Source organism: Arthrobacter sp. 001422645 (genome assembly GCF_059816125.1).
The window spans coordinates 1-54,897 of record NZ_JCBANT010000015.1; the positions used below are offsets into that span (position 1 = coordinate 1).

General features: G+C 67.0%; 56 protein-coding genes, 5 tRNA genes and 1 other RNA gene (1 of these 62 only partly in view). 38 read left to right on the forward strand and 24 right to left on the reverse strand.

Going from position 1 to position 54,897, the window contains the following annotated elements; translation table 11 throughout:
* The first annotated feature begins 490 nt into the window (after positions 1–490).
* From AC6EUH_RS14525 to AC6EUH_RS14565, 9 genes are all read left to right on the forward strand, one after another.
* The gene (locus tag AC6EUH_RS14525; RefSeq protein WP_056429961.1) at positions 491–910 is read left to right on the forward strand and encodes a DUF3052 domain-containing protein; all 420 of its coding nucleotides are present in this window, start codon (positions 491–493) and stop codon (positions 908–910) included.
* A 53-nt stretch (positions 911–963) separates the two neighbouring features.
* The gene (locus AC6EUH_RS14530; protein ID WP_499739104.1) at positions 964–1,425 is read left to right on the forward strand and encodes a peroxiredoxin; all 462 of its coding nucleotides are present in this window, start codon (positions 964–966) and stop codon (positions 1,423–1,425) included.
* A gap of 31 nt (positions 1,426–1,456) precedes the next feature.
* On the forward strand, positions 1,457–2,356 hold the full coding sequence (locus tag AC6EUH_RS14535) for an NAD-dependent protein deacetylase (RefSeq protein WP_056429957.1): 900 nt from the start codon (positions 1,457–1,459) through the stop codon (positions 2,354–2,356).
* Positions 2,357–2,456: 100 nt separating this feature from the next.
* Positions 2,457–2,822 carry a GNAT family N-acetyltransferase gene (locus AC6EUH_RS14540; protein ID WP_499739105.1) on the forward strand — a complete coding sequence of 122 codons (366 nt, stop codon included), beginning with the start codon at positions 2,457–2,459 and terminating at the stop codon, positions 2,820–2,822.
* Positions 2,823–2,979: 157 nt separating this feature from the next.
* Positions 2,980–3,055, forward strand: a tRNA-Val gene (locus AC6EUH_RS14545).
* A gap of 127 nt (positions 3,056–3,182) precedes the next feature.
* Positions 3,183–3,473, forward strand: a complete 291-nt coding sequence (locus AC6EUH_RS14550) for a hypothetical protein (RefSeq protein ID WP_499739106.1) — start codon at positions 3,183–3,185, stop codon at positions 3,471–3,473.
* 344 nt (positions 3,474–3,817) lie between these two features.
* Positions 3,818–4,648 carry a fumarylacetoacetate hydrolase family protein gene (locus AC6EUH_RS14555; protein ID WP_499739107.1) on the forward strand — a complete coding sequence of 277 codons (831 nt, stop codon included), beginning with the start codon at positions 3,818–3,820 and terminating at the stop codon, positions 4,646–4,648.
* A gap of 171 nt (positions 4,649–4,819) precedes the next feature.
* The gene (locus AC6EUH_RS14560) at positions 4,820–5,617 is read left to right on the forward strand and encodes an IclR family transcriptional regulator (RefSeq protein WP_056429945.1); all 798 of its coding nucleotides are present in this window, start codon (positions 4,820–4,822) and stop codon (positions 5,615–5,617) included.
* A 168-nt stretch (positions 5,618–5,785) separates the two neighbouring features.
* A complete protein-coding gene (locus AC6EUH_RS14565; RefSeq protein ID WP_156367570.1) occupies positions 5,786–7,135 on the forward strand; it encodes an MFS transporter in 1,350 nt (449 codons plus the stop codon).
* A 357-nt stretch (positions 7,136–7,492) separates the two neighbouring features.
* Here the strand turns inward: AC6EUH_RS14565 and AC6EUH_RS14570 are convergent, their stop codons facing one another.
* Positions 7,493–8,557 (reverse strand): D-2-hydroxyacid dehydrogenase, encoded by a 1,065-nt coding sequence (locus AC6EUH_RS14570; RefSeq protein ID WP_499739108.1) that lies wholly within the window; start codon positions 8,555–8,557, stop codon positions 7,493–7,495.
* A gap of 89 nt (positions 8,558–8,646) precedes the next feature.
* Here AC6EUH_RS14570 and AC6EUH_RS14575 point away from each other — a divergent pair, with 89 nt between their 5' ends.
* The 3 genes from AC6EUH_RS14575 to AC6EUH_RS14585 are packed head-to-tail and all read left to right on the forward strand — an operon-like array spanning position 8,647 to position 11,455.
* Complete coding sequence (locus AC6EUH_RS14575) at positions 8,647–9,588, forward strand: NAD(P)-dependent oxidoreductase (RefSeq protein ID WP_499739109.1); 942 nt, start codon at positions 8,647–8,649, stop codon at positions 9,586–9,588.
* 14 nt (positions 9,589–9,602) lie between these two features.
* Positions 9,603–10,373, forward strand: coding sequence for an SDR family oxidoreductase (locus AC6EUH_RS14580; RefSeq protein WP_499739110.1), 771 nt, complete (start codon positions 9,603–9,605; stop codon positions 10,371–10,373).
* Complete coding sequence (locus AC6EUH_RS14585) at positions 10,373–11,455, forward strand: L-idonate 5-dehydrogenase (protein WP_499739111.1); 1,083 nt, start codon at positions 10,373–10,375, stop codon at positions 11,453–11,455. The genes AC6EUH_RS14580 and AC6EUH_RS14585 overlap by 1 nt, the downstream gene beginning before the upstream one ends.
* A gap of 40 nt (positions 11,456–11,495) precedes the next feature.
* Here the strand turns inward: AC6EUH_RS14585 and AC6EUH_RS14590 are convergent, their stop codons facing one another.
* A complete protein-coding gene (locus tag AC6EUH_RS14590) occupies positions 11,496–12,224 on the reverse strand; it encodes a FadR/GntR family transcriptional regulator (RefSeq protein WP_056429927.1) in 729 nt (242 codons plus the stop codon).
* Positions 12,225–12,463: 239 nt separating this feature from the next.
* On the opposite strand from AC6EUH_RS14590, the gene gnd reads away from it, so the two are divergent.
* Both gnd and AC6EUH_RS14600 read left to right on the forward strand, forming a co-directional pair.
* Positions 12,464–13,900, forward strand: coding sequence for an NADP-dependent phosphogluconate dehydrogenase (gene gnd / locus AC6EUH_RS14595; protein ID WP_499739112.1), 1,437 nt, complete (start codon positions 12,464–12,466; stop codon positions 13,898–13,900).
* Between the two features lie 115 nt (positions 13,901–14,015).
* Positions 14,016–14,849 (forward strand): oxidoreductase, encoded by an 834-nt coding sequence (locus tag AC6EUH_RS14600; protein ID WP_499739113.1) that lies wholly within the window; start codon positions 14,016–14,018, stop codon positions 14,847–14,849.
* Positions 14,850–14,915: 66 nt separating this feature from the next.
* Here the strand turns inward: AC6EUH_RS14600 and epsC are convergent, their stop codons facing one another.
* From epsC to msrA, 3 genes are all read right to left on the reverse strand, one after another.
* Positions 14,916–15,500 carry a serine O-acetyltransferase EpsC gene (gene epsC, locus AC6EUH_RS14605; protein ID WP_056429917.1) on the reverse strand — a complete coding sequence of 195 codons (585 nt, stop codon included), beginning with the start codon at positions 15,498–15,500 and terminating at the stop codon, positions 14,916–14,918.
* A gap of 37 nt (positions 15,501–15,537) precedes the next feature.
* Positions 15,538–16,473 carry a cysteine synthase A gene (cysK, locus tag AC6EUH_RS14610; protein WP_056429914.1) on the reverse strand — a complete coding sequence of 312 codons (936 nt, stop codon included), beginning with the start codon at positions 16,471–16,473 and terminating at the stop codon, positions 15,538–15,540.
* A gap of 70 nt (positions 16,474–16,543) precedes the next feature.
* A complete protein-coding gene (gene msrA, locus AC6EUH_RS14615) occupies positions 16,544–17,068 on the reverse strand; it encodes a peptide-methionine (S)-S-oxide reductase MsrA (protein WP_056429911.1) in 525 nt (174 codons plus the stop codon).
* A gap of 79 nt (positions 17,069–17,147) precedes the next feature.
* On the opposite strand from msrA, the gene AC6EUH_RS14620 reads away from it, so the two are divergent.
* A complete protein-coding gene (locus AC6EUH_RS14620) occupies positions 17,148–18,065 on the forward strand; it encodes a Nif3-like dinuclear metal center hexameric protein (RefSeq protein ID WP_499739114.1) in 918 nt (305 codons plus the stop codon).
* Positions 18,066–18,188: 123 nt separating this feature from the next.
* Complete coding sequence (locus tag AC6EUH_RS14625; RefSeq protein WP_056429905.1) at positions 18,189–18,926, forward strand: zinc ribbon domain-containing protein; 738 nt, start codon at positions 18,189–18,191, stop codon at positions 18,924–18,926.
* A gap of 60 nt (positions 18,927–18,986) precedes the next feature.
* Here the strand turns inward: AC6EUH_RS14625 and AC6EUH_RS14630 are convergent, their stop codons facing one another.
* The 3 genes from AC6EUH_RS14630 to AC6EUH_RS14640 all read right to left on the reverse strand — a co-directional run bounded on the left by AC6EUH_RS14630 (position 18,987) and on the right by AC6EUH_RS14640 (position 21,588).
* Positions 18,987–19,751 carry a YaaA family protein gene (locus AC6EUH_RS14630; RefSeq protein ID WP_499739115.1) on the reverse strand — a complete coding sequence of 255 codons (765 nt, stop codon included), beginning with the start codon at positions 19,749–19,751 and terminating at the stop codon, positions 18,987–18,989.
* A gap of 86 nt (positions 19,752–19,837) precedes the next feature.
* On the reverse strand, positions 19,838–20,713 hold the full coding sequence (locus AC6EUH_RS14635; protein WP_156367569.1) for an alpha/beta hydrolase: 876 nt from the start codon (positions 20,711–20,713) through the stop codon (positions 19,838–19,840).
* A gap of 26 nt (positions 20,714–20,739) precedes the next feature.
* A complete protein-coding gene (locus tag AC6EUH_RS14640) occupies positions 20,740–21,588 on the reverse strand; it encodes an SPFH domain-containing protein (RefSeq protein WP_499739116.1) in 849 nt (282 codons plus the stop codon).
* A gap of 111 nt (positions 21,589–21,699) precedes the next feature.
* Here AC6EUH_RS14640 and rnpB point away from each other — a divergent pair.
* The 4 genes from rnpB (at position 21,700) to AC6EUH_RS14660 (ending at position 25,070) form a co-directional block, all read left to right on the forward strand.
* Positions 21,700–22,093: RNase P RNA component class A (gene rnpB, locus AC6EUH_RS14645), an RNA gene on the forward strand.
* 283 nt (positions 22,094–22,376) lie between these two features.
* Complete coding sequence (locus AC6EUH_RS14650) at positions 22,377–23,873, forward strand: glyceraldehyde-3-phosphate dehydrogenase (RefSeq protein WP_082492689.1); 1,497 nt, start codon at positions 22,377–22,379, stop codon at positions 23,871–23,873.
* Between the two features lie 84 nt (positions 23,874–23,957).
* The gene (locus AC6EUH_RS14655) at positions 23,958–24,167 is read left to right on the forward strand and encodes a hypothetical protein (RefSeq protein ID WP_056429896.1); all 210 of its coding nucleotides are present in this window, start codon (positions 23,958–23,960) and stop codon (positions 24,165–24,167) included.
* Positions 24,168–24,266: 99 nt separating this feature from the next.
* Positions 24,267–25,070: an HNH endonuclease family protein gene (locus AC6EUH_RS14660; RefSeq protein WP_499739117.1), complete on the forward strand. Its 804-nt coding sequence runs from the start codon at positions 24,267–24,269 to the stop codon at positions 25,068–25,070.
* A gap of 1 nt (position 25,071) precedes the next feature.
* Here the strand turns inward: AC6EUH_RS14660 and AC6EUH_RS14665 are convergent, their stop codons facing one another.
* Positions 25,072–26,028 carry a 1-phosphofructokinase family hexose kinase gene (locus tag AC6EUH_RS14665; RefSeq protein ID WP_200913040.1) on the reverse strand — a complete coding sequence of 319 codons (957 nt, stop codon included), beginning with the start codon at positions 26,026–26,028 and terminating at the stop codon, positions 25,072–25,074.
* Between the two features lie 290 nt (positions 26,029–26,318).
* On the opposite strand from AC6EUH_RS14665, the gene ppk2 reads away from it, so the two are divergent.
* Both ppk2 and AC6EUH_RS14675 read left to right on the forward strand, forming a co-directional pair.
* Positions 26,319–27,116: a polyphosphate kinase 2 gene (gene ppk2 / locus AC6EUH_RS14670; RefSeq protein WP_056430081.1), complete on the forward strand. Its 798-nt coding sequence runs from the start codon at positions 26,319–26,321 to the stop codon at positions 27,114–27,116.
* A 79-nt stretch (positions 27,117–27,195) separates the two neighbouring features.
* Positions 27,196–27,897: an alpha/beta fold hydrolase gene (locus AC6EUH_RS14675; RefSeq protein WP_056429890.1), complete on the forward strand. Its 702-nt coding sequence runs from the start codon at positions 27,196–27,198 to the stop codon at positions 27,895–27,897.
* A 148-nt stretch (positions 27,898–28,045) separates the two neighbouring features.
* On the opposite strand, the gene def is transcribed toward AC6EUH_RS14675, so the two are convergent.
* The 4 genes from def to orn form a co-directional block, all read right to left on the reverse strand.
* Positions 28,046–28,618, reverse strand: a complete 573-nt coding sequence (gene def / locus AC6EUH_RS14680; protein WP_499739118.1) for a peptide deformylase — start codon at positions 28,616–28,618, stop codon at positions 28,046–28,048.
* A gap of 60 nt (positions 28,619–28,678) precedes the next feature.
* Complete coding sequence (locus tag AC6EUH_RS14685) at positions 28,679–29,833, reverse strand: acyl-CoA dehydrogenase family protein (protein ID WP_056429885.1); 1,155 nt, start codon at positions 29,831–29,833, stop codon at positions 28,679–28,681.
* A gap of 106 nt (positions 29,834–29,939) precedes the next feature.
* Positions 29,940–30,012: transfer RNA gene (locus AC6EUH_RS14690), tRNA-His, on the reverse strand.
* A 166-nt stretch (positions 30,013–30,178) separates the two neighbouring features.
* Positions 30,179–30,832 (reverse strand): oligoribonuclease, encoded by a 654-nt coding sequence (gene orn, locus AC6EUH_RS14695; RefSeq protein ID WP_082492688.1) that lies wholly within the window; start codon positions 30,830–30,832, stop codon positions 30,179–30,181.
* 157 nt (positions 30,833–30,989) lie between these two features.
* Here orn and mptB point away from each other — a divergent pair, with 157 nt between their 5' ends.
* Complete coding sequence (gene mptB / locus AC6EUH_RS14700) at positions 30,990–32,546, forward strand: polyprenol phosphomannose-dependent alpha 1,6 mannosyltransferase MptB (protein ID WP_200913039.1); 1,557 nt, start codon at positions 30,990–30,992, stop codon at positions 32,544–32,546.
* A 28-nt stretch (positions 32,547–32,574) separates the two neighbouring features.
* On the opposite strand, the gene AC6EUH_RS14705 is transcribed toward mptB, so the two are convergent.
* Positions 32,575–33,255, reverse strand: coding sequence for a DNA alkylation repair protein (locus AC6EUH_RS14705; RefSeq protein ID WP_056429878.1), 681 nt, complete (start codon positions 33,253–33,255; stop codon positions 32,575–32,577).
* 44 nt (positions 33,256–33,299) lie between these two features.
* On the opposite strand from AC6EUH_RS14705, the gene map (AC6EUH_RS14710) reads away from it, so the two are divergent.
* Positions 33,300–34,067, forward strand: coding sequence for a type I methionyl aminopeptidase (gene map, locus AC6EUH_RS14710; RefSeq protein WP_056429877.1), 768 nt, complete (start codon positions 33,300–33,302; stop codon positions 34,065–34,067).
* A 95-nt stretch (positions 34,068–34,162) separates the two neighbouring features.
* Here map (AC6EUH_RS14710) and map (AC6EUH_RS14715) read toward each other — a convergent pair whose 3' ends face one another.
* Complete coding sequence (map, locus tag AC6EUH_RS14715; RefSeq protein WP_499739119.1) at positions 34,163–34,945, reverse strand: type I methionyl aminopeptidase; 783 nt, start codon at positions 34,943–34,945, stop codon at positions 34,163–34,165.
* Between the two features lie 66 nt (positions 34,946–35,011).
* Here map (AC6EUH_RS14715) and AC6EUH_RS14720 point away from each other — a divergent pair, with 66 nt between their 5' ends.
* On the forward strand, positions 35,012–35,314 hold the full coding sequence (locus tag AC6EUH_RS14720; protein WP_056429872.1) for a helix-turn-helix domain-containing protein: 303 nt from the start codon (positions 35,012–35,014) through the stop codon (positions 35,312–35,314).
* A 10-nt stretch (positions 35,315–35,324) separates the two neighbouring features.
* Here the strand turns inward: AC6EUH_RS14720 and AC6EUH_RS14725 are convergent, their stop codons facing one another.
* Complete coding sequence (locus AC6EUH_RS14725; protein WP_499739120.1) at positions 35,325–35,969, reverse strand: GNAT family N-acetyltransferase; 645 nt, start codon at positions 35,967–35,969, stop codon at positions 35,325–35,327.
* Positions 35,970–35,994: 25 nt separating this feature from the next.
* Entirely contained in the window at positions 35,995–36,516 is a 522-nt protein-coding gene (locus AC6EUH_RS14730; RefSeq protein ID WP_499739121.1) for a LapA family protein, read from the reverse strand.
* Positions 36,517–36,749: 233 nt separating this feature from the next.
* Between AC6EUH_RS14730 and AC6EUH_RS14735 the strand changes: the two genes are divergently transcribed.
* Positions 36,750–37,766: a magnesium and cobalt transport protein CorA gene (locus tag AC6EUH_RS14735; RefSeq protein WP_056429862.1), complete on the forward strand. Its 1,017-nt coding sequence runs from the start codon at positions 36,750–36,752 to the stop codon at positions 37,764–37,766.
* A gap of 80 nt (positions 37,767–37,846) precedes the next feature.
* On the opposite strand, the gene AC6EUH_RS14740 is transcribed toward AC6EUH_RS14735, so the two are convergent.
* Positions 37,847–37,922 (reverse strand) — tRNA-Arg (locus AC6EUH_RS14740).
* Between the two features lie 443 nt (positions 37,923–38,365).
* On the opposite strand from AC6EUH_RS14740, the gene AC6EUH_RS14745 reads away from it, so the two are divergent.
* The 3 genes from AC6EUH_RS14745 (at position 38,366) to ettA (ending at position 41,426) form a co-directional block, all read left to right on the forward strand.
* On the forward strand, positions 38,366–38,971 hold the full coding sequence (locus tag AC6EUH_RS14745) for a single-stranded DNA-binding protein (protein WP_499739122.1): 606 nt from the start codon (positions 38,366–38,368) through the stop codon (positions 38,969–38,971).
* A gap of 102 nt (positions 38,972–39,073) precedes the next feature.
* Positions 39,074–39,667, forward strand: a complete 594-nt coding sequence (locus AC6EUH_RS14750; RefSeq protein WP_499739123.1) for a DUF6993 domain-containing protein — start codon at positions 39,074–39,076, stop codon at positions 39,665–39,667.
* 76 nt (positions 39,668–39,743) lie between these two features.
* On the forward strand, positions 39,744–41,426 hold the full coding sequence (gene ettA, locus AC6EUH_RS14755; RefSeq protein WP_056429858.1) for an energy-dependent translational throttle protein EttA: 1,683 nt from the start codon (positions 39,744–39,746) through the stop codon (positions 41,424–41,426).
* A 170-nt stretch (positions 41,427–41,596) separates the two neighbouring features.
* Here ettA and AC6EUH_RS14760 read toward each other — a convergent pair whose 3' ends face one another.
* On the reverse strand, positions 41,597–42,577 hold the full coding sequence (locus AC6EUH_RS14760; protein WP_056429855.1) for an acyl-CoA thioesterase: 981 nt from the start codon (positions 42,575–42,577) through the stop codon (positions 41,597–41,599).
* A 63-nt stretch (positions 42,578–42,640) separates the two neighbouring features.
* Between AC6EUH_RS14760 and AC6EUH_RS14765 the strand changes: the two genes are divergently transcribed.
* Complete coding sequence (locus AC6EUH_RS14765) at positions 42,641–43,312, forward strand: DUF8185 domain-containing protein (protein WP_056429852.1); 672 nt, start codon at positions 42,641–42,643, stop codon at positions 43,310–43,312.
* A gap of 122 nt (positions 43,313–43,434) precedes the next feature.
* Here the strand turns inward: AC6EUH_RS14765 and AC6EUH_RS14770 are convergent, their stop codons facing one another.
* Together AC6EUH_RS14770 and AC6EUH_RS14775 are read right to left on the reverse strand one after the other, a co-directional pair.
* A complete protein-coding gene (locus AC6EUH_RS14770; RefSeq protein ID WP_499739124.1) occupies positions 43,435–43,893 on the reverse strand; it encodes a globin in 459 nt (152 codons plus the stop codon).
* 4 nt (positions 43,894–43,897) lie between these two features.
* Entirely contained in the window at positions 43,898–44,563 is a 666-nt protein-coding gene (locus AC6EUH_RS14775) for a mechanosensitive ion channel family protein (RefSeq protein ID WP_056429845.1), read from the reverse strand.
* A gap of 135 nt (positions 44,564–44,698) precedes the next feature.
* Between AC6EUH_RS14775 and AC6EUH_RS14780 the strand changes: the two genes are divergently transcribed.
* Entirely contained in the window at positions 44,699–45,709 is a 1,011-nt protein-coding gene (locus AC6EUH_RS14780) for an NAD-dependent epimerase/dehydratase family protein (protein WP_499739125.1), read from the forward strand.
* Positions 45,710–45,764: 55 nt separating this feature from the next.
* On the opposite strand, the gene AC6EUH_RS14785 is transcribed toward AC6EUH_RS14780, so the two are convergent.
* The gene (locus AC6EUH_RS14785; protein ID WP_499739126.1) at positions 45,765–46,250 is read right to left on the reverse strand and encodes an OsmC family protein; all 486 of its coding nucleotides are present in this window, start codon (positions 46,248–46,250) and stop codon (positions 45,765–45,767) included.
* Between the two features lie 74 nt (positions 46,251–46,324).
* On the reverse strand, positions 46,325–48,880 hold the full coding sequence (pepN, locus tag AC6EUH_RS14790; RefSeq protein ID WP_499739127.1) for an aminopeptidase N: 2,556 nt from the start codon (positions 48,878–48,880) through the stop codon (positions 46,325–46,327).
* Positions 48,881–49,025: 145 nt separating this feature from the next.
* On the opposite strand from pepN, the gene AC6EUH_RS14795 reads away from it, so the two are divergent.
* From AC6EUH_RS14795 to AC6EUH_RS14805, 3 genes are all read left to right on the forward strand, one after another.
* Positions 49,026–50,027: a hypothetical protein gene (locus AC6EUH_RS14795; RefSeq protein WP_499739128.1), complete on the forward strand. Its 1,002-nt coding sequence runs from the start codon at positions 49,026–49,028 to the stop codon at positions 50,025–50,027.
* Between the two features lie 110 nt (positions 50,028–50,137).
* Positions 50,138–50,629, forward strand: coding sequence for a ribose-5-phosphate isomerase (locus AC6EUH_RS14800; protein WP_082492687.1), 492 nt, complete (start codon positions 50,138–50,140; stop codon positions 50,627–50,629).
* Positions 50,629–51,564 (forward strand): Fpg/Nei family DNA glycosylase, encoded by a 936-nt coding sequence (locus AC6EUH_RS14805; protein WP_499739129.1) that lies wholly within the window; start codon positions 50,629–50,631, stop codon positions 51,562–51,564. The genes AC6EUH_RS14800 and AC6EUH_RS14805 overlap by 1 nt, the downstream gene beginning before the upstream one ends.
* 137 nt (positions 51,565–51,701) lie before the next feature.
* Here AC6EUH_RS14805 and AC6EUH_RS14810 read toward each other — a convergent pair.
* Positions 51,702–51,772 (reverse strand) — tRNA-Gly (locus AC6EUH_RS14810).
* Between the two features lie 133 nt (positions 51,773–51,905).
* Here AC6EUH_RS14810 and AC6EUH_RS14815 point away from each other — a divergent pair.
* From AC6EUH_RS14815 to AC6EUH_RS14830, 4 genes are all read left to right on the forward strand, one after another.
* A tRNA-Pro gene (locus AC6EUH_RS14815) sits at positions 51,906–51,980 on the forward strand.
* 67 nt (positions 51,981–52,047) lie between these two features.
* Positions 52,048–53,460: a trigger factor gene (gene tig / locus AC6EUH_RS14820; protein WP_499739130.1), complete on the forward strand. Its 1,413-nt coding sequence runs from the start codon at positions 52,048–52,050 to the stop codon at positions 53,458–53,460.
* Positions 53,461–53,706: 246 nt separating this feature from the next.
* Positions 53,707–54,339, forward strand: coding sequence for an ATP-dependent Clp protease proteolytic subunit (locus AC6EUH_RS14825; RefSeq protein WP_056429831.1), 633 nt, complete (start codon positions 53,707–53,709; stop codon positions 54,337–54,339).
* Between the two features lie 32 nt (positions 54,340–54,371).
* Positions 54,372–54,897: the 5' portion of an ATP-dependent Clp protease proteolytic subunit gene (locus tag AC6EUH_RS14830; RefSeq protein ID WP_056430069.1), read on the forward strand. Its footprint extends 134 nt past the window's final position; 526 of the gene's 660 nt are visible here — the first part of the coding sequence; its start codon is at positions 54,372–54,374; its stop codon lies beyond the right edge, outside the window.

Genomic DNA, 54,897 nt, shown 5'->3' on the forward strand with positions numbered 1-54,897 from the left:
ATCACGATCAGGCAGCTGGTTAGTCAACCCGCTGAGGATATGGGAGGTCTCTTCTCCTGCAGCCACGTCCAACCTCTCTTTGAGCGCATTCATCGGCGCCCTCAGCTCCGGCAGGGTATCTGCTTGGCGTGAACGCGACGTGTGCGACGTATCGGTTACAACTGCCCGGTCATGTGCGCCGGGCTAGGTCCAATCACGACCATGCCCGCCTTCGTCAGCGGGGCGTCCGCCCTCGCGGGCGTAGTCGTCATCAGCCACTCTAGCTCTGACAGCTCGGGGATGCGTAGCTGTCGCATGGGGGTCGCGTCGCATTTGACCGGCATACTGGTTGTGTGACGACGTGCCGCCTTGCGGTGCCAGGATCGCCGTGTGTGACGCAGAATATGGCGGATCGCGGGGCCAACAGCTTGAAGCGCAGGCGCAAAGGGTGTTGGCTTGGAGTAATGGAAATCACTAGAGCTATTGAAAACACCAAGCATAGGAGCAACACGTGAGCGAGGCCGACGCCGCCACTTCGGTAAATGTGGCGGAAAAACTGGGTTTCAAAACCGGGGACCTGATTCAGGAATTCGGTTATGACGACGACGTCGACTTCGATTTGCGCGACGACATCGAGGATCTCACCGGCTCGGAACTCTTCGATGAAGACGACCACGAAGTCGTCGATGCCGTCATTTTCTGGTGGCGGTCCGGAGACGGAGACCTCGTGGACACCCTCGTCGACTCGCTGACCACACTGACCGAGGGCGGCGTCGTCTGGGTGCTGACCCCGAAGTCCGGCCGGGTTGGCTATGTCTCACCGGCCGATATCCAGGATGCTGCGCCCACCGCGGGCCTGCACTACACCACGTCTGCCGGCGTCTCCAAGGACTGGAGCGCCACCCGTCTGGTCACCCGGAAGAACAAGTGACCCCAGCGGGAGCGGTTGGCGTCCTGGGGGGCCAGCCGGTTGAAACACGGGCCGTGCCCGCCCTCGGCGAGGCCGCTCCCGACTTCGAACTGCTCAACCAGTTCGGCGAACCCGTGAGGCTCTCGGAGCTCCGGGGCCGGAACGTCGTCGTCGTGTTCTTCCCGTTCGCCTTCTCCGGCATCTGCACGGGGGAACTCTGCGAAATCCGGGACAACCTGGCGCTGTTCGAGGACGCCGACGCCGTCGTGCTGGGGATCTCGGTGGACAGCAAGTTCGCCCAGCGTGCGTACGCGGAGAAGGAAGGCTATGCCTTCGACCTGCTGGCCGACTTCTGGCCGCATGGAGCCGTGGCCGAGCAATACGGGGTGTTCGACCCCGCCACCGGGATGGCAAAGCGTGGAACCTTCATCATCGACGCCGCCGGAATCGTGCGCTACCTGGTGGTGAACCCCCGCGGCCAGGCCCGGGACTTCACCGAGTACCGCACCGCCCTGGCGGGACTCGGCAGGAACTGAGACGGTGAGGACGCGGCGGCCTGGGACCGGCATGACTGGGTTTGCCAGCCTGCCCCCGGTGCCCGCTGGCGAACCCGCCCGTGACGAACTCGAGGTCCTGCAGGACATCCACGGCATCCTGGCGGGGGAACGCTTCGCGCTGCTGACCGGAGCCGGCCTGAGCACGGATTCCGGCATCCCGGACTACCGCGGACCGGGCGCCCCGCCGCGGGCACCCATGACCTACCAGGAATTCATCGGCGCAGCCGACAACCGGCGCCGCTACTGGGCGCGCAACCACATCGGCTGGTCCCACCTGCGCCGTGCCGACCCCAACGACGGCCACACCGCCGTCGCCCGGCTGGAACACCGCGGCCTGCTCACCGGGCTCATCACCCAGAACGTGGACCGGCTGCATGAGGACGCCGGCAGCATCAACGTCGTGGACCTGCACGGCCGGTTTGACCAGGTGGTCTGCCTCTCCTGTCACCGCCGGTACAGCCGGACGCTGCTGGCCGGCGTCCTGGAAGAACTCAACCCGGGCTTTCTGGACCGGGCGCTGGCCGCCGGCGTCGTCGAAATGGCTCCGGACGCCGACGCCACCGTGGAGGACGCCGCCCTGATCGAGAGTTTCGTCGTCGCGCACTGCCCGGCCTGCGGCGGCACGCTCAAACCCGATTTTGTCTACTTTGGCGAAAACGTCCCCAAAGACCGGGTGGAACGTTCGTACGCCATGGTGGATGAGGCCGGAGCGCTGCTGGTGGCAGGTTCCTCGCTGACAGTCATGAGCGGCCTGCGGTTTGCCCGGCACGCGGCCAAACACGGAAAACCGGTGGTGATCATCAACCGCGGCCAGACCCGCGGGGACGAACTCGCCACCATCAAGCTCGACGCCGGCGTCAGCGAGGCGCTCACCTGGCTCGCAGCCGAGCTACCGCCACTTAATAAATAGCCTGCGGTATCCGTCCCCGGGCTATTTGACACTACGCGGTGAATATCGGCAACGCCGGATTATTCCACCCGGAGGGCCTCGCTGTGCCAGCTGAATATCAGTGGCGAATTTCGGGTTTCGCGGCCCGACAAAATCGCCCGGTCTGACACAATCTTGTGATGTCGTTCATGGCGATGGGAGGATCATCGGTTTCGCATTCGCCGGGACGGCCTTCGACCTGGAAGCGCGCGAAGTGCCGCGGGAACTTCAGGTGTACAACCTGTACGTTACTGCAGCCCATCACGGAACGGGTGCGGGCCAGGCGCTGCTCGATGCCGTGATAGGTGCCCGGCCGGCCATGCTGTGGGTTGCGAAGGCCAACCCCCGCGCTGTGGCGTTCTATCGACGCAACGGATTCGAGTTTGATGGCACCGAACAGCGCGATGCGGCTGCCCCGACAATCACTGCCGCCCGCATGGTCCGATAAGCCCCTCTCAGATGTGGCAGCAGACGCAGGCGCAGGCGCAGGCGTGGAAATCGACTATGGGCCGCCGGGGCGCTGGGCTCGATTGGCGCACAGCCCGGTTCGTCCGGTACAGTAACTGTTCGTTGGTTGAAGCGCGGAAGCGTGGAAACAGCGGTTTGGGTCTTTAGCTCAGCTGGTAGAGCGCCACGTTTACACCGTGGATGTCATCGGTTCGATCCCGGTAGGACCCACCAAGGAAAAACCCCGTCAGTGCTGGCCGCAGAGCCGCACGGCGGGGTTTTTTGTGTGCCCGGCAGGCCTTCCCGGGGCGCGGACGCGGCGCGGGTAATAACGTCAGACCCTCGCCCTACCGTGGCTGGCATGGAACACGTCATGGTGAAATCGGATCCGGATGGAAGACCCCGCGCGGTGGTGCGCGGCGGCCGCGAATGGCTTGTCGGCGCGGAGCCGGTCCGCTGGTTCGAGCGGGTGAGCTGGTGGGAGGCCGAGCGTCGGATGCCCAAGGGATTGAGCCGCGTCGACGTCGAGGTCTGGCAGATCCAGGCGAGGCTGGGCCGCAACCCGGGTTCCGCCCTCACGACGATGGAAATTATCCGTGACGGACTGGGCGGCGGCTGGCGGCTCCGGGAGGCCATCGCGGACGCGGCGTAAGGGTGGCAGCGCTGGCGGCTCCGGGAGGCCATCGCGGACGCGGCGTAAGGGTGGCAGCGCGGGCGGCGAGGCCCGGAGGCGCCGGAGGAATGGAAAAGCCTTCCACCGCGACTATTGGGGGATGCCGCGGTGGAAGGCTTGGTATGAATATACCGTGAATATTTGGAAATGAAAAACACGCGGCGGCGATTCTGACCAGCGAAAATGCCTATTCGATGGCGTAATTGACGGCCATGTGACGGCGTAGATTCGACGGCTTAGTCATGGCAGGCGGGGTCCACTGCGGACTGGCCCGGGTCCGACACATGCCGCATCGCCCCGGTGCCGCGACCTAGGATGTCTTCATGAACGCCACGAGTGCCCGCCGGATTGCCCGGGTCCGCCCCCACGCCCCCATGTCGGAAGCCGAGCACTTCTTTGTCGCCAACAACGCCGCGGACTTCGACGGCGAAGCAGGCAGAGTGTGGACGGTGATCACCTCGCCTTTCCCGGACTCCCCGGCGAATGCCGGCAGCGTGCCGCGCGAGGGCTGGGAAAACGGCGCCACGGTGGCCGAGGGTTCCTTCACCTTCCTGGCACCCAGTACCCCTGCCAATGTCCTGGGCATGGCACATAACACCGGCCGCGCAGGCCGCGAACTGCCGCCCCAGGCCTTCCACAAGGCCGCAACCAGCGTGGTGGGTCCGGGGGACGCCATAGAACTCCGCCCGGGCGTGGGCCACGTCGACCCGGAAGCGGAACTCACGATCGTGGTCGGGCGCAAGGCCCGGGGGCTGACCCTGGACACTGCATTGACCGCTGTTCTCGGGTTCACGATCGGAAACGACGTTTCGGCCAGGGACCTGCAGAAGGCGGACGAGCTGTGGATCAGCGCCAAGAGCCAGGACACGTTCACTCCGGCGGGGCCGTGGATCGTCACGGGACTTGATGCCTCCGACCTGGCCATCCGGATTACGCACAACGGCACCGAGCTTAGGCCGGCCAGCTCCGCTGATCTCGGCTGGGGAGTCGAGGAAATCCTGGTCTACGTGACCTCCTTTATGACACTTCACCCCGGCGACCTGGTGCTCACGGGATTCCCCGCCGAGTGCGCACGCCTCGTGCCCGGCGACACCGTCACCTGCCGTGTCGAGGGGATCGGGGAGCTCACGAACCCGGTCGTGGCCGTGGCATGATGTCGGGTGCCGCGCGGGCGTTGCCGGCCTGACCGGGCCCCGCAACCGCACGCGACGACAGCCACCAGTGTGAGCGCTTTGCGGTCCCTGACATTATGATGGTTACTGTTCAGCTGAATGAACAGCATCCGAATGCTCCTGCGACTCCCGCGCGATACCTGAAGGAGAATCATGGCCGATTCCCGAGTTCCCCGAACCTCCGATGGACTGGGGAGCGCGTCGCCGGCGCCGGCCGTCACCCGCGCCGCCGCGGTGCTTGAAGCCCTGGCAGCCTCTGCGACCGGACGCCTCACACTGAGTGATCTTTCGCGGGAACTGGGAATTCCGAAATCCTCAACATCGAACCTCATGCTGGCACTCGAAGAGGCCCGGCTCATCAATCGTCAAGGTGCCGAGTTCACCCTGGGACGCAAATTGGTCGAGCTCGGCGCGGCCTACCTCAGCCGCCTCGATGAGGTCCAGGAGTTCTACCGGTTTTGCGAACAGGCTCCCACCTTGTCCGGCGAAACCGTGCGAATCGCCATGCTGGACGGTAGCAATGTCATCTACCTGGCCCGCTATGAGGGCCATCCCGCGGTGCGCCTCACGTCCAACATCGGCGACAAAATGCCCGTGTCCCTCTGCGCCGTAGGCAAGGCGCTGCTAGCGCGGCTGCACGACCACGATATTGCCGAGATGTTCCCGGACGATGCCGAACTGCCGGTCCTGACGCCAAAGTCGCTGCGAACCGGCGCCGAACTCAAAGCCCAGCTCGAGGTCATCCGGGAACAGGGCTACGCGTTCGAGGATGAGGAATCCACGACCGGAGTCGTCTGTCTGGCCGTGTCTGTTCCCACGCGCGGTGCACACGGACCCAGCCTGGGGTTGTCGGTCACCGCGCTGAAGGCCACCTATTCGGAAGAGCAGGGCGCGCTAATGGTCAAGGAACTGAAGGAGCTGGCCCGGTCCCTGGGCAATCCGATGGGGTAAGGCCGGCCACCTGATCCGCCAGCGGGTCGTTGACGAAAATAAATCCGATTACACATTGGCTACGTGACCACCATGTTGTACGCTGTTCAACATGGTGATCACCCCCTCGGGGGTTGTTCCTATCCCACCAGGCCAACGGGGGTCTGGAGTGTTCTTGAGGGAGTGCTTGTGACAACTAGTACCAATACACCGCGTGCTGAAGCGGACGGCGCCGTCGTCGATCCGGATCAGCTGCGAAGGGCAACTCTTGCCAGCTCCGTGGGCTCGGCTCTGGAGTACTACGACTTCTACATTTATGGCCTGGCTTCGGCCCTGATCTTCGGCCCGCTGTTCTTCAAGCCGCTCGGCGAAGACGGCGCCCTGATCGCCTCGTTCGCCACGTATGGCGTCGGTTTCGCGGCCCGGCCCTTCGGCGGAATGATCTTCGGCTACATCGGCGACAGGTTCGGCCGCAAGATGGTCCTCATCCTCACGATCGGCCTGATGGGTACGGCCAGTTTCGCCATCGGCCTGCTGCCCACTTTTGAGCAGGCCGGAATGGTGGGCGCCGTACTCCTGGTCACCCTGCGCATCCTTCAGGGCCTGGGCGCCGGCGCGGAGCAGGCCGGGGCCACCACGCTGATTTCCGAAGTCGCACCGCGCCACCGTCGGGGCTTCTTTGCTGCGCTCCCGTTCGTCGGCATCCAGCTGGGCACCCTGCTGGGCGCCGGGACGTTTGCCCTGATTGCCATGTCGGATAAGGCAACCCTGGAGGGCTGGCTGTGGCGGCTTCCGTTCCTGTCCAGCGTGATCCTGATTGCGCTTGCCATCTTCATCCGGCTGCGGCTGAAGGAAACGCCCGTCTTCCAGGAACTCGAGAAGCACAAGAACGTGGCCAAGAACCCCCTCGGCCAGCTGTGGAAGCACTCCAAGAAAAACACCCTGATCGGGATTGGCCTGCGGATGGGCGAGAACGGCAACTCCTCGATCTACTCCGCGCTGCTGATCGCTTTCCTGGCGGCAAAGGACGGAGTCTTCCCCGGCGACAAGTTCATCGGACCGGTGGGCCTGCTCATTGCCGCTGCCTTCGCCGCCGTCATGGTGGTGACGTTCGGCGCGTTGTCGGACAGGTTCGGCCGGGTTCCGGTTTACCGCTACGGCGCGCTCTTCCAGGCCCTCATCGCGCTGCCGGCGTTCTATCTGGTGAGCCTGGGCAATGTGACGCTTGTCTGGATTGTCATGGTGGTGGGCATTGCCCTCGGCGTTCAGTCCATGCTCGGTCCGCAGTGCCCGCTGCTGCCTGAGCTGTTTGGTTCGCGGTACCGGTTCACCGGCGTGGCCATGAGCCGCGAACTCTCTGCCGTGATGGCCGGCGGGCTGGTTCCGCTGGTGGGTGCCGCCCTCCTGGCGGTCACGGATCACTCCTGGTTGGTGCTCGCCATCTATTCGCTGGTGCTTGCCCTGATCTCATTTGTCACGACGTTCTTCACCCCCGAGACGGTGGGACGCGACCTCCTCCTGACGGAGGACGCCAGCTAGCCGCATTTGGTTCGTTGCCCGCCGCGGCGGGCCCAAGGCCGTGGCCCCTCCGCAGACGAGGGGCCACGGCCTTCCTGCGTTCCGGGGGAGCGCCATGGGGAAGTGCTGGCGACGCGCGGAATACCTGACGACGCGCGGAATACCTTGCGACGCGCGACTACCGCGGCGTCAGGCAAGCTGCGAGTCGCGGGCCACGTAGCGCGCCGCGGGGAGCGTGCCGCGTCGCCACGCACGCCGCGCCGGGCAAGCTGCGAGTCGCACGCTGAACCACAAAGGGCGGCCCCTCCGTTTCCGGAGGGGCCGCCCTGAAATGTGCTGAGGAATCCGCAGAGTCGGGTGCGGGACCTGATAGCGGGCCTAGTAGAAGTGGACCGTGTCCACAACGTGGGGGAGCTCGCCGCCGTCGAGGAACGTCCGCAGGTTGCTGCAGAAGCGTTCAGCGATCAGCCGGTTCTCGGCGGCGCTGAGGGCGGAGGTGTGCGGGGACACCATCACCTTGGGGTGGTTCCACAGCGGGCTGTCCTGGGGGAGCGGCTCCACGGCAAACACGTCGAGGCACGCATAGGACACCTGGCCGTTACCGAGCGCCTCCAGCAGCGCGTCCTCGTCCACCACGGTGCCGCGGCCCACGTTCACAAAGACCGTTCCAGGTTTCATGGCGGCGAAGACGTCGCGGCTGAAGAGTTTCTCGGTGGACGGCGTACCGGGAAGGGTGTTCACGACGCCGTCCGCCGTGGCCAGCAGGCCGGCGAGCCCCGCGTTGTCCGTGACATCCTGTATGCCGTCGAGGGGTTCGATCGTCCTCTTGGTGCCGCTGACGGTCATGCCGAGCGCGCGGGCGATCCGTGCAGTCTCAAGACCGATCTCACCCAGCCCGGTGACCACGAGGTGTGAGCCGTTGACCAGACGGGTGGGAGTCCGCAGTTCCGGCCAATTCCTGGCCGCCTGGTCCTGTGCCAGCTCCGCGCTGCGCTTGAACCCGTTGAGGATTCCGAGGGCGGCGAACTCGGCGAGCGGCAGCGCGTGCACGCCGGCCGAGGTGGTCACCTTGAACTTCTGCAGCGTCCCGGCGTCCAGCCCGGATGCCTTCACGGCACCGCCGGCCCCGGCCGCCATGGCGTGGATCCACTCCAGGCGGGCATTGCTGCCGGCGATCCTGGCGAGGCCAGCGGGGCTTTCGTTGGGGAAGCCGTACAGCACTTGGGCCTTGTTGAGCATGTCCCAGTAGCGCTCTTCCTGCTCCGGCGTCCGGCGGAACCCGGGATCGCCCGAGTGGTCGGCGGGAAAGCGCTCCGGCGGCAGGAGGTCCGGTTCGTAGAGGACGGTAACGGAGGGATCTACGGCGCGGATGCGCTCCACAAGCTCAGCTTCGAGCGGGACGGCGATCGCGACGGTGGTTTGAGTCGTCATAGTGTTCATCATACTGAATGGCGGCTAGGATATTGAACAGATTACTGAAATTCACAAAAGCAGTCACATCGAAGAGACCAGTCACAACGAAGTGGGGCAGCATGGATAAACACCGGAAGGAAGCCGGCTTTGTGGGCCTGGGCCTGATGGGGGCGCCAATGGCGGCAAACCTCCTGAAAGCAGGCTGGACCGTCAGCGGCTGGAACCGTTCGACGTCGGCGCTGGAGGCGTTCGAGGCCCTCGGCGGCGCACGCGTCGCCGCAGTGGAAGACCTCCGCGACGCGCCCGTCATCATTTTTATGCTCCCGGACCTTTCCTACATCGAAGACGCCGCCGCGGCCCTCCTTGCCGCCTGGTCCGTGAAACGCCCGGCCGCCGGAACCTTCGTGGTGGTCATGAGCAGCGTTTCGCCGGCCGCGGTGCAGGAGTTCGGCGCCCGGGTGGCCCGGGCGAGCGGCGGGAACGCCGTCGTCGTCGACGCTCCCGTCAGCGGCGGCACCAAAGGCGCCGTGGAAGGGACCCTGGCCATCATGGCGGGCGCGAGCGAAGAGGACTTCCAGAGTCTCCTTCCGCTGTTCAGCGCCATGGGCAGCACCGTCCGGCGGCTGGGGCCCCTGGGATCCGGATCGCTCGCCAAGGCCTGCAACCAGCTCATTGTCGGAACCACGACGGCGGCGCTCGCCGAGGCCGCGGAACTCGCCGAACGCTCCGGTATGGACGTCGATGCCCTGTATGGCGTGCTCGGGGGCGGCCTGGCCGGCAGCAGGGTCCTTGAGATCGTGGGACCGCGGCTTGCCGCCAAGGAGTACGAGCCGACCGGCCCGGCCAAGTTCATGCACAAGGACCTGTCCTTTGTGCTCGAAAGCGCCGCTACGGTCGGTGCCGCGGTGCCGATGGCCTCCGCCAGCGTCGGACTCTACGCGGAACTGTTGCGCCAGGGGCAGGGAGACCGGGACCTGGCCGTCGTCAGGCAGACGATCTCCAATCTCAGCGACGTCGCCAGCGGAGACTCAGCAGTCAACACAGCCGCCAACACCCAGTAAGGATCAGCAAACCAATGAGTGGACTTTTTGACCTGACCGGCCGGACCGCGCTGGTCACCGGCTCCAGCCGGGGGATCGGCAACGCCCTGGCCCGGGCACTGGCGGACGCCGGGGCCACGGTGGTGCTCAACGGCATCAACGCCGAACGGCTGAAGGCCGCCGAAACCGCCACGGCCGCGGAGTACCCGCCAGGCCGGATCCACAGCTGCGCCTTCGACGTCACCAGCGACCTCGAGGCAGCCCGGGGCGTCGCCTGGGTCGAGGAGAACGTGGGTCCGCTGGAAATCCTGGTCAACAACGCTGGCATCCAGCACCGCGTGCCCATGCTGGAGCTGGACGTCGCCGACTGGGAGCGGGTGATTTCCACCGACCTGACCAGCGCCTTCCTGGTGGGGCGGGAGGCGGCGCGGCACATGATTCCGCGCGGCCGCGGCAAGATCATCAACATCTGCTCGGTCCAGACGGACCTCGCCCGGCCCACCATTGCCCCCTATATTGCGGCCAAGGGCGGACTCCGGAACCTCACCCGGGCGATGACGGCCGAGTGGGCCGGCGCCGGCCTGCAGATCAACGGCATCGCACCGGGCTACATCCACACCGAAATGACGCAGAACCTCGTGGACGATGAGCAATTCAACGCCTGGATCCTGGGCCGGACCCCGGCACACCGCTGGGGGACCGTGCAGGACCTGGCCGGACCGGCAGTCTGGCTCGCGTCCGACGGCTCGAATTTCGTCAACGGCCAGACGATCTTCATCGACGGCGGCATGACGGTGGTGGTCTGATGGGCGCCGTTCTGACGGGCACCGTGACGGCACTGCCGGCCACCGCGGCCGCCGTCGTGGCCCACGCGGCCGGCGACCTCCGGATCGAGGACATCCCGGTCCCCGCACCGAAGCCTGACGAAGCGGTCATCGAGGTGGCCTTCGGCGGCATCTGCGGCTCCGACCTGCATTACTGGCTGCACGGTGCCGCGGGCGAGTCGGTCCTCAAGGCGCCGATGATCCTCGGGCACGAAATTGTCGGAACGGTCCTCCTGGCGGCCGGCGACGGGAGCGGTCCGGCGGCCGGCAGCCGGGTCGCCGTGCACCCCGCGACGCCGGGACCGGGTGCCGCGCCGTATCCGGAAGACCGTCCCAACCTTTCACCGGGATGCACCTACCTCGGCAGCGCCGCGCGCTTCCCGCATACCGACGGCGCGTTCAGCCGCTACGCCGCCCTGCCCGCCCGGATGCTCCGCACCCTGCCGGCCGGCCTTGAGCTCAGGACAGCCACGCTGGTGGAACCTGCCAGCGTCGCCTGGCATGCCGTCTCGCGCGCCGGGGACGTGACCGGCAAGACCGCCCTTGTGATCGGCAGCGGTCCCATCGGCGCACTGGCCGTGGCTGTCCTCAAACGTGCGGGTGCGCGGCGGATCGTGGCCGTGGACATGCACACCCGGCCGCTGGAAATAGCCAGCGCGGTGGGCGCCGACGAGGTCCTCAAGGGCGATGACGCAGCGGCCATCGAGGCCGTCGCGGCGGACATTGTCATCGAATCCTCCGGCAGCCACCACGGCCTGGCCTCCGCGATCAAGGGAGCCGTCCGCGGCGGCAAAGTGGTGATGGTGGGGCTCCTGCCCTCCGGGCCGCAGCCGGTCCTGATCTCCCTGGCCATTACCCGCGAGCTGGAGCTGCTGGGCTCCTTCCGCTTCAACGACGAAATCGATGACGTCATTGATGCGCTCGCCGACGGATCGCTGCTGGTGGATCCGGTGGTCACCCACACCTTCGCGCTGGACAACGCACTGGAAGCGTTCGACGTTGCCAGGAACGCGGCGGTTTCCGGGAAAGTGCTGCTCGATTTCGCGCCGGAAGCGAAGGGCTGAACGGTGGCGGCGGGTCCGTGCGGCGGGCGCCGCAGTACAGCTAGGGCCGTGTGACCGGGACGAAGACCCGCGGCTGGTCCTTCCATTCAGGTTCCATCTCCGCGATGGTCTGCCGCATGATCCGGTCCGAGGCCTCCCGGGCGCCGGCCGGGTTTCCGGCGGCAATCGCCTCGGCCACGTCCACGTGCCACTGCAGCGCCGTGTCGCGCGGGCGGTCCGGCATCAGGCCGTGCACGGTGCGCCCGGTCAGCGTCTCCGCCACCTGGCCCACCATGTTGGCGAACATTTCGTTCCCGGACCCGGTCAGGAGCAGGGAGTGGAAGTGGATGTCCAGCTCCAGGAACCTCGGCACGTCCCCGGCCCGGCCGGCGTCGCGCATCGCGTGCGAGACCTCCACAAGCTCGCGGCGGATCTCTTCCGGGGCGTTGGTGGCGGCCAGCTCGGCAGCCACGGGTTCGACGGCGGTGCGCAGCTCGGCGAGGGAGCGCAGCTGCGCGCCGCGGCCTTCGCCGGCGAGGCGCCAGCGGATCACCTGGGAATCGAAGGGGTTCCAGCGGTTGGCCGGCAGCACGCGGATGCCCACGCGCTTGGTCGTTTCGACCAGGCCGAGCGACTGCAGGACGCGCACGGCCTCGCGCACCACCGAACGGGAAACCTGGAGTTCTTCTTCGAGGTGCTCGGCCAGCATGATGTGGCCGGCCGGGAGCTCGCCCGCGACGATGCGGGTGCCGAGGTGCTCAATGGCGCGGTGGTGGAGGCTGGTTGACATAGTCGTAAGCATAGTGCGGCGGACGCTGTTCCAGCCGACGTTTCGGCACGGACGGGCGCGGACGGCGCCGGAAATCATAGACTGTTTGTGACGCGCCATATTCCGCCACGTGGGCACTGCTTTCCCGTAGCCCGCGGAAATACATATGGTTTATTGACAGCCACTGATCCCCAAGAAGATAGTGCCGCCTCACGCGCGGGACGAACTGCACTCGTTGCACAGAATGAATTGGAGTTTTGATGTCAGCACACATCGGTGTCACCGGCCTTGCGGTGATGGGGGCCAACCTCGCCCGCAACCTGGCCCGGAACGGCTTCACCGTTGCCCTGCACAACCGGTCCGTCGAGAAGACCGACGCCCTGCTGGCCAAGCACGGCCAGGACGGCGACTTTGTCCGCACGGAAACCCTGCAGGAACTCGTTGACTCGCTGGAGAAGCCGCGCCGCGTGCTCATCATGGTCAAAGCCGGCAAGCCGGTCGACTCCGTGATTGAGCAGCTTGAGCCGCTCCTGGAACCGGGTGACATCATTATCGACGCCGGCAACTCCCACTACGAGGACACCCGCCGCCGCGAAGCAGCCCTGGCCAAGAAGGACCTGCACTTCGTCGGCATCGGCGTCTCCGGCGGCGAGGAAGGCGCGCTCAACGGCCCCTCGATCATGCCCGGCGGTTCCAAGGAGTCCTACGACGCCCTCGGCCCGCTACTGGAAAAGATCGCCGCCCACGTCGACGGCAAGCCGTGCTGCGCCTGGATCGGCACCGACGGCGCCGGTCACTTCGTCAAGATGGTCCACAACGGCATCGAATACGCCGACATGCAGGTCATCGGGGAAGCGTTCGACCTGCTGCGCTCCGGCGCGGGCATCGAACCGGCCGACCAGGCCAAGATCTTCGAAGAGTGGAACAAGGGAGACCTTGCCTCCTTCCTGATCGAAATCTCCGCCGAGGTCCTCGGCCACGTGGACGCGAAGACCGGCAAGCCGTTCGTCGACGTCGTCGTGGACGCCGCCGGCCAGAAGGGTACCGGCCGCTGGACGGTCATCTCCGCGCTGGAACTGGGCTCCCCGACGTCGGGCATCGCCGAATCGGTCTTCGCCCGCGCTCTGTCCTCCCAGACGGAGCAGCGCAAGCTGGCCCAGGAACTGCTGGCTGGCGCGGAAGCCGACGTCGAGGTTCCCGAGGGCTTCGTCGAGGACGTCCGCCAGGCGCTGTACGCCTCCAAGCTGGTCTCCTACGCTCAGGGGCTGGACATGCTCACCTCCGCGGCGAAGGAATACGGCTGGGACCTGAAGCTGGACGAGATCGCCTCGCTGTGGCGCGGCGGCTGCATCATCCGGGCCGAACTGCTCAAGGAGATCACCAAGGCGTACGCCGCGGAGGAGAAGCCGGCCAACCTGCTCTTCGCCCCGGCCTTCACCAAGGCGATCGCCGACGTCCTCCCGGCCTGGCGCCGGGTGGTCTCGACCGCCGTGCAGCTGGGTATCCCGGTGCCGGTGTTCTCCTCCTCGCTGGCCTACTACGACGGCCTCCGCCGCAAGCGCCTCCCGGCCGCCGTGATCCAGGGACAGCGTGACCTCTTCGGCGCGCACACCTACGGCCGTGTCGACGCCGAAGGAACCTTCCACACACTGTGGGGCGAGGACAAGTCTGAAATCGAGGCAGTGGACACCCACTAGTTCCGTACCTGACGCCACGGCCGGTGCTCCCGTTACTCTGGGAGCACCGGCCGTACGCGTTTCCCCGGAAACCCGTCCCTGGCCCCGTCCCGTCACCGTCCCAGGAGTGCAGCAGATGACCCAGCCCGTAGCGTTTGTCACCGGTGCCTCCACCGGCATCGGTTTTGAGACCGCGTGGAAACTCGCCGCCCGGGGATTCACCGTGTATGCCGGGGCGCGCCGCGTCGAGAAAATGGAGCCGCTCAAGGCCCACGGCGTAACGGTCGTGGCGCTGGATGTCACCAACGAGGAATCCATGGCGGCCGCCGTCGAGCAGGTCATTGCCGCTCACGGCCGGGTGGACGTCCTGGTGAACAACGCCGGCTACGGCTCCTACGGATCGCTGGAGGAAGTGGAAATCGCCGAGGGGCGCCGGCAGTTCGACGTCAACCTCTTCGGGCTCGCGCGGATGACCCAGCTGGTGCTCCCCGGCATGCGGACCGCCGGGCGGGGGAGGATCATCAATGTGTCCTCGATCGGCGGCAAGATGTACGAGCCGCTGGGCGCCTGGTACCACGCCACAAAGTTCGCCGTCGAGGGCCTGAGCGATTCACTGCGGATCGAACTCAAGCCCCATGGCATCGACGTGTGCATCATCGAGCCGTCGGGAACCGAATCGGAGTGGGGCGCCATCTCCGGCGACAGCCTGCTGGCCACGTCCGGCCACGGGCCCTACATGGACCAGGCGAAGGTGGTGGCGGCGGCGCTGGCGTCCACCGTGGGTTCCACCATGTCCACACCGCCGGAGGTCATTGCCGACGCCATCGTCCACGCCGCGACGTCGCCACGGCCCAAGACCCGCTATCCGGTGGGCAAGGGCGCGCGGGCGATCCTGCTGCTGCGGCGGTTGCTGCCGGACCGGGCGTTCGACGTCGTGATCTGGAAAATCTACCAGCGGTTTCCCGCGTAGCCTTCCGGATTCCGGATTCCGGATCCCGGTTTCCAGATTCCAGCTGCTCCGGCGGGGACGCGTCAGTTAGATCCGGTACTCGATCAGGTATTCGGCGGGGTCGACGGCGGGCTTGGTCTCGCGCTGCGCGTCCCGGTGCCGCCACGTGGCCGGCACGCCGGTGAGGATCGATTCGGCCGGGGCGTCCTTGACCACCACGGCGTTGGCGCCCACGGCGCTGTCCCGGCCGATGGTGATGGGGCCCAGGATCTTGGCTCCGGCGCCGATCACGACGCGGTCCTCGATGGTGGGGTGCCGCTTGACCTTGGCCAGGGAGCGGCCGCCGAGGGTCACGCCGTGGTAGATCATGACGTCCTCGCCGATTTCGGCGGTTTCGCCGATGACGACCCCCATGCCGTGGTCGATGAAGAACCGGCGGCCGATCGTGGCGCCGGGATGGATCTCGATTCCGGTGAGGAACCTGGCCAGCTGGGAAATCAGCCGTGCCGGAAAGCGCAGCGCCGGATTCTGCCAGAGCCGGTGCGTCACGCGGTGGAACCAGATCGCGTGCAGGCCGGAGTAGGCGAAGAAGTTCTCAAAAGAACCTCGAGCCGCCGGGTCGTGAGACCGGGCGGCGTCGAGGTCTTCCTTCAGTCTTGCGAAGAAGCTCACAAAGACCTTTCTACGAAATCTTGGGACAAGGCCGACCTTAGCCGCGGATGTCGTCGTACAGCACGGTGGAGATGTAACGCTCACCGAAGTCGCAGACAACAGCAACAATAAGCTTACCGGCGTTCTCCGGGCGCTTGGCCAGCTCGAGGGCAGCCCAGACGATCGCGCCGGAGGAGATGCCGCCGAGGATGCCTTCCTTGACGCCGAGCTCGCGGGCCACACGGACGGAGTCCTCCAGGGTGGCGTCCAGGACCTCGTCGTAGACGTTGGTGTCCAGGATTTCCGGGACAAAGTTGGCGCCGATGCCCTGGATCTTGTGCGGGCCCGGGGCGCCGCCATTGAGAATGGCGGAGTCCTTCGGCTCGACGGCGATGATCTGAACGTCGGGCTTGCGCTCCTTGAGCACCTGTCCGACGCCGGTGACGGTTCCGCCGGTGCCGACGCCGGCGACGAAGATGTCCACCTTGCCGTCCGTGTCGGACCAGATTTCCTCGGCCGTGGTCTGGCGGTGCACCTCGGGGTTGGCCTCGTTGGCGAACTGCTGGGCCCAGATGGAGTTCTCCGTGTTGGCGACGATCTCCTGGGCCTTCTCAACGGCGCCGCGCATGCCCTCGGAGCCGGGCGTGAGCACAATTTCGGCGCCGTAGGCGCGGAGCATGACCCGGCGTTCGGTGGACATGGTTTCCGGCATGGTGAGGATGACCTTGTAGCCGCGGGCAGCACCGACCATGGCCAGGGCGATGCCGGTGTTGCCGGAAGTGCCTTCGACGATGGTGCCGCCGGGCAGGAGGGCACCGGACTTCTCCGCGGCGTCGACGATCGCGACGCCGATCCGGTCCTTGACGCTGTTGGCCGGGTTGTAGAACTCCAGCTTGACCGCCACCGTGGCGTCAAGTCCTTCGGTCAGCCGGTTGAGCCGGACCAGCGGAGTGCCGCCGATCAGCTTCGTAACATCGTCATAGATCCGTGCCATGGGTGTCTGCGCCTGTCTGTTGAAGAAGGGGAATACTGAGGTCAGCCTAACGAGGGCCTGCAGGGCCTAGCTAAGCATTAAGCCATGCAGAGTAATATTTCCTGGCCTTGGCCAGCTTCGGATTGATGATCACCTGACAGTAACCTTGCTCCGGGAACTTGGCGAAGTAGTCCTGGTGGATTTCCTCCGCCCGGTGGAACACGGGCAGCCGGCTGACTTCCGTGACGATCGGATGCGCCCAGAGCTGCTGGTTCCGTTCGATGGCTTCCTCGAAAATGATCTTCTCCTCGGTTGTCTCGTAGAACATCGAGGAGCGGTACTGGGTGCCGACGTCGTAGCCCTGACGGTTGAGCGTCGTGGGGTCGTGGAGGGCGAAGAACATGTCCAGGATGACCTCCGCCGGAATGACGTCCTCATCGAACGTTACGGCCACGACTTCGGCATGGCCGGTGGTTCCGGAGCAGACGGCGTAGTAGTCGGGGTCGCGGTGATGGCCTCCGGTGTAGCCCGAAACGACCGCGCTGACACCCTTGGTTTTCTGGTAGACGGCGTCGAGGCACCAGAAGCAGCCTCCGCCGAGGACAAAAGTTCTCATGCTCTCTTCAATGGTTCAAGGGCTCCGATGATTCCCGGCGTCTGCGGGGCCGGCCGGCCGATAGGGTAAAAATGTGGGTATGGAACCTGAAAACACCGACGTTTCAGCCGGCCCTGCCGACGGAAGCACTGCTGCCGGCAACGGATCCGGGGAAACGCCCGGGGCGCCCACCCTTGGCATGATCCTGCTGGCCGTGGAAGAGCTCTGGCCGGAGTCCCTCGCGGAGGACTGGGACGAGGTGGGCCTCGTGGCCGGCCACCCCTCCGCCGCGGTCAACAGGATCCTCTTCGCCGTCGATCCGACCCTTGAGGTGATCGAGGAAGCCATTGAATTTGGCGCCGAACTTCTTATCACCCACCATCCTCTGCTGCTCAAGGGCGTCACCTCGGTCGCGGCGACCACTGCCAAGGGCCGGGCCGTGCACCGCCTGATCGAGTCGGGGACCGGGCTGCTGACGGTGCACACCAACGGTGATTCAGCCGTCGGCGGCGTCTCGGATGTCCTGGCCGATGCGCTGGGACTGCAGAACGTGGCCCCGCTGACCCCGGCGGCCAACGGCCTGCCGGAGGAAGGCATCGGGCGCGTCGGGGACCTTGAGGAAGTCCTGACCCTGGGCGACTTCGCCGCGCGCGTCTTCGGGATCCTTCCCTCGGTGGCCGGGGGAGTGCGTGTCTCCGGGGACCGGGACGGCTTGGTCCGCCGCGTGGCGGTGTGCGGCGGCGCCGGCGATTCCCTCCTCGGCGAGGTCCGGGCGAGCAACGCCGACGTGTACCTGACCGCCGATCTCCGGCACCATCCGGCGTCGGAAGCCCGTGAGGCGGCCGTCAATGACAGGCCGTACCTGATCGACGTTTCGCACTTCGCCAGCGAGTGGCTGTGGCTGCCGGCCGCGGCGGAGGCGCTGGGTAACGTGCTGAGCGACCAGGGCCATGACGTCGAGATCCGGGTCAGCAGCACCAACAGCGATCCGTGGGACTTCATTCTGACTCCGGGCTAGGCCTGGCGTGCGAGGGGCCCCGGGTGAGCGTAGCGAGGCCGGGGAGTACGCTAGGCGCTAGAGTCTAGGGAGCGCCGATTAGGTGCCCGGCTCCGGCCGGCAGGGAACAAGCGGAGGTAAATAGTGGCCAAGGCAGCACCGGCGGAACAGTTGAAGTTGCTCGAATTGCAGGGACTTGATGCGAAGCTCAAATCCCTGTCCAACCGCCGCCGAAGCCTTGAAAGCGACTCCCGGATCACCGATCTTGAAGCAGCCCTCAGCGTGGCCAACGGCGAACTCGGCTCCGCGAAGGTGGCCGTCCACGATGCCGAACTCGAGCTTAAGCGGGCCGAGGCGGACGTGGAGCAGGTGGCCTCCCGGATCGAACGCGACGAGGCGAAGCTCAACAGCGGCACCGGCCTGTCCAAGGACCTCGTGGCCCTGCAGCGCGACCTCGTGTCCCTGAATAAGCGCCGCTCCGACCTTGAAGACGTGGAGCTGGAGGTCCTGGAACGGCTCGATTCCCTGCGCCTGCGCCAGGCCGCCCAGCAACAGATCGTCGACGACATCCAGGGCTCCTTCGGCTCCATCCGCGCCGAGCTGGACGAACAGCTCGCCGAGGTCGCCGCCGAGGCCACGGTGGTGCGCGGCAAGCGTGCCGAATTCGCCGAGGGCCTCGATGCGGGCATGCTCGCCGTCTACGAGAAGACCCTGGCCAAGCGCGGCGTCGGTGCGGCGCGGCTGTTCCACGGCACGTCCGAGGGATCCGGCATGCAGCTCAGCCCGGGCGACCTCGCCGAAATCAAGGCCGCGGCCGAGGACGACATCGTCTTCTGCCCGGACTCCGGCTGCATCCTGGTCCGCTCCTCCGAGTGGGCGTAGCCACCCGACTGACTGGCAGTTGGGGCCGTTTTGGGGGCTCAAAACGGCCCCTGCTGCGAGCTAGTTGGGCAGGATGATGTTCAGGGCGTGCGGCTTCCGGGCCGTGCCCTCGACCAGCTCTGCTGTCCACTTTTCGGCCGCAGCTTGTCTCAGCTGCGCCGGTGTCCGCGGCGCCCTGCCCCGCCGGGTCAGCAGGTGCCGGGCGAGCTCGCCGCGGGTGTGCTTCGCGAAGTGGCTGACCACCTTCCGCACGCCGCCCACCTCGGTGAAGACGTTCACGGCCACTGTCAGCTGGGGCGGGGGAGCCCACGCCGCGGCGTAGGTGCTGGAACGGCAGTCCACCAGCAGTTCACCGTCCACGACCCCGGCGAGGGCCGCCGTGAGCTGCGGTTTCCAAAACGACGCCAGCCGTCCGACATCGGGCAGTGCGGTGGACATCGACAGCCGGTAAGCAGGCACGCTGTCCCCGAAGCGGATGGCACCCCAGAGCGCGGAAATGACCATGACTGATTCATCCGCCTTGCGCTTCTGCGCGGCCGTCAGCGAGTCATAGCCCAGCGCGTCATACAGCACGCCGGAGTAGACCTGATGGGCCGGGGCGGCCGGCTCGGCGTGCAGCCGCGTGTTGCGTTCGACGTCGGCGCGCAGCGAGGCGCCCACGCCCAGGAGCGCGAGGGCATCTTCGTGGGCGCTAACCGTTCCGAGGCCGTCCAGCACCTTGGCCCGGTACGTGTTCAGTTCGGGAAAGCTCAGGGAGGTCCAGTCGACGGCGTTGCCGGCCGTCGCGGGGGTCTTGCCTTCGGAGGGCGGCAGCAGAATCAGCACTGGCCAATCTTAGCCGTCCGATCCCGGTGGCGGCCCGCCGTCCGGCACTGCGCCTGCTCGGACTGGCCGGCCCGGAAGCCGCGGGGTCAGCCGAGGTTGCGGCCCAGGAAGGACAACACGCCGGGCAGGACGGAACGCCAGTAGGTGTCGTCGTGGCCGCCGGGCTGGAAACCACCCTCGACGGCACCCGGCAGACCGGCACGGTAGTCACGAACCGTGGCGGCAAGGTCGTCTCCCGTGCCGCAATCGATCCGTTTGGGCAGTGCCGCGAGGCCGGAGCGGAGCGCGAACACGTCGTGTGCCGCGAAGTCGGCCGGGCCGTCGAAGGCGTTGTTCAAGCGAGGATCGTACGCTTTCCAGACCGCCGGACTCATGGCCGCGACGGCCCGGACCCCGGGCAGCCTGCCCTGGGAGGCGAGCAGGAGGGACCCGAAACCTCCCATCGAGAGGCCGACGAGGCCGATCCTGCCGAGGTCGTAGCCCCGCCGTCCGAGGAACGGCGCAAATTCCTTCACCAGCATTGACTGGGTGTCGGTGCCGTTCGCGCGCGGATGCCACCAGTTGTCCCCGCCGTCCACGGCCGCGATCGCGAAGGGCGCGCCGCCGGCGTCGAGGTGCCGCCGCAGGGCCTCGTCGGCAGCCAGGCTCTCCAGCAGGACGGAGTGGTCACCGCCGAGTCCGTGCAGAAAGATCGCCACGGGCAGTTCGGGCTGAGCGTTGCCGGGCGGCATATCGGGCGCGGCCAGGGACCAGCGCGTGGCGACCCCGGGCCGGTAGGCGGAGACGAAGGAGCCGGCGCTGGTCCGGACGGTCAGCGGGGCGGCGGCCGTCGGTGCGGTAGCGGCGGGAAGGGATGTCTCGACCGGTGTGAGGCCTTCCGTGCACGCTGTGAGCGCGGACGCACCAAAGCCAATAGCTGCCAGCTCAAGCAGCCTGCGCCGGGTCAGGGCGGACTGGTCCATGCATCGATCCTAGGCCCGGCCGCGGGCTACGCGGCCCTAAATGGTGGCGCCGGTGACTCCGCCGGTGGCGTCGCCAGCGTTCCCGCAATCCCTGTCTTGGCCGCGTGGTCCTCGCGTGCCAGAAATGCTGCCAGTTCGGCGATGGTGCTCATCAAGGGCGCGGGGAAGACGACCGTTGAGTTCTTGTCGACCCCGATCTCCACGAGGGACTGAAGATTCCGCAACTGCAGGGCGACGGGGTGGGCCATCATCGTGTCTGATGCCGCGCCCAGCGCCACGGCAGCGATCGCCTCTCCTTCGGCCGCGATGATCTTGGCCCGCTTCTCCCGCTCGGCCTCCGCCTGCCGGGCCATCGCCCGCTTCATACTGTCCGGGAGCTGGATGTCCTTGAGTTCAACGAGTGTCACTTCGACGCCCCATTCCAGGGTGAGGGCGTCCAAAATTTCCCGGATGTCGCTGTTGATCCGCTCGGTCTCGGACAGCGTCTGGTCCAGGCTGTGCCGGCCCACCACCTTCCGCAGGGTGGTCTGGGCGATCTGGTTGATGGCCGCCGCGACGTCTTCGATCGCTACGACGGACTTCACGGCGTCGACCACCCGGTAATACGCCACTGCCGAGATGTCGACGCTGACGTTGTCCTGGGTGATGATCCCTTGTGACTGGATCGGCATTGTCACGATCCGCAGGCTCACCAGCTGAAGCCGGTCCACCACCGGGATGATAAACCGCAGGCCGGGCATCCGGACCGCGACCACCCGGCCCAGCCGGAACAGGACGCCTTGTTCATACTGACGGACAATTTTGATCGACATCCTGGCGAGGATGAGCACCAGGATGATGGCGAGGACCCAGATGATGATGGCTGTCCAGTTCACTTCAATCGTTTCCTTGACTAGCAGGAATACTCCTCCAATTCTCCCACCGGCGGCCCCAAAATACGCTGGTGGGAGGGCTCCGCCGGGGGAGACCGTAGAATGGACGGCGGATGGGTTGACCAGGCGGCCGCGCGCCACGGAAGTGGCTCGAGGAACGTCCGGGCTCCGCAGGGCAGGGTGGTGGGTAACGCCCACTCGGGGTAACCCGCAGGCCAGTGCCACAGAGAACAGACCGCCTGCATGCGGCGTGTGCTTGCACGGGCCGCAGGGCAGGTAAGGGTGAAACGGTGGTGTAAGAGACCACCAGCTTCCCGGGTGACCGGGAAGGCTAGGTAAACCCCACCCGGAGCAAGGCCAGACAGGACACGTTTGAGGGCTGCCCGCCCGAGTGTCCGGGTAGGCTGCTGGAGGGCGTCGGCAACGGCGTTCGTAGATGGATGGCCGCTACTCCTGTGCTGGTAACGGCACGGGAACACAGAACCCGGCGTATCGGTCAACCCATCCACCCACATCGCCGCGGCTCTGCCTCGCGCCCCGATCCTGCCCGGTCTGGCCCCGTGTGAGTCATTTCACGCGTCACCGGGCACCGGACCCCGCCGGCCCGCCCGTAGAATGGATGGTGAACGTAGAAGTTCTGCCGCCGGGTCTGCGTTCGCAGCCGGTGGCTTTTCTTTGCTCGACAGGCGCCCGGGGTGGACCGAATCCCCGGCGCCGAGGTGCCGGAGAACCTCCGGCCGCCGACTTCCGCATACGACGTCGTATGTGGTGGATTCTAGGAAGGTATTTCTGTGAGCCAGACGTCAGATTCTTGTCTTGATACGTGGATGGGCCGGGAGGCGCTCGCCGAGGCCATGATTCCGGTGATCGGCCGGCTGTACCGGGAAAACAACGTGGTCACCTCCATCCACGGCCGCAGCCTGATCAACAAGTCCACCATGAACATCCTCAAGGCCCATCGCTTCGCGCGCCGGATGAGCAAGGAAGAACTGCGCCTCGAAGAGACCGCCCCGCTGCTGGATGCCCTGACCAAGCTGGAGCTCGGCGCCGCAGCCATCGACATTGCCCGCCTCACCGAGAAGTACCGGGCCGAGGGCAACGGCGCCACCCTGGACGAGTTCCTCCGTGCCGAACTCGCCGACGTCGTGGGCAAGCGCGGCGGCGATGACCGCACCAGCACCGACGTCGTCCTCTACGGCTTCGGCCGCATCGGCCGGCTCCTGGCCCGCCTCCTGATCGAAAAGGCCGGCGGAGGCCACGGCCTGCGCCTGCGCGCCATCGTGGTGCGCCGCGGTTCGGACAACGACCTCGCCAAGCGCGCCAGCCTCCTGCGACGCGACTCGGTCCACGGCTCCTTCGAAGGCACCATCAAGGTGGACCTCGAAAACGACACCATCACCGCCAACGGTGTCCAGATCCAGGTCATCTACTCGGACAACCCCGCCACGGTCGACTACACCGCCTACGGCATCCACGACGCCCTGGTGGTCGACAACACGGGACGCTGGCGCGACGCCGAGGGCCTGTCCCAGCACCTGCAGAGCAAGGGCGTCTCCCGGGTCCTGCTCACGGCGCCGGGCAAGGGCGAGCTGAAGAACATCGTTCACGGCATCAACCACGGCACCATCGCCGACTCGGACACAATCGTGTCAGCGGCCTCCTGCACCACCAACGCCATCACCCCCGTGCTGAAGGCCATCAACGACCGGTACGGCGTGGTGCACGGCCACGTGGAGACGGTCCACTCGTTCACGAACGACCAGAACCTGATCGACAACTTCCACAAGGGCGACCGCCGCGGACGCTCCGCCGCGCTGAACATGGTCATCACCGAGACCGGCGCCGCCAAGGCTGTCGCCAAGGCGCTGCCCGAACTGCTGGGCAAGCTCACCGGCAGCTCCATCCGCGTCCCCACCCCCGACGTGTCGCTGGCCATCCTGAACCTGAGCCTGGAAAACGGCACCACCAAGGACGAAGTCAACGATTACCTGCGGGAAATGTCGCTGCACTCGGACCTCCGCAAGCAGATCGACTACATCGATTCTCCCGAAGTGGTCTCCACCGACTTTGTCGGCTCGCGCCGCGCGGGCATCGTCGACGGCCTCGCCACGATCTCCAACGACAAGAACCTGGTTCTCTACGTCTGGTACGACAACGAATTCGGCTACAGCTGCCAGGTGGTCCGCGTGATGGAGGAAATGGCCGGCGTGAACCCGCCGTCATTCCCCGCCAAGGACGCTGCCGCCACCTTGGAAGCGGCCGGCCTGCCCGTCGAGGTCGACGCCTGAGATCCCACGCCTGAATTCTGTGCCGTTCTGCCTTTCCCGGCCGATCCTCTGGAATCGGCCGGGAAAGAGCACCACAATGGTGCAATGGAACAGAACTCGGCAGTGGAGCACGAAACCACCCTGGAACACGCATTGGACGTCGCCCGCGCGAACGCCAAGGAAGCCAAACGGCTCCTCGACGACGCCCGCGCCAAGTATGCGGCCGGTGACGTCGACGAGGCGCGGGTCCAGCAGCTCGAATCGCTGATGGCCCTCGCCAACGAAGACCTGGTACGCGTGACCAGGGAGAACTGACAGGGCACCCGTCCTCCACACTGTGGACAACCCCCGGGGCGCCGGGGGAGCGGCCTAGGCTTCGGGGGTGAAGAGACTTCACCCCGCCCGGAAGCCGGCATGACGCTCACCTGGGCGGAGTTCCGGAGGGAACGACGCCGGTCCCGCCAGGCGTGGGCCCTGCTTGCCGCTGCGGCACTCGCCGTCGTCGCGGGACTCGGCTGGTTCTTCACCGTCGGGCAGTTTGCCGCCGTCGAGCCGCCGGCGGGAGGACCCAGCGAAGCTCCCGTCCTGGCAACCGGCTGGATGGACGCGGTCCCTTCCGTGCGCCCTGTTACGCGGGGTCCCGCGGCGGCGCTGCTGGACACACTTCCCGTCAAAGGCCGGGCCGCCAAGGACAATTACGACCGCAGCGCGTACGGACAGGCCTGGCTGGACGTGGACCGCAACGGCTGCGACACCCGCAACGACATCCTCCGCCGGGACCTTTCCGGCGCCGAATTCACCGAGGAATCCCAGTGCCGGGTGGCCGGCGGCACGTTCCGGGAACCCTACACCGGCCGCCAGCTCACCTTCCGACGGGGATCCGGGAGCAGCAAGGCAGTCCAGATCGATCACGTCGTGGCGCTGGGGGATGCCTGGCAAAAGGGCGCCCAGGAGCTCACACCCGCGCAACGCGAGCACCTGGCGAACGATCCGCTGAACCTGATCGCCGTCGACGGCCCCGCGAACCAGGACAAAAGCGCGTCCGACGCCGCCACCTGGCTGCCGCCCAACAAGAACTTCCGCTGCCACTATGTCGCCCGGCAGATCTCCGTCAAAGCCGCCTACCGTCTGTGGGTCACTCCGGCGGAGAAGGACGCCATGAAAAGGGTCCTCGCCTCCTGCCCCGGGCAGCAGACGGTTGTTCCCGAGACTCAGTAAACTACCCGGCGGCGAGTCCCGCCTCCAGCCGCTCCACATCCTCCCGGTGGCAGAGTTCGGTGGCCTGCGTCGTCACCGTGGCGCTTCCGGCGGCGACGGCGGCCCGGAGCGCCGCCGCGAGGGTGCGGCCCTGCGCCAGGCGGAGGACGAAGGCGGCCAGGAAGCTGTCGCCCGCACCGACGGTGCTTCGCACCTCCACCTCCGGCACGGCCAGCCGAAGGATCCCGGACTTCGAGGCCAGCACGGCACCTTCCGCACCCAGGGTCAGGGCGACATGCTCCGCGGACCCGTCCGCGACGAGCCCCGCGGCGGCCTCAACCTGGCTCTCACCGCTCTCCAGCGTTGTGCCAAAGTGCAGCCCCAACTCCCGCCGGCTCGGCTTCACCAGGAACACCCCCTCAGCGAGGGCTTCGGCCAGCGCCGGGCCGGAGGCGTCCACAATGCAGCGGGCCTCATGCCGGCGCGCCAGCCGCGCCACCTGGGCATAGAAATCATCCGGGACCCCCGGCGGCAGGCTGCCGCTGGCCACGACGTACCCACCCACGGGAATCGAATCCGCCACGAGCGCCAGGCACAGCCGCCACTCGGGTTCACTCAGTTCGGGGCCCTGAAGCACAAAGCGGAACTGCTTGCCCGTCGTCGTCTCGTCCACCGTGAAGTCCTCGCGCGTACTGCCTTGGATGGGCACCGCCAGGGTGGGGATGCGTTCGGCCTCGATGAGGCGGCGGTAAGCCTCTCCGGTGGGTCCGCCGGCGGTGTAGACCGCCAGTGTCCGCCCGCCCAGGCGCTGCACCACCCGGGACACGTTCACGCCCCCGCCGCCCGGATCAAGGCGGCTGGCGCCGCAGCGCAGTTTGTGGCCGCTGGTAACGCGCTCCGTTGCAGTGCTTACGTCCAGCGCGGGATTGACGGTAAGCGTGAGAATGGGCTGCATCATGCTCCGTCCGGGGGCTTCCATGGCCCCAGCATAGGAGCACAGGCCCGGGGCTGTCCCGGGTCCGCCGTCCCCTTGTGGGCAGTCAACCGCTCGGCGAGAATGGGCGCGGCAGGAAAAGCGGCAGAAGGTCCGCCACGCCGCGATGAAATGGGACGGGCGCCATGGCACAGAACATAGACGGCTCCGACACAGCCGGCTCCGACACGGCCGCCTCCGGCAAGGACGGCGCTGGCAAGAAAAAGGACGGCACCGGCAAGAAAAACGCAGCCCGGAAAGGCGGGTCGGGCCGCAAGTCCTCGAGGCCCGCGCGGCTGCCCCTCGGCGTGTACGAGGAAGAGCTCTTCCGGCTCCAGGCCGAGCTCGTCGCGCTCCAGGAATGGGTCCGCAGCTCGGGCGCGCGGGTGCTGGTGATCTTCGAAGGGCGCGACGCCGCAGGCAAGGGCAGTGCCATCAAACGGGTCACCCAGTACCTGAATCCGCGCGTGGCCCGCATCGTGGCACTGCCGGCCCCGACGGAGCGGCAGCGGGGCGAATGGTATTTCCAGCGCTACGTGGCGCACCTCCCCGCCGCGGGGGAGATCGTCCTGATGGACCGTTCCTGGTACAACCGGGCCGGCGTCGAACACGTGATGGGATTCTGCACGCCCGCCGAACACAAACGCTTTATGGCGCAGTGCCCGGTCTTTGAACGCCTCCTGGTCCAGGACGGCATCCTCGTGTTCAAGTACTGGTTCTCGATCAGCCACGCGGAACAGGAACGGCGCTTCAAGTCACGGCTGGATGATCCGATGCGGCAGTGGAAACTCTCGCCGATGGACCGGGAGTCGATCCTCCGCTGGGAAGACTACTCCCGGGCCAAGGATGACATGTTCATGCAGACAGACACCGCCGAATCGCCTTGGTACGTGGTCGAGGCGGAGGACAAACGCCGGGCCAGGATCAACATGATCGCCCACCTGCTCTCCAGCATCGACTACACGGAAGTCCGGATGGAGCCGGTGACGTTGCCGGAACGGCCCAAGGCCGTCAACTACACGCGCCCACCCCGGGAGTTGTTCCGCTACGTTCCGGATCACGCCGCCATGCTGCAGAGGCCGGACGAGGGATAACCGCGCAGCGGGAAATCCGTGAGGCGGCATTTCCACGCTCCACGGCCGTTTCGTCGGACCGGGAAGGTAGGGTACCGGCATGGACATCATCCTGGTACCCGGTTTCTGGTTGGACGCCTCATCGTGGGAGGAGGTGACCCCGCCGCTGGTTGCGGCCGGACATCACGTCCACCCGCTGACGCTGCCCGGGCTGGAATCGGCAGACGCGCCGCGGGCCGGCATCGGCTTGCGGACGCATATCGACGCCGTGGTGGCGATAATCGACGCCTTCGATGACCCCGTGGTCCTGGTGGGCCACTCGGGCGGTGGCGCCATCATCCACGGCGCCGTCGACGCCCGCCCGGACAGGGTGGTCCGGGCGATCTACGTGGACAGCGGGCCGCTGGGAGACGGCGGCGTCATCAACGACGACCTGCCGGACGACGGCGACGCGGTGCCGCTTCCGCCGTGGGAGTTGTTCGAGGACGAAGACCTCACCGACCTCGACGAGGAGCTGCGGTCCATGTTCCGGGCCCGTGCCATCCCGCAGCCCAAGGGCGTGGCCCAGGACCAGCAGCGGCTGAACGACGAGCGCCGCTACGACGTCCCGGCGACCGTCATCGCCTGCGAGTTCCCGTCGTCAATGCTCATTGAAATGATCGCCGGCGGCCACCCGTACGTTGCGGAACTCGGGCGCGTTCGCGACGTCGACTACGTGGACCTGCCCACCGGGCACTGGCCGCAGTTCACCAAGCCGGCCGAGCTGGGCGCGGCGATCCTTGCCGCCGTCGACCGCAGCTAATTCCGCGGCGGAAATTCCCCACTTTTGGGACCCGCCGCCGGCGTGTCCTGCCAAACCGCCGGGGATTTCCGGCGCCTCGGCATCAAAGGCGGGGAAATTCGCCGCATGCCGGCCACGTCGACGCCGAACATGGGGGACCGCCCAGAACCTAGTGCCCGAACGGGTCTGGATCCACGCCGGGCATCCAGGTCAGCCCGGGGACACCCCAGCCGCTTTTCTTGGCCAGCTTCATGGCCTTGCGGGCGTACCGGTCAAGGAGGCGGTTGACGTAGAGTTTGCCGTCTAGGTGGTCATATTCGTGCTGGAGGACCCGGGCGAACCAGCCCGTCGCCTCAAAATCGACCGGGTTGCCGTCCCCGTCGAAGCCCTGCACCCGGGCCCACTCCGCGCGCTTGAGCGGGTACTGCCCGCCCGGGAAGGACAGGCAGCCCTCCTCTTCCTCATCCGGATCCGGCAGCGCGCCGGAGACCTTGGAAAGGGTCAGGACCGGGTTGACGACGACCCCGGACGGCGGGGCGCCGTCGTCGTTGTCGAACTTGTAGACGAAGAGCCGTTTGCCGACCCCCACCTGGGGCGCGGCGAGACCGACGCCATTGGCGGCGTCGTTGGTCTCGAACATGTCGGCGATCAGGGTCCGGAGCTCGTCGTCGAAGACTTCAACCTCGGCGGCCCGGCGGTGCAGCACGGGTTCGCCCCAGATCGTGATGGGCAGGACGGTCATGGCAGGAAAGTTCCTCTGTTGCTGTTGCTGTTGCTGTTGCTGTTGCTGTTGCTGTGTGGGTCAGTCGGCGATGGTGCGGCCGACGACGTCGCGCATGATTTCGTTGGTGCCGCCGAAGATGGTCAGCAGCCGGGCGGCCAGGAAGGCCTGCGCCACGGGGTATTCCAGGATGTAGCCGTACCCGCCGTGCAACTGGAGGCAGCGGTCGGTGACGGACTTCGCGCGTTCGGACGCCCACAGCTTCGCGCGGGCGGCGGAGGCGGCGTCGAGCTCTCCGGCGTTGAAGGCCTGGATGGCCTGGTCCACGTACGTTTCGGTGACCTCGACCTCGGTGAGGATGTCCGCCAGTTCGAACCGGGTGTTCTGGAAGTCGATGATCCGCTCACCGAAGGCGTTGCGGTCCTTGGTGTACGCCACGGTCGCCTCGTAGACGGCGCGGACGACGGCGGAGCTTGCCACCGCGATCGCGAGCCGGCCCTGGGGGAGCTGCTCGGCGGCGTACTGCAGGCCCTTGCCCTCCTCACCAACGAGGTCCGCGTGCGGTACACGGACGTTGTCGAAGAACAGTTCGGCCGTATCGGAGGCCTTGAGTCCCATCTTGTCCAGCTGCTTGCCCGTGTTGTAGCCCTCGCCCCTGCCGACCATGAACAGGGAGAAGGAGTCGTGCTTTCCGCGGCCGGTGCTGCCGTCAGTGCGCGCCAGGACCAGGGACGCGTCCCCGGAGATGCCGTTGCCGATGAAGGTCTTCTGGCCGCTGATCAGCCAGTCGTCGCCGTCGCGCACTGCCTTGGTGCGGATGCCGCGCAGGTCCGAACCCGCTCCGGGCTCGGTCCATGCGATGGAGGTGACCTTCTCGCCGGAGACCATGCCGGGGAGCCAGCGGCTCTTGAGGTCGTCGGAGCCGTAGGCCAGCAGGTGGGGGAGGACCATGTCATCGTGCAGGTGGAAGGCCAGGCCCACGGCGAGGTGGTTGCTCTTGGCGAACTCCTCATCCAGCACGGCGCGGAAGCGGTAGTCCACCATGCCCATGCCGCCGAACTCTTCCGGAACGGCCAGGCCCAGCAGTCCCTGCTCGCCGGCGGACGTCCACAGTTCCCGGGACATCATGTGGTCCTCGTCCCACCGGGCGTAATGCGGGGCGACGGCACGTGTGTTGAACTCAGCGGCCATCTCACGGAACATCTCGTGGTCTTCTTCAAAAAGCGTGCGCTTCATGGCGTCTCGTTCCCTTCACGGTTCCATGGACAGACAACAAAGGCCGCACCGGATATCCGGTACGGCCTTCGTCTAAGGTCGAACAATCACTGCCGTCCTTCATGAGGGTGAGCGACGGGGGTTGAACCCGCGACCTCCTGGACCACAACCAGGCGCTCTGCCAACTGAGCTACGCCCACCATGTGCCCCGCCATGCCTTCCGGTGAACCGGCTGGCTGAAAAGGCAACGACAAATAGCTTACCTGCTCTTCGGGGCCGCTTTTGCCACTTTCCGGGTTTTCGCCAAAATTTTCTGCAAAAGGTGGCGCAGATTACATCCGGAGGCGGGCCACGAAGTCGCAGCCGCTACTGCGCCGGAGTCCCGGAGGACGCCTCGACCGGCGCCGTTTCATCCGCCGTGCCCATCACCTTCTTGGCGATGCGCTGCGCCGTGGCGCTATCCGGACCTGGGGCGGGGACGAAAACGGCCTCGCGGTAATACCGCAGCTCGTCAATGGAATCCTGGATGTCGCCGAGGGCACGGTGACCGCCGAGCTTGGCCGGGGACTGGAAGTAGGCCCGCGCGTACCAGCGCCGGGAAAGTTCCTTGATGGTGCTCACGTCGATGACCCGGTAGTGCAGGTGCTCCACCAGTTCGGGCATGTCACGGACCAGGAAGACGCGGTCGGTGCCCACGGAGTTGCCGCCCAGCGGCGCCTTCTTGGGATCCGGTACCCACTTCTTGATGTAGTCCAGAACGATTGCCTGGGCCTCGGCCATGGTCTTGCCGTGGGGGAGTTCCGCCAGCAGCCCGGAACGGGTGTGCATGTCGCGGACGAAGTCGTTCATCTGCGCCAGGGCCGCGTCGTCGGGCTTGATGACGACGTCGACGCCGTCACCGAGGATATTGAGCTCCGAGTCCGTCACCAGCGCGGCCACCTCGATCAGGGCGTCGTTAACGGTGTCGAGGCCGGTCATTTCGCAGTCGATCCAGACGATGCGTTCATTAGAAATAGGCACCCGCCCAGCCTACCGTTTCGTCGCCCCCGGGCGGTCCGATGCTAGGATTCCCGGTACGCGGGTCGCGAAGTTTTTCGCCCTCGCGGCGTGCCCCGGGCCGTATTTGCGGCCGGCTGCGGGCAGAGATGAGCCCCACAACAGATTGGACGATCCTGAGATGACGGCGCCTGTGCCTGCGGCAGGAAAAACGGCTGCCGGCACGTCCCCGGACGCGGAAGTCGCTGACGTGGACAATGCCCGTTCCCCGCTGCTCGCCGGGTTCGTCGGCTCGCTCTTTATGGCGATCGGTTCGCTGGGCGTCGGCTGGCTGGCCCCGGCCTCGGAGCTCCGCCGCGTTCCACTGTTCATCTGGATGCGTACGGAAGCCGTCGGCGTCGGCCTGTGCATCGTGCTGCTGGCCGTCGGCGGGATGCTCCTGGTGCGGGCCTGGCTGAGGCTCGGCCAGCGCGTGCGGGTCTGGGGAACGGCGGCCCGCAAGGCCACGCTGCAGGCGGTTGTCCTGTGGGGGCTGCCCCTGATGTTCTCGGTGCCGCTGTTCAGCCGTGACGTCTACGCCTATATCGGGCAGGGCAGGCTGATGGTAGAGGGGTTCAACCCCTACGAAAACGGCATTTCGGCGCTGTCGAACTACTTCCAGCTCGGGGCCGACAAGATGTGGACCGAGGCACCCGTGCCGTACGGCCAGCTGTTCCTCTGGATCGAGCAGTTCGTGGTCTGGTCCACCAACGTGCACCCGGAAGCCAGCATCATGCTGTTCCGCCTTGCCGCGCTGGTCGGGATTGTGCTGTGCATCATCTACGTTCCGAAGCTCGCCGAGTTGCATGGGGTCAACCCGCACCGCGCCTTGTGGCTCACCGCCGCTAACCCGCTGTTCCTCACCAACTTCATCGCCAGCGTCCACAACGACGCCCTGATGATCGGCCTGGCCCTGGCCGGGCTGTATTACTGCGCCACCCGGCGGGTCATCTTCGGCCTGGTCCTGGTGACCCTGTCCATCTCGGTCAAGCCCATCACCATCGTCTTCCTGCCGTTCATCGGCCTGCTGTGGGCAGGAAGGGGCGCCAGCTGGCCGCGGAAGTTTGTCTTCTGGGGACTCACTGCCGGCATCAGCCTGGCCCTGCTGTACGCCATGAGCATGGTCAACGGCTTCGGATTCGGCTGGATCAACGGGCTCTCCGCCCCGGGCAGCATCTGGATCTGGTACGCGCCGGTGGGACTGCTGGGGCTGGTGGTCGCGTCCATCTTCAACGCCTTCGGACTCGACGGGTGGGGGCTGGCCAAGTGGGTATACGACGCCGGCAAACTGCTGGCGGTCGGTATTATCGCCTGGCTGATTTTCCGCGGCGACTACGACCGGCTGATCCGCCGCCTCACACTGGCGTTCGCCGCCGTCGTGGTCCTCGCCCCGATGATCCAGTCCTGGTACGTCGTCTGGCTCATTCCGCTCTTCGCCGTCACGGGCATCCGGGACGACTGGCAGGTCAAGGCGCTGTACTTCATCGTGTCGTTCTTTATGGTCTACGCGATCTCGGACCAGCTGGAAGTCTTCCCGTACCTGCAGACCGCGGATCTGGGCCTTGCCCTGGCCCTGGCCCGCAACGCCGCGGCGGTCATTGCCCTGCTCTTCGCCCTGTACCTGATCTTCCTGGACCCAAAAACCAAGCTGCTCTTCAGCAAGTCCGAGGAACCGGTCACCACCCGCCCGGTCATCTGAGTTTCCCCGTTCAACTGATTCTGCGCCGTCACGTGATCTTGCGCAGGGCCTCCCGGCGGGACAGCGGGCTCAGCGCCCCGCCGTGCCGTGCGACGAAGTCCCGGACCCAGTCCGGATCCGTGGCGGCGAAGTCACGCAGGGCCCAGCCGATCGCCTTCCTGATGAAAAACTCCGGGTCGGCCAGGTTGGGTTCGATGACGGCCGCCAGCAGGGCAGGATCCGTCTCCGATTTTGCTCCCAGCTGCGCCGTGATGGAGGCCCGCCGGATCCATAGGTCCGCGTCCGTGCTCCAGCGGCGAAGCACGCTGGACATGTCCTCCCGGTGGGTCTGCAGCAGCCCGCAAAGCCGGTGCGAGACGCCGTCCACCAGATCCCACCACGCGCCGCTGCGGATGATTTCCTCGTAGACCGGCAGCATGCTCCACTCACCGGCGGCCAGCCGCAGCCCCGTGAGGTCGATGGCAGCATAACGTTCCTCCCGCCAGCCGGCGTCCCGCCACAGCGCCAGCACGGTGGACTGCAATTCCGGCAGGGAACCGGGTGGCAACTCCCGGGCGGCGGCCTTGACGATCCGCCGGACTTCCGGCACCCGGACGCCCAGCGAGGGCATCTCGGACTTCAGGTAGGCCTGCGCGCCCGCCGCCCGGGCCGGGTCGGCGGCACGGTGCAGCCGCGTTCGGATCGCGGACATCAGTTCAGCGTTGGCCATGGGGCAACTTTAGCCACGCACGGGCTGGCCCTAGAGTTGGACGCATGTCGATGATCAAGAGCCCCGCCGAGATTGCCCTGATGCGCGAGGCCGGCAGGGTGGTGGCCAACACGCTGGAACGCGTCCGGGAGGCCGCCGCCGTCGGCGTGTCCCTGAAAGAACTGGACCAGCTGGCCGCCGCGACCATTGCCGCCGCAGGGGCCACTCCGGCCTTCCTGAACTACAAACCGCGGTGGGCGTCAGTGCCGTTTCCCGGGGTGATCTGCACGTCGGTCAACGACGCCGTGGTGCACGGCATCCCCAACGACTACCGGCTCCAGGACGGTGACCTGCTCAGCGTGGACTGCGGTGCGTTTCTTGAGGGCTGGTGCGGGGACGCAGCGATCAGCTTCATCGTGGGTGCATCGGACCCGGTGGACCAGGCGCTGATCGAAGCCACCGAGGCGGCCCTCGCCCGCGGGATCGAGGCGGCCCGGATCGGGAACAAGATGGGGGACCTGGGCTATGCGATCGGCGGGGCATCGCGCCGCGCCGGCTACGGGCTGCTGGCGGACCACGGCGGGCACGGGATCGGCACGACCATGCACGCCGAGCCGCACGTTCCCAACGACGGCCGGCCCGGCCGCGGCATCAAGCTGACCGAGGGCTTGGTCATCGCGATCGAGCCGATGCTGATCCTGGGCGGCAAGGACGACTACTTCCACGACGACGACGAATGGACCCTTCGCTCGGCCAACGGCCGTCGTGCCGCGCACAGCGAGCACACCGTGGCCATCACGAAGGACGGGCCGGTCATTCTGACCCTGCCCTGACGGGAAGGTCGACCTGGCCGGAAACGGAAAGTCGCGTTCTCACCTTTGATTCGCGGTGAGGTGCCGGGAGTACGGAGGGACGCGTGGCTCCGGCCCTACGGCTGCGCGTGTTTCGGCAGGGTCAGGATTTCGGCTCCGTCGCTGGTGATGGCGATCGTGTGCTCGCTGTGGGCTGTTCGGCAGCCTGTTGCACTTCGGAGCGTCCACCCGTCGGCATCGGTGATCAGTTCGGCGGTGTCGGCCATGACCCACGGTTCCAGCGCGAGCAGCAGCCCGGGGCGCAGTTTGTAGCCACGGCCGGGCCGTCCGGTGTTTGCGACGTGCGGATCCTGGTGCATCGTGGATCCGATGCCATGACCTCCGAACTCGGTATTGATCGGATACCCGGCCCCGCTGAGGACCGAGCCGATGGCGTGGGAGATGTCGCCGATGCGGGCTCCGGGCACGGCGGCCGCAATCCCAGCGCTCAATGCGCGTTCGGTTGCCCTGATCATCGCGACGCTTTCCGGAGGCTGTGAGTCGCCCACGAGGAAGCTGATGGCGGCGTCGGCAGCAACTCCGCCCTTGGAGACGGCGAGGTCGAGTGTCAGCAGGTCGCCGTCGGCAAGTCTGTAGTCGTGGGGCAGTCCGTGGAGGACGGCGTCGTTGACGGCCGTGCAGATGTAGTGTCCGAACGGCCCGCGTCCGAACGATGGCTCGTAGTCGACGTAGCAGGACAGGGCTCCGGCCTCGGTGATCATGGTACGGGCCCACCGGTCGATGTCCAGGAGGTTCGTGCCTACTGCGCTGCGGCTCTTCAGCGTCTGCAGGATATGCGCGACCAGGGCACCGGCCTCTCGTGCCCGGGCCAGTTCCGTGGAGTTCAGGATCTCGATCATGTGGCGCCTTTCTCACGCAACCAATAACTATCCCGGCCATATTATCCCGGTACTAGAATCGGAGCCATGGTCAGATTGCCCCTCACACCCGAAGAGGTCGAGCGCGGACAACGCCTCGGCGCCCTGCTGCGTCGCGCCAGGGGAGAGCGCTCGATGCTTGAGACCGCGCTCGAGGCGCGTGTCTCACCGGAGACCCTCCGGAAGATCGAGACAGGCCGTGTTGCGACCCCTGCCTTCCCGACCATCGCGGCGATCGCCGATGTCCTCGGTCTCTCCCTCGACGCGGTATGGGCCGAGATCAACCCGCCGGGACGCGGTAGCGCACCGACCAACTCCGGCCACCGGCCGCGGGAGCGTTTGGCCTCGTAAGAGGCCGCGGCTAATCGGCCGCGGCTATCCGGCTGGTGGCGCCGCCCGGGCGTGACGCCGCCAGCCGGACGACGGCGCGTCCGGGCACCGCCTCGCTGGCCACCTCGAAGCCGGCCGCCAGGAAGAGGCCCACGGTGCCGTGATAGAGGTCGGCCGGGCCGGCTTTGGGCCTTTGCGCGGGATCGACGGGGTACCCCTCCACCACTTCGGCGCCGTGGGCGAAGGCGTGCCCGACCGCGGCCCTGAGCAGTGCCTGCGCCACACCGGTGCGGCGGTGGCCGGGGGAGACCACGAAGCACGTGACCGACCACACGTTGTTCCCATGGTCGCGGGCCACTTCCGGACCCGCCGCTGTCAGGACTCTCGAGCGCAGGATCCGCGGGGAACAACCGCGGGGTTCCACCGCGCACCAGCCCACGGGGTTCCCGTCGCGGAAAGCCAGCACCCCCGGAGCCGGGGCGCCGCCGTCGAACTTGTCCCGCAACTGGTTTTTCCGCTGCTCCGGCGTGGACGCCGACCACTGCGGTCCGGTGAGGGCGAAGAAACGGCACCAGCAGCGCGACGGCTCGCCTCGGCTGCCGAAGAGACGCTCGACGTCGGGCCAGCCCGCCGGCGCGGTGGCAATAGCGGATGGCCCGCTGGTTTCTGCGTTCATGGAATGAGGCTAGCGCCTGCGGATTTCAGCGGGTCTGCGTGCCTTGGGTTGGCTGTCGGCTTGCGCGCGTGCGGTGCGCCGCGAGCCGGAGTTGGATGATGCGGGCGGCTCCGGCGATGGCAACCAGGACGCCGCCCCCGACCGCGGCAATGAACAGCGCAATTCCGAGCGGGACCGAGCCTTCGAGGCCAAAGAACTTCACCAGCACGTATTCCTGGTTCTGCAGGATGAACGCGATGAGCAGGATCAGCACCACGAGTGCGCTCGCGACGGCGGCCCAGACCATTCCAGCGCGGGTCACCTGGCGCGGTTCAGGGGCCGGGGCGGGCGTCTCTGTCCGCGGAGTTTCTTCGCGCGGCGTCTCGGCGCTTGGGGCCGGCATTGCGGCACCAGAGGCCCCGGACACCACATCGGTCCCTCCGGCCGGGCTATCGGCGAGCTGCCCCGCCCCGGCGGACCTTTGCGGGGCGTCAGCCTGCTCGGGGTACGGGGCGGTCAAGTCGTCGTTGGGATCTTGGGGATCGAATTCGCGGGGAGTCTGGGTCATAGCGGCCGTACCTTTCGGTTGCGGGCAGGGCGTGCAGGGTTCCCTGCTGTCCTGCCTGTCAACTCAATCCTAAGCGTGCTGACCTCTAACAGAGGGAGGAGGGGTGAGTGTGCGCAGGAGAGCCGGGCGGGCGCGGCTGAAATATGCGAAGACTGGCAAGGCGAGGGCTGTTGGCACCGGGCGGACGACGGTATAGCGTCGCAGCCAAGGATGCCTGGTGAAGGAGGGCCGCCGTGAGTATCGTCGACAACGCCGTGTACGTAGACGGTTACCGGACTGCGGACCCGGAAAGCCTGGACGAGACGTACTTCATCCTGCGGCAGCGCCAGGGTATGGCCTGGATCGGGCTCTACCGGCCGGATGCCGAAGAGCTGCGGTCCGTGGCCGGGGAATTCGATCTCAACCACTTGGCTGTGGACGATGCGCTCGCCGGCCACCAGCGGGCCAAGCTGGAACACTACGGTGACACGCTCTTCCTTGTCCTGCGCCCCGCCCGGTACCTCGACGACGTGGAAAAGGTGGAGTTCGGCGAGATCCATGTTTTCCGCGGGGCGGACTTCGTGGTCACAGTGCGCCGGGCCGAATCGCCGGATTTGGCGCGGGTCCGCCACCGGATGGAGTCCCAGCCTGCGTTCCTGGCACTTGGTCCGGACGCCGTGCTCTACGCGATCCTGGACCAGGTGGTGGACGAGTATGAGCCGGTTGCTGCCGGCCTGGAGAACGACGTGGATGAAATTGAGGACGATCTCTTCGCCGCGGACCCGGGGGTGTCCCGCCGGATCTACGAACTCTCCCGCCAGGTCATCATGTTCCAGCGGGCGACGGCTCCGCTTGTGGGGATCCTGCAGTCACTGATGGCCGCCACGGAGGATCACCAGCCCGAGCCGGAGTTGCAGGACCACTACCGGGACGTCCTGGACCATGTGCTGCGGCTGAGTGAACGCATCACGGCCTTCCGTGCCCTGTTGCAAAATGCGCTCGCAGTCAATGCGGCGCTGGTGGCCCAGCGGCAAAATGACGAAATGCGGTTGCTGACGGAGTCGAGCTACGCCCAGAACGAGCAGGTCAAGCGGATCTCCTCGTGGGCGGCCATTCTGTTCGCGCCGACACTGATTGGCACCATCTATGGAATGAATTTCCGTAGCATGCCGGAACTGGACTGGGTCTTCGGCTACCCGATGGCTCTGGGGCTGATGATCGGCATGGGCGTGGCGCTGTACTGGACGTTCAAGCGCAACAAGTGGATCTAGCGTGCTCCTCACGTGGGCGAACGCCTACGGAGATCGCGGCCCTGGCCTGCGGGAAGTTCCGGCAGGCCAGAGCCGTACTCTGGTGCCCCAGGAGGGAATCGAACCCCCGACCGGCGGATTAGAAGGCCGCTGCTCTATCCCCTGAGCTACTGGGGCATGCCGACGTAGTGCCCGGCTGCTGCCGGGGGACGCCTCAAAAAGCTTACCGTGCCCTGCGCCCGTCCGCTGTCAGGACCGCCCGAAGGGCATGCCGCCCCCGTGCCGGGCCGCGCGATGTCCGGAATCTCTGCAACGTATTGCGCCGCGCTCGCCGGTTCGCCGGAAATGGCCGCTTTGGGTGGGTGTATGGCGGCCGTTTGTGGCGAATGGGTGAGGGGCGGCGGCGTGCCAGTCGTGTTTGCCGGCGACGGGGCGGCTTCTGTGTTCCTAGCGAGGACTTGGTGCCTGCGGCGCTTTCGCGCGCCGGCATTGTGCCGCGCCTTCCGTGCCGTCCCGCCTGGGTTTTCCACATGGCGTAGGCGGGCTCTCGCGGAGTTCTGTCCACGGCGCGAAGCTGAAGGAGCCTGCTAAGGCGCAACATTTCGAGACAGGACATGAGAATGAGTGACAACATCACGGTCCGTGGCTTCGTTGCCACGGAGATCAAGAGTTCGACTACGCCGGGCGGGGTAGCGACGGCGTCGTTCCGGCTGGGCTCAACCGACCGGCGCTACGATCGGGCCACGGGCGCGTGGATCGACGGGAACACCAACTGGTTCACCGTCCAGGGCTATCGGCAGTTGGCCGGCAACATCGGCTGCAGCATCAAGAAGGGACAGCGGGTCATCGTCATGGGACGGCTCAAGATGAGGAGCTGGGAGAATGACGGCCGGATTTACCACGTGGCCGAAATCGCCGCCGAGTCCGTCGGCCACGACCTCATGTGGGGCTCTGCCAACTTCATCCGCACGGCCACCAACGGTCCCCAGGACGCCGCCGGGCAGTCCGGTTCGTCCCCGGCTTTCCCGGACGACGGCCGTGAGGGGAGCGATGAGGATGACCAGGCCCGTGCGGGGCACCACGGCGACAACGACACCAACAACGACGACACCGACGACGCCGACGACGACGGGTCCGGATCCCACACCGTATTCATCAATGACGCCAGCGGCGAGGCGGAAGAACTCGACCAGGAGACGGGCGAACTGAAAGGGGCTGCCGCCTGAAAGGGAATCGGCTGCGTGGCGGGTAGAACCGGGGCGAAGGAGGCGTGGGGCCACGGCAGGGCTGCTTTCGGGACAGGACTGCCGACGTGACAGACTTGCCGGATGAAGCAAGCCGGGACGATCAGCCACACGGCGACGTTGGCCCCTGGCGGGAGCGGGCTTCCGGCGCTGGTCCTGGCTCTGGGGCTGGTACTGACTTCGGCGGTCGCGTGTTCGGCACCGTCGGAGGCGGGTGCCGCGGGCACTGCGTCTTCAAGTGTCGACGGGACGATTGAGGGCGGCGCTGGGGGATCCGGGGCGCGACCCAGTTCCGGCGCCGCACTCGATGCAGCTCTCGGCGCAACGCCTGGCGCCACAACCGGCGCAACGCCTGGCGCCGTCCCCGGTGCCACCGTGGACGCGGCCACGTCCGACACGAAAGCCCGGGTTGAGGCCGCACTCAACAGGGTGACCGCCGCCGACCGGAGGCCGGACACGGAGCAGGTCCGCTCAGCCCTGATAGACGCCGGGTTCCCTTCAGGCAGTGTGGAGGTCACCGCCAGCCGGACCCCCACGGGCCTGGACGCGGACGCCGTCGAAGTGGCTGTCAGCGCTGGACAGGACTGCATCGTTGGGCAACTTCGCGACGGCAGCGTGACGTCCGCAGTCCTTCCGCCACTCGCCGACGGACGCTGCCTCGTGGGTGCGGCGGGCTGAGCGCGGCGCCGTCGCGGGTGGGCAGAGGGACCGCATGAATGTGAGTTATCCCGGCTGAACCACTAGATTTGTAGGCATGGCGGAATTTATCTACACAATGACCAAGGCCCGTAAGGCTGTTGGCGAAAAACTTATCCTCGATGACGTAAGCATGTCCTTCTTCCCGGGGGCCAAGATTGGCGTCGTCGGACCGAATGGTGCAGGTAAGTCCACCATTCTCAAGATCATGGCCGGACTGGACACGCCCTCGAACGGCGAGGCCAGGCTCAGCCCCGGCTACACGGTGGGTATCCTGCTGCAGGAACCGCCGCTGAACGAGGACAAAACCGTCCTGGGCAACGTCCAGGAAGGCGTCGGCGAGATCTTCGGCAAGATCCAGCGCTTCAACGAAATCTCGGAAGAGATGGCCAACCCCGACGCTGACTACGATGCCCTCCTCGAGGAGATGGGCCAGTTGCAGGAAGCGATCGACGCCGCCGATGCCTGGGACCTCGACTCCCAGCTGGAGCAGGCCATGGACGCCCTCCGCTGCCCGCCGCCGGAAGCCGACGTCACCCTGCTTTCCGGTGGTGAGCGCCGCCGCGTCGCCCTCTGCAAACTCCTGCTGCAGAAGCCGGACCTGCTGCTCCTCGACGAGCCCACTAACCACCTCGATGCCGAGAGTGTCCTCTGGCTCGAACAGCACCTCTCCAGCTACCCGGGCGCCGTCCTCGCCGTCACCCACGACCGGTACTTCCTCGACCACGTGGCCGAATGGATCGCCGAAGTGGACCGCGGCCACCTCTACCCGTACGAGGGTAACTACTCCACGTACCTCGAGAAGAAGCGCGCCCGCCTGGAAGTCCAGGGCAAGAAGGACGCCAAGCAGGCCAAGCGCCTCACCGAGGAACTCGAGTGGGTCCGCTCCAACGCCAAGGGACGCCAGACCAAGTCGAAGGCCCGCCTGGCCCGCTACGAGGAAATGGCTGCCGAAGCCGACCGCACCCGCAAGCTGGACTTCGAAGAGATCCAGATTCCGCCGGGACCGCGCCTGGGTGGCCTCGTCCTGGAGGCCAAGAACCTCCAGAAGGGCTTCGAGGACCGCACGTTGATCGACGGGCTGTCCTTCAGCCTGCCGCGCAACGGCATCGTCGGTGTCATCGGCCCCAACGGCGTCGGCAAGTCCACGCTGTTCAAGACGATCGTCGGGCTCGAACCCCTCGACGGCGGTGAGCTGAAGATCGGCGATTCGGTCAAGATCTCTTACGCGGACCAGAGCCGCGGCGGCATCGACCCGAACAAGACCCTGTGGGAGGTCGTCTCCGACGGCCTCGACTACATCCAGGTCGGCCACGTCGAAATGCCGTCCCGCGCCTACGTCGCCGCCTTCGGCTTCAAGGGCCCGGACCAGCAGAAGAAGGCCGGGGTGCTCTCCGGTGGTGAGCGCAACCGCCTGAACCTGGCACTGACCCTCAAACAGGGCGGAAACCTGCTGCTCCTCGACGAGCCGACTAACGACCTCGACGTCGAAACCCTCAGCAGCCTCGAAAACGCCCTGCTCGAATTCCCGGGCTGCGCCGTTGTCGTCTCGCACGACCGCTGGTTCCTGGACCGGGTGGCCACGCACATCCTCGCCTACGAAGGTGACGAGGAGAACCCCTCCAAGTGGTACTGGTTCGAGGGCAACTTCGAATCCTACGAGGAGAACAAGATCGAGCGCCTGGGCCCGGATGCGGCCAAGCCGCACCGCGTGACCCACCGCCGCCTCACCCGCGACTAAACCCGCAGCGCACCAAGCGAAAAACAAAAGGCTGGCCCCCCACCGGGGGAGCCAGCCTTTCGCATGCCACCGTCACCTGCCGCCGGCCGACAATGGCCACCGGCGGACCGCAGCCACCCGAATGCCGGCCACCGGCCTACGCGGGCCGCCGGTACGCGAGGCGCCGCGGTTCAGCCGCGGTCGGCCTTGCGCATCTGGTGCTGCAGGACCTTGGACTGGACTGCGCCCTTGACCTTGTTCTTGAGGTCCGTGGGAATCCGGATCATGCCTTCCTGCGCCACCGTGGCCACGTGCACGCCGTCGCGGCTGAAGATCTTGCCGGTGGCCAGGCCGCGGGCTCCCTGGGCGCTGGGGGACTCCTGCACGTAGAGCAGCCATTCGTCCACGCGGAGGGGACGGTGCCACCACATGGCGTGGTCCAGGCTGGCCACCGACATCCCCGGGGTAATCCAGCTCATCCCGTGCTTGCGGAGGATGGACTCCAGGATGGTGTAGTCGCTCGCGTAGGCCAGGGCCGCGCGGTGCAGCTCCGGATCATCCGGCATCGGCCCGAACGTCTTCATCCAGACCGCGTTGCGCGGTTCCTTGTCGCCCTTCGCCGAGACGTACAGGGCCGGGTCAACGTGCCGGATATCGAACGGCCGCTCATAGGCCCAGTGGCGGGCCACCGGGTGGTCGTACTTGCCCAGAAGGTCAGCCGTGCTGGGCAGCGACTCCGGCCCGGGGATACCGGCCGGCATCTCGGTCTGGTGCTCAATTCCCTCGTCCTCATCCTGGAACGAGGCGATCATGGACAGGATGGGCATGCCCTCCTGGTACGCGTGCACGCGCCGCGCCGAGAATGAGCGGCCGTCCCGGAGCCGCTGGACGCCGAAGGTGATGGGCTTGTTGGCGTCTCCCGGACGCAGGAAGTAGCCGTGCATGGAGTGCACGCCGCGCCCCTCAGGAACGGTCCGGCTCCCGGCAATCAGCGACTGCGCCAGCACCTGGCCGCCGAACACGCGGTGCCGGGGCTGCTGCTGGGAAGGACCCATAAAGATGTCCTCGTCCGTCCGGGCACCCTCCAGTTCACCGAGGTTCAGCAATTGGAGGAGCGAGGAGGTGGGGTCCTGGGTCGGCGGACCCTGCAATCCGGCTTCGGCTTCAGTCATGGTTCGACTCTAGACGTCCCTCCGGCGCCGTCCCAAAGAGGCACAGCCGGTAGAGTCGATATTGTGTCTGATGTCCTCACCCAGCCCCTGCAGTTCACCGATCCCCGCGACCTCGCCGATCTGCGCACTTTCGCGACCCGCGCCAAATCGATTGACGACGGCGCGATCCGCCTCCAGGCGTCCGGCCCGGTGCTCGCCGCCTACGTTTGCGTGCTGCGGCCGCGGCTGCTGGGGGAGTCGACGCCGACGATCCTCGGGCTGCGGACCATGGCCCTGGCGCAGCCGGCGGACACCGATGTCACCGTCCCGATCTCGGCGGTGCTTGACCGGCTGGCACGTGCAGGGGAGGGCGACGTCGAACTGCCGCTGCCTCCGGTAACCGTTACAGAATCGTGGGCTGGTGTCGGAGCGCCCCGCAGCGGCTGGGAAGCCGTCGCCACTTTGCAGGATTCGGCGCTGCGCCAGTCTGCCGAGGCCGGCATCACCGAGATCGCCGCCATCATCCCGGACAAACCCGGCGCATTGATCGTCAACAACGCCCGGGCCACAGTCTGGGGCCGGGAATTGCCCGGTGCCGCCGGGCTCCCGCTGGGTGCCGCGTTCGCGGCCCTCACGCTCGGCTTCCTGGCCGACGGCGAGCAGCAGCTTTTCCGGGCGGGACGCTGGTTCCGGCTCAGCGGACCCCGCGGGCATGTCCTGGCCCGCACCGGTTCAGGACTCAAGCTTCCGCTTTAGGGGACGTACGGCGGTTACCGCGCAAACCACTTGCCGTCCAATACCCTGCTGGGTATCCTTAAACCCAGAAAGACCCCGGAGGCATTCCCCCAAGTGCCTCCGGGGTCTTTCCATGTTGGTCCTCAGGCGCCGGACGGGCTGTTCACCATGGACAGGGCCGCCCGCTCCATGTAGTCCCAGAGCGTCCCCTCGTAGAGGGGCGGGAGGTCCAGGGAATCCACCGCGGTGCGCATGTGGTGCAGCCACCGGTCCTTCGCTTCGGGGGTGACCCGGAACGGCATGTGGCGCATCCTGAGCCGGGGGTGCCCGCGCTCCTCGCCGTACGTCGTCGGGCCGCCCCAGTACTGCTCAAGGAACATCAGGAAGCGCCGCTTCGCGGGTCCCAGGTCCTCCTCCGGATACATCGGCCGCAGCAGCGGATCAGCCGCCACACCGTCGTAAAACACGTCGATGAGCTTCACGAAGGTCTCGTGGCCGCCCACGGCGTCGTAGAAGTTGTCCGTGTAGCCGGGCTGGCTGAAGGGATCGTTTTGCAGCAGCTGCTTGGGCTGGCGGGGTTCGCCGGCGCTGGGTATCGTCATGGCCCTATTCTCCGGCTTTCTGCTGGGGGGCGTTGTCCGCCTCGCCCTCCGGCGGTGTGACGGGCGGGATGTAGTTGCCCTGGGAGCGGTTGCCCACCCGCAGGATTTCACCGTTGCGCAGGTACCAGATAGTGCCGTCCTCCGACCGGACCCGGGTGATCCTCAGGTTCATGGCCTCCACCGTGCCCACCACCTCGGAGGTCTCGATGATGTCGCCGATGCCGTACTGGTCCTCGATGGTGATGAAGACGCCGGCGAGGAAGTCACGGATGAGCTGCTGGGCGCCGAAGCCGATGGCGATACCGAGGATTCCGACGCTGGTCAGGATGGGAGCGACGTCCACGTTCAGGTTCTTGAGCACGTACACGCTGGTGAGGACCGAGATGAGGACGCCCACGACGCTCCGGAGCAACGCTCCGATGGTGTGGGCCCGCTGGACCCGGCGTTCGTGCTCCAGCGCGCGGAGCGCGGGCGCCGCCCAGCGGAAGTACGGTTTTTTGAAGAAGGTGGATCCTGCGGCGATGCGCTTGGTGATGACGGAGATCATGAAGGACGCCACCAACCACACGGTGATGCCGACCCCCAGGCTGATGAGGACACCCGCCACGTTGATTTCCGACATGGCCGACATGTCCGGCGGGGTGATGGGTTCGGTGGTCATGCTGAACATCGGCGGGGTACTCCTAGTGGCTGTGTTTCTGCTGCCGGCCGGTAGCGCCGGGCTTCGCGTCCTGAGGGGCGGCCGGCGTTCGCCGGGCGCATAACACTCTGGTCTCATTCAACATTAGCGCCGTACCGTGGCCCCATGAGCATCCTGGTACTTGGGGGCACGGCCTTCCTCTCAGCAGAAATAGCCCGGCAGGCAGTGGCCGCCGGTCACGACGTCACCTGCCTGGCGCGCGGAACAGTGTCCGTCCCGCCCGACGGCGCCGCCTGGCTGAGGGCCGACCGCTCGGAGGGGGCCGCCGCGTATTCGGCCGCCACGGAGGCGTCCGACGGCGGGTGGGACGCCGTCGTCGACGTGTCCCGGGACCCGGACCAGGCGCGGGAGGCGCTGGAGGCGCTGGCGCGCTCCGCCGGGCACTGGACCTTCGTCTCCAGCTGCTCCGTCTACGCGGACCATTCCGTGGCCGGCGCGGCCGAAGACGCCGGTGTTTTGGCGCCGCTCCCGCCCGGCACGGAGCTCACCGCCGGGAACTACGGCGAGGCCAAGGCGGCGATCGAGCACTGGACCACGAAGCACGCCGGGGACAGGGCCCACATCTGCCGGGCCGGACTCATCGGCGGCCCGGGCGACGGCTCGGACCGCTACGGCTACTGGCCGGCCCGCTTCGCCCGGGACGCCGGTCCCGTCCTGGTCCCGGACATCCCCGCGGACGCCACCCAGGTCATTGACGTCCGTGACCTCGCAGCCTGGATTCTTACCGCTGCCGAAAGCGGGACCACCGGGGCGCTGAACGCGGTCGGTGAGCCGGTGCCGTTCGCTGCGTACCTCGAGGAATCCCGGCAGCTCGCCGGGGGCGACGCCGGGATGGTTGCCGCTCCGTCGGACTGGCTGGCGTCCCGCGGTGCGAACTACTGGGCGGGCCCGGACTCGCTGCCGTTATGGCTGCCGCCGGGCCACGAGGGATTCGCGACCCGCAGCAACGCCGCCGCCCGTGCAGCCGGACTGCGCACCCGGCCGTGGACGGACACGCTGCGGGACATGCTGGCGGATGAGCGCCGCCGCGGGCTCGGCCGTGAACGCATAGCCGGGATGAGCCCGGAAACGGAACGCCGGATCCTGTCCGAGTACCAAGCCGCCAACGCCCAATAGGGGCTTCCCGGTTCCGGCCGAGGGCACGGCTGGGCCCTCAGGCCGGCTGGTCCGTTCAGCCCGCTTGGCCGGCGACCACGGCGCTCGGCTCGTGCAGCACCGGGAAGTTGACGCTCCGGGCGATGAAGCAGACCTGGTTGGCCCCGGCGTGCAGTTCCTCCAGGAGTTCCTCCGTCGCCGGAGCCGCCAGGGTCACCCGGGGCTTGAGCGTCACCGATTCAAACTGTCCGCTGCCGTCCCGGTTGGTCCGCATCAGTCCCTCGGCCCGGTCCTCGTACGCCGTCACCACCACCCCGTGCTTTACGGCGACGTGCAGGAAGGACAGCATGTGGCACTGCGACAGGGCCGCGAGCAGCAGCTGTTCCGGGTTGTAGCGGGTCCGGTCCCCGTGGAAGGTGGGGTCCGCGGAGCCGTGCAGCACGGGCAGCCCGGGGATCTCGACGTCGTGGTCGCGGGAATAGCCGCGGTACGACGCCGTCCCCTCGCCCAGGTTCCCGGTCCAGCGGACGGTCAGCGTGTAGCGGTGTTCATCGAGGCTCATGGGTCCAGCCTAGAACGAAGGAACCCCGGCGCCCTATGAGAGCGCCGGGGTTCCGGGGTCGCGGGGGCGGATGCCTACCCGGCGTCGGCCTGGCGGGCGCGCAAGGCGCGCGCCACGCCGTCGCGGTTCTCCAGCATCATCCGCCGCAGGGCGGCGCTGTCCTCCGGCAGCGCGGCAAGGAACTCATCGGTCCGGTCGACGGTGGCCTGCGTGGTCAGCTGCGCCGGGTAGAGCCCGACGACGATCTGCTGCGCCAGCGCGTGCGTGCGCTCCTTGACGATGCCCGGGACGGCGTCGAAGTACTTCCCGGCGTAGGGCTCCAGCAGGGACGTGTCGAGCACCCGGGTGAAGCCGCTGACGGCCGAGCCCTGGAGAGCGTTGGACAGCTCGCCCTTGACCACAATCGAGTCCCAGGCCGCGGCCTTGGCCTCGGGTGTCGGAATGGCCGCCGTGGCGAGGGCCGCCGCGTTCTGCCCGGTGGCGGTGTTGTCGTGCTCGAGTTCGGCCTCGATCGCGTCCTGCCCGGCCCGGCCGCCGACAACGAGGGAGGTGATCAGTTCCCAGCGCAGGTCCTGGTCCACGGTGAGGCCTTCCAGTGTCAGGCTGCCCTCCAGCAGCCCGGACACGGTGTCCAGCTGGGACGCGCTGCGGGCCAGCAGGGCATAGGACTTGACGAACTGCAGTTGCGCGTCGGAGCCGGCCGGGACGCCCGAGGCGAGCTCCCAGAGCCGGTCGGCGGCCGCGATTGCGGTGGCTTCCTTGTGTTCCGCGGCCACATAGAAGTTCAGCGCGGTGGCCAGCTGGCGCAGCTGGACCAGGATCACCGACGAATCGGATTCCTCGGCGATGTTGGCCAGGATCAGTTCCACGTAGCCGCGGGCGGGGGTTTCGCCGTCGCGGGCCGCATCCCAGGCCGAGCCCCACACGAGGGTGCGGGGGAGGCTCTGGCTGAAGTCCTTGAGGTGAGCCGTGGCGGTGGCCAGCGACTTCGGGTCGAGCCGGACCTTGGCGTAGGCGAGATCGTCGTCGTTGAGCAGGATCAGGTCCGGCTGGGCCAGTCCGGCCAGCGCCGGCACCTCGGTGCGCGCGCCATCGACGTCGAGTTCCTCGCGGTGGACGCGTTCCAGCTTCCCGGCGCCGTTGAGGTTGTAGAAGCCGACGGCGAGCCGGTGCGGGCGCAGGGTGGGCTGGGCCTCGGTGGCGGACTGCAGGATCGCGAAGGAGGAGATGGTGCCGTCCCCGCCGACGGACAGCTCGGGCTTGAGCGTGTTGACCCCGGCGGTCTCCAGCCAGAGCCGGCCCCACTGGTCCAGGTCGCGGCCGCTGGACTTTTCGAGCTCGGCCATGAGGTCGCTGAGCTCGGTGTTCTGCCAGGCATGCTTGCTGAAGTACTCGCGGACGCCGGCCATAAACTCCTCCGGACCCACCCAGGCGACCAGCTGGCGCAGGACCGAGGCGCCCTTGGCGTAAGTGATGCCGTCGAAGTTGACCTCAACGTCCTCCAGGTCGTTGATCTCGGCGAAGATCGGGTGTGTTGTGGGGAGCTGGTCCTGCCGGTAGGCCCAGGACTTCTCCACCGAGGCGAAGGTGGTCCAGGCGTGGTCGAACCGGGTGTTTTCCACGGCGGCCAGGTGGGACATGTACTCGGCGAAGGACTCATTGAGCCAGAGGTCGTTCCACCAGCGCATCGTCACGAGGTCCCCGAACCACATGTGGGCGAGTTCGTGGAGCACGGTAATGGCACGGCGTTCCACCTGGGCGTCTGTGACCTTGCTGCGGAAGACGTAGCCTTCCAGGATGGTGACGGCGCCGGCGTTCTCCATGGCCCCGGCGTTGAACTCCGGGACGAAGAGCTGGTCGTACTTCTCGAACGGGTACGGGCAGCCGAACTGTGCCTCGAAGAACTCGAAGCCCTGGCGGGTGAGCTCGAAGATGTTGTCCGCGTCCAGGTACTGCATCAGCGATTTGCGGGCGAAGACGCCCAGCGGTGTGACCTTGCCGTCGGCGGAGACCACTTCGCTGCGGACTGACTGGTACGGCCCGGCGATCAGGGCCGTGACGTAGGAGGAGAGCCGCGGTGTGGGGGTGAATTCCCAGACGGAGCGGGCGCCGCCGTCCGTGCCGGGGATGGTCTCCACCGGCGGCGGGGTGGGGGAGTTGGAGATGACATCCCAGTGTGAGGGGGCGATGACTGTGAACGTGAAGCTGGCCTTGAGGTCGGGCTGTTCAAACACGGCGAACATCCGGCGGGAATCCGGAACCTCGAACTGGGTGTAGAGGTACACCTCGTGGTCCACCGGGTCCACGAAGCGGTGCAGCCCTTCGCCCGTGTTCATGTACGGGGCTTCGGCGACCACCAGCAGTTCGTTGTCCGCCGCGAGATCCGGCAGCTGGATACGGACGCCGTCGGAGACCTCGGCCGGGTCGAGTTCGCGGCCGTTCAGGGTCACGCTCTGCACGGCGTCGGTGACCGCGTCGATGAAGGTCGAGGACCCCGGCTTGGCCGTAAACTTCACGGCGGTGGTGGTGCCGAAGACTTTCTCCCCGCGGGTCAGGTCGAGTTCGACCTCGTAGGAGTCGACGGCGATCAGTTCGGCGCGGTCGCGTGCCTCGGCGCGCGTCAGGTTCATTCCGGGCAAAGTGGGGCCTCCAGGGATGCTTAGGGGTGGGAACTCGATACTGTGAAATCATTCTTTCACTTCTGCGGCTCTTGGCAAGTTGCCTGCGTCACACCCGGTTACCGAACGCGGAATCGCCGGGAGTAGCGTTAGGGATATGGGAAAGCTTCGAGACTCCGTCGATGCCAGGGCGCTGCGTTTCGCTGTGGGGTTCCCCCTGATGCTCGCAGCCGCGTTTGTGGTGTGCGCTTTCCTCGTCCGCCCGGATCTGCCCGAGCCGCTGGCGGTGCGCTGGGCCGGGGGAACCGCCGTGGACTTCGCGCCCTTCGGGGCCGTCGTCGGGGCCGGTGCGGTCATGATTGTGCTGATCGGCTGGGCGGTGCTGGTCCAGGCCGTCCCGCTGTCCCGCCCGGCCATTATGCGCCGGATCATGATGGGTACCGGCCTGTTCGTGAGCCTCTTCATCGTCACAGTCCTCGCCGCCGTGTTGGTCGGGCAACTTGGGCTGGAAGAGGCAGACCAGGCGCAGGTGGACGTCGCCGTGCTCGCCATGGGCAGCGGCGCCGCCGTGGGCCTGGGATTCGTGATGGGCTTCGTCTTCAAAGCCGACGAGCGCTGGTCCACGGATGACGACCGCGCCATGGAAGCGGCGCTGGCCCGCGAACTGGATCCGGACCTGGCCCGTGATCACGTGAGCCTGTGGGTCCACGCCCGCAGCTCGGTCTTTGTGATGCTCGGAATCGCCACCGTGCTTCCTGCCGCCCTCCTCACGATCGCCGTGCCCTGGCTGGCCGCCCTGCTGTTCGCCCTGGCCCTGCTGGCTGCCGCGTGCCTGTTCGCCCGGATCAGGGTGGACCGGAGCGGCCTGCGGGTCTTCGCCGCGGGCTTCGTCAGGGTGATGGACGTGCCGGCCGCTGCCATTGAGGCGGCGACGCCGAAAGAGGTCAAAGCGGCTGACTATGGCGGCTGGGGCTACCGGAGCCGCGGCACGGCGACGGCCCTGCTGGTCAGCAGCGGGCCCGCCGTCGTCGTCGACCGCTCCGACGGGCGGACCCTGACCGTCAGCGGCGGCAGTGCCACGACGGCGGACAACGTGGCGCAGGTGCTCTCGCGGGTGGCAGCACGGGCCCGCCGGACCGGCGGCTCCACAGATTTGTGACGCCGGCGGCCCTCCCTGCCGGCCCGGGCCCTAGTAGGCTGGAAGCAGCCCCCAACCCGCACCAGCAGCCCACGTGACCGCACGGGCCTGCCCGATTGAACGGATTCGCCGTGACTCCCTCCGACCTCCCGCGCGTGCACATCGCCACCGACCACGCCGGCATGGAACTCAGCGCCCACCTCGTCAGCCACCTCACCGCCCAGGGCTACGAGGTAGTCGACCACGGACCCAAGGCCTACGACGCGCTGGATGACTACCCCTCCTTCTGCATCAACGCCGCCCTCGCTGTTGTGGCGGACCAGGAAGCCGGCACCAGCGCCCTCGGCATCGTGCTGGGCGGCTCCGGCAACGGCGAGCAGATTGCCGCCAACAAGGTCAAGGGAGTCCGCGCCGCGCTGGCCTGGAACCTCTCCACCGCGAAGCTGGCGCGTGAGCACAACGATGCCAATGTGGTGGCCGTCGGCGGCCGCCAGCACAGCGTCGCGGAAGCCACCGACATCATCGAGGCCTTCCTGGCCGAACCCTTCAGCAACGACGAGCGCCACGTCCGCCGCATTGGCAAGATCGCCACCTACGAGCGCACCGGCGAGGTCGTCGACTAGTGCCGGAAGGGCATTCCGTCCACCGGCTGGCCCGCCAGTTCGGGGACGTTTTTGTCGGGGAGCGGCTCGCGGTCTCCTGTCCGCAGGGCCGGTTCACCCAGGGCGCGGCGCTGCTGGACGGCCACACGCTCACCGGCTCCGTGGCGCACGGGAAGCACCTCTTCCTGGAGTTCGAGCACGGGCTCATCCTGCACGTCCATCTGGGGCTCTACGGCGCTTGGGACTTCGGCGGCGACGACCACTTCCGCGGCGCGTCCAGTATCGGCGCGCCCCGCAAGGTGGGGGAGCGGGAGCTCTACGACGACGGCGGCGGGCCGGCAGCGTACGCGGGCCCGCCCGCTCCGGTCGGCGCCGTCCGCGTCCGGCTCGCCGGCACCCACGGCTGGGCCGACCTCCGGGGCGCCACCACGTGCGCGGCGATCACGGAGGCCGAGGCGGCCGCCGTGCTGGCAAGGCTCGGCCCCGATCCGCTGCGGAACCTTCCCGGCGACCGGGACGCCTTTGCCGCCGCGATCCTGGCCAGGCGGACGCCGCTCGCTGCCTTGCTGATGGACCAGAAAGTGATAGCCGGGATCGGCAATGTCTACCGTGCCGAGCTGCTCTTCCGGCAGGGCCTGCACCCGTGGCTGCCCGGAGCCGGGCTCCCCGCGGACACGGCGCGGCGGCTCTGGGACGACACCGTAGGCATGATGTCCGACGGCGTCCGCGACGGCCGGATCATCACCACACCCCCGCGCTACTGGAGCGGGGTAGGCGGGGATGCGTCCGGCGGCGCATCTCCGGGTGGCCTGCCCGCATCTTTGCCCGTTCCGGAGCAGTCACACTTCGTTTACCGCCGGCACGGCCTCGACTGCCGTGACTGCGGAACCCCGGTGGCCCTGACCGAACTCGGCGCCCGCAAGCTCTACTGGTGCCCGGCCTGCCAGGCGCCGTGAGCCTGTCCGTGGGGCCAGCCGCGTCGAGTGCTCCATAACTGCCCTTCTGACCCGCCAGAAGGGCAGTTATGGAGCAGTGAATGGCTTGGACACGAAAAAAGCCCCTCCGCGGAGGGGCTTTTTTCGTCATATTTCTGAGGGGACGACGGGAATCGAACCCGCGTAATCAGTTTGGAAGACTGAGGCTTTACCATTAAGCTACGTCCCCGGGAATTTGCAGGAACTTTCCTGCGAAACTTCCGGGCGGCTGTTGAAGCCGGATACAACTAAACCCAATTCAGGGCCCCGCTGTCAAATGTGCAAACCGGCACAATATGACCGTAGACTGTTCTGTGCACTTACGGGGTGTAGCTCAGCTTGGCTAGAGCACCTGCTTTGGGAGCAGGAAGTCGCAGGTTCAAATCCTGTCACCCCGACTCTGCAGGTACCGCCAGACCTTGGCGGTGCAGAACCCCACCCCCTAAAACCAGGAGTACTTAGACTGTGAAGAGCGCTGTCGAGAACCTCACCCCCACGCGGGTCAAGCTCAATGTTGAGGTCCCCTTTGAGGAATTGAAGCCCAGCATCGCAGAGGCATACAAGACTGTTGCTTCGCAGATCCAGGTCCCCGGTTTCCGCAAGGGCAAGGTCCCCTCCAAGCTCATTGACCAGCGCGTTGGCCGCGGCTACGTGCTGGAGACGGCCATCAACGAAGGCCTCAACGGCTGGTACCAGGCGGCTGTCCAGGAAACCGGCATCCGCCCGCTGAGCCGTCCCGAGGTCGAAATCACCGAGGTTCCGGACCCGTCCGCCACCGACGGTGAACTCAAGTTCCACGCCGAGGTTGACGTGCGCCCCGAGATCGAGCTGCCCGACTACGCCGGCATCAAGGTAGAGGTCGCCGCCGCTGAGTCCACCGACGCCGACGTCGACAAGGCCCTGGACGAACTCCGCGGCCGCTTCGGCACGCTGAAGTCCATCGACCGCCCGGCGGCCGACAAAGACTTCCTGACCATCGACATCACCGCTTCCATCGATGGCGCCGAAGTTGATTCCGCCACGGGCCTGTCCTACCAGGTCGGCGCCGGCACCATGCTCGAGGGCCTCGACGAGGCCGTCACCGGCCTCAGCGCCGACGAGGACGCCATCTTCGACACCACCCTCGTGGGCGGCGAGCACGCCGGCGAGTCCGCGCAGGTCAAGGTCGTCGTCAAGTCCGTCAAGGAGCGCGAGCTCCCCGAGGCCGACGATGACTTCGCCCAGCTGGCCTCCGAGTTCGACACGCTGGCTGAACTCCGCGAGGACCTCGCCAAGCAGGCTGCAGAATCCAAGGTTGTTGAGCAGGGCGTCGAAGCCCGCGACAAGGTCCTCGACAAGCTCGTTGAGCTCGTAGAGGTTCCCGTGCCGGAATCCGTCGTCGAAGAGCAGCTGGAGCAGCACTTCAACGCCGAGAACGCCCACGGCGAAGGCGAGCACGACACCGAGGAGCACCGCGCCGAGGTCAAGGCCAACACCGAGCGTGCCTTCCAGAACGAGATCATCCTTGACGCCATCGCGGAAAAGGAAGAAGTCAATGTCAGCCAGAACGAGCTGATCGACTACATCGTCACCACCGCCAGCCAGTACGGCATGGACCCGAACCAGTTCGCCCAGATCATCGATCAGAGCGGCCAGGTTCCCATGATGGTTTCCGAGGTCCGCCGCCGCAAGGCGCTGGCCGTGGTCCTGGGCCAGGCCGAGGTCACCGACTCCGAGGGCAACACGGTTGACCTCAGCGAGTTCGTCCGCCCCGGCGGCGAGGAAGCTCCCGCTGAGGCAGGTGCCGAGGCCGACGTCGAGGAAGTCGCCTCCGAGGAAGCGGCTTCCGAAGAAGCAGCCACCGCAAAGAACGATGACCCGGCAGCAGTGAAGTTCTAACACTTCCTGTTCCCGCGGTTCCTGCCCGCACCCCCGGATCCATGATCCGGGGGTGCGGCTTTTTAAGCCCGCGATGAACCCTCCCGGGCAATCGTGCGCCGTCAGCGAACAGCCCCGTGCCTGAGCACAAAGCGGGCGGGAAAACCGTTAGTGTCCATGTAGGAAAGTTCAGTGATGTCGTCCAGTGGCGTCACCGTCGCCAGCGAGAGGTAAGTACATATGTCACAGCAAGCAGGGGCACCCCGGATGGCTACTGTCGATCCGGCCGCCCAGGATAACTACATTTACAACCGCCTGCTGAAAGAGCGCATCATCTGGCTCGGCTCCGAGGTCCGCGACGAAAACGCCAACGCGATCTGCTCGCAGCTGCTGCTGCTCTCGGCCGAGAACCCCGAGAAGGATATCTACCTCTACATCAACTCACCGGGCGGCTCCGTCACCGCCGGCATGGCCATCTACGACACGATGCAGTTCATCCCGAACGACGTCGTCACCGTCGCCACCGGCCTCGCCGCCTCGATGGGACAGTTCCTGCTCTCGTCCGGCACCAAGGGCAAGCGTTACGCCACCCCGAACGCCCGCATCCTGATGCACCAGCCCTCGGGCGGCATCGGCGGCACGGCCTCGGACATCAAGATCCAGGCCGAGCTCATCCTGCACATGAAGAAGGTCATGGCCGAACTGACGGCCGACCAGACCGGGCAGACGGTGGACACCATCCTCAAGGACAACGACCGCGACAAGTGGTTCACGGCCAAGGAAGCCCTTGAGTACGGCTTCTTCGACAAGATCGCTGCCCACGCGGGATCGGTCGCCGGCGGCGGCGGAACCAACGCCAACGGCGGCAACGCGGCCGCCGACGCAGCCACCGAGAACTGACCGGCACAGCAATGAATTCAGGAGCAATGAACATGAACTATAACTTCGGTTCGACTGCCGGCAACCTGCCGAGCAGCCGCTACGTGCTGCCGCAGTTCGAGGAGCGCACCCCCTACGGCTTCAAGCGCCAGGACCCGTACACCAAGCTGTTCGAGGACCGCATCATCTTCCTCGGCGTCCAGGTGGACGACGCATCGGCCGACGACGTCATGGCCCAGCTGCTGGTGCTCGAGTCCACCGACCCGGACCGCGACATCACGCTCTACATCAACTCCCCGGGCGGCTCCTTCACCGCCATGACGGCGATCTACGACACCATGACGTACATCCGCCCGGAGATCCAGACCGTCTGCCTCGGCCAGGCCGCCAGTGCCGCCGCCGTGCTCCTCGCGGCCGGCACGCCCGGCAAGCGCCTGGCCCTGCCGAACGCCCGCGTGCTGATCCACCAGCCCTCCCTGTCCGGAGGCCAGGGCGGGCAGGCCTCGGACCTGGAAATCCAGGCCGCCGAGGTCATGCGGATGCGTTCATGGCTCGAAGACACGCTGGCCAAGCACTCCG

What these genes read in the sequence shown, in the direction of transcription:
- AC6EUH_RS14620 (WP_499739114.1), top strand. Translation starts at nt 17,148, where the DNA reads ATGGAACCTGAAAACACCGACGTTTCAGCCGGCCCTGCCGACGGAAGC.
- cysK (WP_056429914.1), bottom strand. Translation starts at nt 16,473, where the DNA reads ATGGCACGGATCTATGACGATGTTACGAAGCTGATCGGCGGCACTCCG.
- AC6EUH_RS14560 (WP_056429945.1), top strand. Translation starts at nt 4,820, where the DNA reads ATGGCCGATTCCCGAGTTCCCCGAACCTCCGATGGACTGGGGAGCGCG.
- AC6EUH_RS14590 (WP_056429927.1), bottom strand. Translation starts at nt 12,224, where the DNA reads ATGTCAACCAGCCTCCACCACCGCGCCATTGAGCACCTCGGCACCCGC.
- AC6EUH_RS14550 (WP_499739106.1), top strand. Translation starts at nt 3,183, where the DNA reads ATGGAACACGTCATGGTGAAATCGGATCCGGATGGAAGACCCCGCGCG.
- ettA (WP_056429858.1), top strand. Translation starts at nt 39,744, where the DNA reads ATGGCGGAATTTATCTACACAATGACCAAGGCCCGTAAGGCTGTTGGC.
- AC6EUH_RS14570 (WP_499739108.1), bottom strand. Translation starts at nt 8,557, where the DNA reads ATGATGAACACTATGACGACTCAAACCACCGTCGCGATCGCCGTCCCG.
- msrA (WP_056429911.1), bottom strand. Translation starts at nt 17,068, where the DNA reads ATGAGAACTTTTGTCCTCGGCGGAGGCTGCTTCTGGTGCCTCGACGCC.
- AC6EUH_RS14685 (WP_056429885.1), bottom strand. Translation starts at nt 29,833, where the DNA reads ATGAAGCGCACGCTTTTTGAAGAAGACCACGAGATGTTCCGTGAGATG.
- AC6EUH_RS14655 (WP_056429896.1), top strand. Translation starts at nt 23,958, where the DNA reads ATGGAACAGAACTCGGCAGTGGAGCACGAAACCACCCTGGAACACGCA.
- pepN (WP_499739127.1), bottom strand. Translation starts at nt 48,880, where the DNA reads ATGAACCTGACGCGCGCCGAGGCACGCGACCGCGCCGAACTGATCGCC.
- AC6EUH_RS14760 (WP_056429855.1), bottom strand. Translation starts at nt 42,577, where the DNA reads ATGACTGAAGCCGAAGCCGGATTGCAGGGTCCGCCGACCCAGGACCCC.
- AC6EUH_RS14575 (WP_499739109.1), top strand. Translation starts at nt 8,647, where the DNA reads ATGGATAAACACCGGAAGGAAGCCGGCTTTGTGGGCCTGGGCCTGATG.
- AC6EUH_RS14785 (WP_499739126.1), bottom strand. Translation starts at nt 46,250, where the DNA reads ATGAGCCTCGATGAACACCGCTACACGCTGACCGTCCGCTGGACCGGG.
- mptB (WP_200913039.1), top strand. Translation starts at nt 30,990, where the DNA reads ATGACGGCGCCTGTGCCTGCGGCAGGAAAAACGGCTGCCGGCACGTCC.
- AC6EUH_RS14720 (WP_056429872.1), top strand. Translation starts at nt 35,012, where the DNA reads ATGGTCAGATTGCCCCTCACACCCGAAGAGGTCGAGCGCGGACAACGC.
- AC6EUH_RS14675 (WP_056429890.1), top strand. Translation starts at nt 27,196, where the DNA reads ATGGACATCATCCTGGTACCCGGTTTCTGGTTGGACGCCTCATCGTGG.
- AC6EUH_RS14580 (WP_499739110.1), top strand. Translation starts at nt 9,603, where the DNA reads ATGAGTGGACTTTTTGACCTGACCGGCCGGACCGCGCTGGTCACCGGC.
- AC6EUH_RS14825 (WP_056429831.1), top strand. Translation starts at nt 53,707, where the DNA reads ATGGCTACTGTCGATCCGGCCGCCCAGGATAACTACATTTACAACCGC.
- AC6EUH_RS14705 (WP_056429878.1), bottom strand. Translation starts at nt 33,255, where the DNA reads ATGGCCAACGCTGAACTGATGTCCGCGATCCGAACGCGGCTGCACCGT.
- map (WP_056429877.1), top strand. Translation starts at nt 33,300, where the DNA reads ATGTCGATGATCAAGAGCCCCGCCGAGATTGCCCTGATGCGCGAGGCC.
- AC6EUH_RS14585 (WP_499739111.1), top strand. Translation starts at nt 10,373, where the DNA reads ATGGGCGCCGTTCTGACGGGCACCGTGACGGCACTGCCGGCCACCGCG.
- AC6EUH_RS14635 (WP_156367569.1), bottom strand. Translation starts at nt 20,713, where the DNA reads ATGGACCAGTCCGCCCTGACCCGGCGCAGGCTGCTTGAGCTGGCAGCT.
- gnd (WP_499739112.1), top strand. Translation starts at nt 12,464, where the DNA reads ATGTCAGCACACATCGGTGTCACCGGCCTTGCGGTGATGGGGGCCAAC.
- AC6EUH_RS14750 (WP_499739123.1), top strand. Translation starts at nt 39,074, where the DNA reads ATGAAGCAAGCCGGGACGATCAGCCACACGGCGACGTTGGCCCCTGGC.
- AC6EUH_RS14555 (WP_499739107.1), top strand. Translation starts at nt 3,818, where the DNA reads ATGAACGCCACGAGTGCCCGCCGGATTGCCCGGGTCCGCCCCCACGCC.
- AC6EUH_RS14795 (WP_499739128.1), top strand. Translation starts at nt 49,026, where the DNA reads ATGGGAAAGCTTCGAGACTCCGTCGATGCCAGGGCGCTGCGTTTCGCT.
- AC6EUH_RS14600 (WP_499739113.1), top strand. Translation starts at nt 14,016, where the DNA reads ATGACCCAGCCCGTAGCGTTTGTCACCGGTGCCTCCACCGGCATCGGT.
- AC6EUH_RS14775 (WP_056429845.1), bottom strand. Translation starts at nt 44,563, where the DNA reads ATGTTCAGCATGACCACCGAACCCATCACCCCGCCGGACATGTCGGCC.
- AC6EUH_RS14770 (WP_499739124.1), bottom strand. Translation starts at nt 43,893, where the DNA reads ATGACGATACCCAGCGCCGGCGAACCCCGCCAGCCCAAGCAGCTGCTG.
- def (WP_499739118.1), bottom strand. Translation starts at nt 28,618, where the DNA reads ATGACCGTCCTGCCCATCACGATCTGGGGCGAACCCGTGCTGCACCGC.
- AC6EUH_RS14780 (WP_499739125.1), top strand. Translation starts at nt 44,699, where the DNA reads ATGAGCATCCTGGTACTTGGGGGCACGGCCTTCCTCTCAGCAGAAATA.
- map (WP_499739119.1), bottom strand. Translation starts at nt 34,945, where the DNA reads ATGATCGAGATCCTGAACTCCACGGAACTGGCCCGGGCACGAGAGGCC.
- AC6EUH_RS14725 (WP_499739120.1), bottom strand. Translation starts at nt 35,969, where the DNA reads ATGAACGCAGAAACCAGCGGGCCATCCGCTATTGCCACCGCGCCGGCG.
- AC6EUH_RS14665 (WP_200913040.1), bottom strand. Translation starts at nt 26,028, where the DNA reads ATGGAAGCCCCCGGACGGAGCATGATGCAGCCCATTCTCACGCTTACC.
- AC6EUH_RS14730 (WP_499739121.1), bottom strand. Translation starts at nt 36,516, where the DNA reads ATGACCCAGACTCCCCGCGAATTCGATCCCCAAGATCCCAACGACGAC.
- AC6EUH_RS14535 (WP_056429957.1), top strand. Translation starts at nt 1,457, where the DNA reads ATGACTGGGTTTGCCAGCCTGCCCCCGGTGCCCGCTGGCGAACCCGCC.
- AC6EUH_RS14745 (WP_499739122.1), top strand. Translation starts at nt 38,366, where the DNA reads ATGAGTGACAACATCACGGTCCGTGGCTTCGTTGCCACGGAGATCAAG.
- AC6EUH_RS14660 (WP_499739117.1), top strand. Translation starts at nt 24,267, where the DNA reads ATGACGCTCACCTGGGCGGAGTTCCGGAGGGAACGACGCCGGTCCCGC.